The sequence below is a fragment of the Actinomadura hibisca NBRC 15177 genome, assembly GCF_001552635.1.
GTDB classification, from domain to species: Bacteria; Actinomycetota; Actinomycetes; order Streptosporangiales; family Streptosporangiaceae; genus Spirillospora; species Spirillospora hibisca.
The window spans coordinates 55691-111556 of record NZ_BCRO01000018.1; the positions used below are offsets into that span (position 1 = coordinate 55691).

The 55866-nt window shown below is 71.6% G+C and carries 58 protein-coding genes, 1 tRNA gene and 1 pseudogene (2 of these 60 only partly in view); 36 read left to right on the forward strand and 24 right to left on the reverse strand.

From position 1 onward, the window contains the following. On the forward strand, positions 1–161 hold the end of the coding sequence (locus tag AH6_RS08340) for a Na+/H+ antiporter (protein WP_067476292.1). 1420 nt of this gene lie to the left of the window's left edge; 161 of the gene's 1581 nt are visible here — the last part of the coding sequence; its start codon lies beyond the left edge, outside the window; the stop codon is at positions 159–161. A 202-nt stretch (positions 162–363) separates the two neighbouring features. Here the strand turns inward: AH6_RS08340 and AH6_RS08345 are convergent, their stop codons facing one another. From AH6_RS08345 to AH6_RS08385, 9 genes are all read right to left on the reverse strand, one after another. Continuing rightward, positions 364–1215, reverse strand: a complete 852-nt coding sequence (locus AH6_RS08345; protein WP_083982433.1) for a DUF72 domain-containing protein — start codon at positions 1213–1215, stop codon at positions 364–366. Between the two features lie 21 nt (positions 1216–1236). Further along, the gene (locus tag AH6_RS08350; protein WP_067476296.1) at positions 1237–1833 is read right to left on the reverse strand and encodes an HDIG domain-containing metalloprotein; all 597 of its coding nucleotides are present in this window, start codon (positions 1831–1833) and stop codon (positions 1237–1239) included. 42 nt (positions 1834–1875) lie between these two features. Then, positions 1876–2757 (reverse strand): M56 family metallopeptidase, encoded by an 882-nt coding sequence (locus AH6_RS08355; RefSeq protein WP_067476299.1) that lies wholly within the window; start codon positions 2755–2757, stop codon positions 1876–1878. After that, positions 2754–3128 carry a BlaI/MecI/CopY family transcriptional regulator gene (locus tag AH6_RS08360; RefSeq protein ID WP_083982435.1) on the reverse strand — a complete coding sequence of 125 codons (375 nt, stop codon included), beginning with the start codon at positions 3126–3128 and terminating at the stop codon, positions 2754–2756. The genes AH6_RS08355 and AH6_RS08360 overlap by 4 nt, the downstream gene beginning before the upstream one ends. Before the next feature lie 62 nt (positions 3129–3190). Beyond that, positions 3191–4228: a CNNM domain-containing protein gene (locus AH6_RS08365; RefSeq protein ID WP_067476305.1), complete on the reverse strand. Its 1038-nt coding sequence runs from the start codon at positions 4226–4228 to the stop codon at positions 3191–3193. Continuing rightward, positions 4225–5589: a hemolysin family protein gene (locus AH6_RS08370; protein ID WP_067476310.1), complete on the reverse strand. Its 1365-nt coding sequence runs from the start codon at positions 5587–5589 to the stop codon at positions 4225–4227. Before AH6_RS08370 ends, AH6_RS08365 begins: the two co-directional genes overlap by 4 nt. 104 nt (positions 5590–5693) lie before the next feature. Continuing rightward, positions 5694–5921, reverse strand: a complete 228-nt coding sequence (locus tag AH6_RS08375) for a CoA transferase (protein ID WP_067476313.1) — start codon at positions 5919–5921, stop codon at positions 5694–5696. A gap of 13 nt (positions 5922–5934) precedes the next feature. Further along, positions 5935–6336 (reverse strand): RNA-binding S4 domain-containing protein, encoded by a 402-nt coding sequence (locus tag AH6_RS08380; RefSeq protein WP_083982437.1) that lies wholly within the window; start codon positions 6334–6336, stop codon positions 5935–5937. A gap of 9 nt (positions 6337–6345) precedes the next feature. After that, a complete protein-coding gene (locus tag AH6_RS08385) occupies positions 6346–7068 on the reverse strand; it encodes a TetR/AcrR family transcriptional regulator (protein WP_067476318.1) in 723 nt (240 codons plus the stop codon). Positions 7069–7158: 90 nt separating this feature from the next. Here AH6_RS08385 and AH6_RS08390 point away from each other — a divergent pair, with 90 nt between their 5' ends. The 6 genes from AH6_RS08390 to couO are packed head-to-tail and all read left to right on the forward strand — an operon-like array spanning position 7159 to position 14905. Then, entirely contained in the window at positions 7159–8796 is a 1638-nt protein-coding gene (locus AH6_RS08390; protein ID WP_067476320.1) for an amidohydrolase, read from the forward strand. Positions 8797–8827: 31 nt separating this feature from the next. Further along, positions 8828–10384 (forward strand): acyl-CoA synthetase, encoded by a 1557-nt coding sequence (locus tag AH6_RS08395; RefSeq protein WP_174555082.1) that lies wholly within the window; start codon positions 8828–8830, stop codon positions 10382–10384. Further along, positions 10381–11148 (forward strand): crotonase/enoyl-CoA hydratase family protein, encoded by a 768-nt coding sequence (locus AH6_RS08400; RefSeq protein WP_067476336.1) that lies wholly within the window; start codon positions 10381–10383, stop codon positions 11146–11148. The genes AH6_RS08395 and AH6_RS08400 overlap by 4 nt, the downstream gene beginning before the upstream one ends. Beyond that, the gene (locus AH6_RS08405; RefSeq protein ID WP_067476339.1) at positions 11145–13085 is read left to right on the forward strand and encodes an acetoacetate--CoA ligase; all 1941 of its coding nucleotides are present in this window, start codon (positions 11145–11147) and stop codon (positions 13083–13085) included. The genes AH6_RS08400 and AH6_RS08405 overlap by 4 nt, the downstream gene beginning before the upstream one ends. Next, positions 13082–14020 (forward strand): 3-hydroxyacyl-CoA dehydrogenase NAD-binding domain-containing protein, encoded by a 939-nt coding sequence (locus AH6_RS08410; RefSeq protein ID WP_067476342.1) that lies wholly within the window; start codon positions 13082–13084, stop codon positions 14018–14020. The genes AH6_RS08405 and AH6_RS08410 overlap by 4 nt, the downstream gene beginning before the upstream one ends. A gap of 12 nt (positions 14021–14032) precedes the next feature. Beyond that, positions 14033–14905, forward strand: coding sequence for a 4-hydroxyphenyl-beta-ketoacyl-CoA hydrolase (gene couO, locus AH6_RS08415; RefSeq protein ID WP_067476344.1), 873 nt, complete (start codon positions 14033–14035; stop codon positions 14903–14905). 61 nt (positions 14906–14966) lie between these two features. Here the strand turns inward: couO and AH6_RS08420 are convergent, their stop codons facing one another. Genes AH6_RS08420 through AH6_RS08445 form a run of 6 tightly spaced genes read right to left on the reverse strand, consistent with a single transcriptional unit; the run spans position 14967 to position 21938 of the window. After that, entirely contained in the window at positions 14967–16637 is a 1671-nt protein-coding gene (locus tag AH6_RS08420) for a CocE/NonD family hydrolase (protein ID WP_083982439.1), read from the reverse strand. A gap of 31 nt (positions 16638–16668) precedes the next feature. Next, positions 16669–17490, reverse strand: a complete 822-nt coding sequence (locus AH6_RS08425; RefSeq protein WP_067476345.1) for an ATP-binding cassette domain-containing protein — start codon at positions 17488–17490, stop codon at positions 16669–16671. Then, positions 17487–18491, reverse strand: coding sequence for an ABC transporter ATP-binding protein (locus tag AH6_RS08430; RefSeq protein ID WP_067476347.1), 1005 nt, complete (start codon positions 18489–18491; stop codon positions 17487–17489). Before AH6_RS08430 ends, AH6_RS08425 begins: the two co-directional genes overlap by 4 nt. Positions 18492–18493: 2 nt before the next feature. Then, on the reverse strand, positions 18494–19357 hold the full coding sequence (locus AH6_RS08435; RefSeq protein ID WP_067476349.1) for an ABC transporter permease: 864 nt from the start codon (positions 19355–19357) through the stop codon (positions 18494–18496). Next, the gene (locus AH6_RS08440) at positions 19354–20316 is read right to left on the reverse strand and encodes an ABC transporter permease (RefSeq protein ID WP_067476350.1); all 963 of its coding nucleotides are present in this window, start codon (positions 20314–20316) and stop codon (positions 19354–19356) included. The genes AH6_RS08435 and AH6_RS08440 overlap by 4 nt, the downstream gene beginning before the upstream one ends. Further along, positions 20316–21938: an ABC transporter substrate-binding protein gene (locus tag AH6_RS08445; protein WP_067476352.1), complete on the reverse strand. Its 1623-nt coding sequence runs from the start codon at positions 21936–21938 to the stop codon at positions 20316–20318. Before AH6_RS08445 ends, AH6_RS08440 begins: the two co-directional genes overlap by 1 nt. A gap of 240 nt (positions 21939–22178) precedes the next feature. Here AH6_RS08445 and AH6_RS44605 point away from each other — a divergent pair, with 240 nt between their 5' ends. Next, the gene (locus tag AH6_RS44605) at positions 22179–22793 is read left to right on the forward strand and encodes a TetR/AcrR family transcriptional regulator (protein ID WP_067476360.1); all 615 of its coding nucleotides are present in this window, start codon (positions 22179–22181) and stop codon (positions 22791–22793) included. A 34-nt stretch (positions 22794–22827) separates the two neighbouring features. On the opposite strand, the gene AH6_RS08455 is transcribed toward AH6_RS44605, so the two are convergent. Then, the gene (locus AH6_RS08455; RefSeq protein WP_067476363.1) at positions 22828–23403 is read right to left on the reverse strand and encodes a TetR/AcrR family transcriptional regulator; all 576 of its coding nucleotides are present in this window, start codon (positions 23401–23403) and stop codon (positions 22828–22830) included. 176 nt (positions 23404–23579) lie between these two features. Between AH6_RS08455 and AH6_RS08460 the strand changes: the two genes are divergently transcribed. Then, positions 23580–24998 carry an amidase gene (locus AH6_RS08460; RefSeq protein WP_067476365.1) on the forward strand — a complete coding sequence of 473 codons (1419 nt, stop codon included), beginning with the start codon at positions 23580–23582 and terminating at the stop codon, positions 24996–24998. 7 nt (positions 24999–25005) lie between these two features. Here AH6_RS08460 and AH6_RS08465 read toward each other — a convergent pair whose 3' ends face one another. After that, entirely contained in the window at positions 25006–25749 is a 744-nt protein-coding gene (locus AH6_RS08465; protein ID WP_067476367.1) for a PIG-L deacetylase family protein, read from the reverse strand. 149 nt (positions 25750–25898) lie between these two features. Here AH6_RS08465 and AH6_RS08470 point away from each other — a divergent pair, with 149 nt between their 5' ends. From AH6_RS08470 to AH6_RS08505, 8 genes are all read left to right on the forward strand, one after another. Further along, the gene (locus AH6_RS08470; protein ID WP_067476369.1) at positions 25899–26600 is read left to right on the forward strand and encodes a 4-carboxy-4-hydroxy-2-oxoadipate aldolase/oxaloacetate decarboxylase; all 702 of its coding nucleotides are present in this window, start codon (positions 25899–25901) and stop codon (positions 26598–26600) included. Beyond that, positions 26597–27658: a 4-oxalomesaconate tautomerase gene (locus AH6_RS08475; RefSeq protein WP_067476372.1), complete on the forward strand. Its 1062-nt coding sequence runs from the start codon at positions 26597–26599 to the stop codon at positions 27656–27658. The genes AH6_RS08470 and AH6_RS08475 overlap by 4 nt, the downstream gene beginning before the upstream one ends. Continuing rightward, a complete protein-coding gene (locus AH6_RS08480) occupies positions 27655–28596 on the forward strand; it encodes a catechol 2,3-dioxygenase (RefSeq protein ID WP_067476373.1) in 942 nt (313 codons plus the stop codon). Before AH6_RS08475 ends, AH6_RS08480 begins: the two co-directional genes overlap by 4 nt. Positions 28597–28647: 51 nt before the next feature. Then, complete coding sequence (locus AH6_RS08485) at positions 28648–29298, forward strand: GntR family transcriptional regulator (protein ID WP_067476374.1); 651 nt, start codon at positions 28648–28650, stop codon at positions 29296–29298. Between the two features lie 23 nt (positions 29299–29321). After that, positions 29322–29684: an ArsR/SmtB family transcription factor gene (locus AH6_RS08490; protein ID WP_067476377.1), complete on the forward strand. Its 363-nt coding sequence runs from the start codon at positions 29322–29324 to the stop codon at positions 29682–29684. An 82-nt stretch (positions 29685–29766) separates the two neighbouring features. Beyond that, positions 29767–31011, forward strand: coding sequence for an MFS transporter (locus AH6_RS08495; RefSeq protein WP_067476379.1), 1245 nt, complete (start codon positions 29767–29769; stop codon positions 31009–31011). Positions 31012–31095: 84 nt separating this feature from the next. Then, entirely contained in the window at positions 31096–32175 is a 1080-nt protein-coding gene (locus tag AH6_RS08500; RefSeq protein ID WP_067476382.1) for an NAD(P)H-dependent amine dehydrogenase family protein, read from the forward strand. Continuing rightward, entirely contained in the window at positions 32172–32663 is a 492-nt protein-coding gene (locus AH6_RS08505) for a carboxymuconolactone decarboxylase family protein (protein WP_067476385.1), read from the forward strand. The genes AH6_RS08500 and AH6_RS08505 overlap by 4 nt, the downstream gene beginning before the upstream one ends. A 34-nt stretch (positions 32664–32697) precedes the next feature. Here AH6_RS08505 and AH6_RS08510 read toward each other — a convergent pair whose 3' ends face one another. The 4 genes and pseudogenes from AH6_RS08510 to AH6_RS47025 form a co-directional block, all read right to left on the reverse strand. Beyond that, on the reverse strand, positions 32698–35865 hold the full coding sequence (locus AH6_RS08510; RefSeq protein ID WP_157431341.1) for a DEAD/DEAH box helicase: 3168 nt from the start codon (positions 35863–35865) through the stop codon (positions 32698–32700). Then, positions 35837–37192, reverse strand: a complete 1356-nt coding sequence (locus AH6_RS08515; RefSeq protein WP_067476394.1) for an ATP-binding protein — start codon at positions 37190–37192, stop codon at positions 35837–35839. The genes AH6_RS08510 and AH6_RS08515 overlap by 29 nt, the downstream gene beginning before the upstream one ends. Next, positions 37189–38448: a tellurite resistance TerB family protein gene (locus AH6_RS46535; RefSeq protein ID WP_067476397.1), complete on the reverse strand. Its 1260-nt coding sequence runs from the start codon at positions 38446–38448 to the stop codon at positions 37189–37191. Before AH6_RS46535 ends, AH6_RS08515 begins: the two co-directional genes overlap by 4 nt. Before the next feature lie 183 nt (positions 38449–38631). Next, positions 38632–39336 (reverse strand): annotated as a pseudogene (locus tag AH6_RS47025) (TerB N-terminal domain-containing protein); the annotation flags it as partial. A gap of 680 nt (positions 39337–40016) precedes the next feature. On the opposite strand from AH6_RS47025, the gene AH6_RS43540 reads away from it, so the two are divergent. Both AH6_RS43540 and AH6_RS43545 read left to right on the forward strand, forming a co-directional pair. Continuing rightward, positions 40017–40538, forward strand: coding sequence for a hypothetical protein (locus AH6_RS43540; RefSeq protein ID WP_157431343.1), 522 nt, complete (start codon positions 40017–40019; stop codon positions 40536–40538). Beyond that, the gene (locus AH6_RS43545; protein ID WP_157431344.1) at positions 40531–40968 is read left to right on the forward strand and encodes a hypothetical protein; all 438 of its coding nucleotides are present in this window, start codon (positions 40531–40533) and stop codon (positions 40966–40968) included. The genes AH6_RS43540 and AH6_RS43545 overlap by 8 nt, the downstream gene beginning before the upstream one ends. 388 nt (positions 40969–41356) lie before the next feature. Here the strand turns inward: AH6_RS43545 and AH6_RS08525 are convergent, their stop codons facing one another. Both AH6_RS08525 and AH6_RS43550 read right to left on the reverse strand, forming a co-directional pair. Next, positions 41357–42070, reverse strand: coding sequence for a creatininase family protein (locus AH6_RS08525; protein WP_067476399.1), 714 nt, complete (start codon positions 42068–42070; stop codon positions 41357–41359). Continuing rightward, positions 42067–43326, reverse strand: a complete 1260-nt coding sequence (locus tag AH6_RS43550) for a helix-turn-helix domain-containing protein (RefSeq protein ID WP_157431345.1) — start codon at positions 43324–43326, stop codon at positions 42067–42069. The genes AH6_RS08525 and AH6_RS43550 overlap by 4 nt, the downstream gene beginning before the upstream one ends. 205 nt (positions 43327–43531) lie before the next feature. Between AH6_RS43550 and AH6_RS08535 the strand changes: the two genes are divergently transcribed. The 14 genes from AH6_RS08535 to AH6_RS08595 all read left to right on the forward strand — a co-directional run bounded on the left by AH6_RS08535 (position 43532) and on the right by AH6_RS08595 (position 52051). Then, positions 43532–43852: a hypothetical protein gene (locus AH6_RS08535; RefSeq protein WP_067476406.1), complete on the forward strand. Its 321-nt coding sequence runs from the start codon at positions 43532–43534 to the stop codon at positions 43850–43852. A gap of 270 nt (positions 43853–44122) precedes the next feature. Continuing rightward, positions 44123–44356, forward strand: a complete 234-nt coding sequence (locus AH6_RS08540) for a hypothetical protein (protein WP_067476412.1) — start codon at positions 44123–44125, stop codon at positions 44354–44356. An 83-nt stretch (positions 44357–44439) separates the two neighbouring features. Next, positions 44440–45417, forward strand: a complete 978-nt coding sequence (locus tag AH6_RS08545; RefSeq protein WP_067476414.1) for a hypothetical protein — start codon at positions 44440–44442, stop codon at positions 45415–45417. A gap of 103 nt (positions 45418–45520) precedes the next feature. Then, positions 45521–46375, forward strand: coding sequence for an FtsK/SpoIIIE domain-containing protein (locus AH6_RS08550; RefSeq protein WP_083982445.1), 855 nt, complete (start codon positions 45521–45523; stop codon positions 46373–46375). A gap of 14 nt (positions 46376–46389) precedes the next feature. Beyond that, a complete protein-coding gene (locus AH6_RS08555; protein WP_067476420.1) occupies positions 46390–46698 on the forward strand; it encodes a hypothetical protein in 309 nt (102 codons plus the stop codon). Beyond that, a complete protein-coding gene (locus tag AH6_RS08560; protein ID WP_157431346.1) occupies positions 46695–46928 on the forward strand; it encodes a hypothetical protein in 234 nt (77 codons plus the stop codon). Before AH6_RS08555 ends, AH6_RS08560 begins: the two co-directional genes overlap by 4 nt. Then, on the forward strand, positions 46925–47263 hold the full coding sequence (locus tag AH6_RS08565; RefSeq protein WP_067476425.1) for a hypothetical protein: 339 nt from the start codon (positions 46925–46927) through the stop codon (positions 47261–47263). The genes AH6_RS08560 and AH6_RS08565 overlap by 4 nt, the downstream gene beginning before the upstream one ends. Before the next feature lie 81 nt (positions 47264–47344). After that, positions 47345–47785, forward strand: coding sequence for an RRQRL motif-containing zinc-binding protein (locus AH6_RS08570; protein WP_245679235.1), 441 nt, complete (start codon positions 47345–47347; stop codon positions 47783–47785). Next, positions 47782–48078, forward strand: coding sequence for a hypothetical protein (locus AH6_RS08575; protein ID WP_067476428.1), 297 nt, complete (start codon positions 47782–47784; stop codon positions 48076–48078). Before AH6_RS08570 ends, AH6_RS08575 begins: the two co-directional genes overlap by 4 nt. Then, positions 48075–48314, forward strand: a complete 240-nt coding sequence (locus tag AH6_RS43555) for a hypothetical protein (RefSeq protein ID WP_157431347.1) — start codon at positions 48075–48077, stop codon at positions 48312–48314. Before AH6_RS08575 ends, AH6_RS43555 begins: the two co-directional genes overlap by 4 nt. Then, positions 48311–48988 (forward strand): hypothetical protein, encoded by a 678-nt coding sequence (locus AH6_RS45250; protein WP_218005753.1) that lies wholly within the window; start codon positions 48311–48313, stop codon positions 48986–48988. Before AH6_RS43555 ends, AH6_RS45250 begins: the two co-directional genes overlap by 4 nt. Then, positions 48985–50577 (forward strand): replication initiator, encoded by a 1593-nt coding sequence (locus AH6_RS08585; RefSeq protein ID WP_157431348.1) that lies wholly within the window; start codon positions 48985–48987, stop codon positions 50575–50577. Before AH6_RS45250 ends, AH6_RS08585 begins: the two co-directional genes overlap by 4 nt. Positions 50578–50597: 20 nt before the next feature. After that, the gene (locus AH6_RS08590; protein ID WP_067476431.1) at positions 50598–50840 is read left to right on the forward strand and encodes a helix-turn-helix transcriptional regulator; all 243 of its coding nucleotides are present in this window, start codon (positions 50598–50600) and stop codon (positions 50838–50840) included. Continuing rightward, positions 50837–52051 (forward strand): tyrosine-type recombinase/integrase, encoded by a 1215-nt coding sequence (locus AH6_RS08595; RefSeq protein WP_067476434.1) that lies wholly within the window; start codon positions 50837–50839, stop codon positions 52049–52051. Before AH6_RS08590 ends, AH6_RS08595 begins: the two co-directional genes overlap by 4 nt. Before the next feature lie 81 nt (positions 52052–52132). On the opposite strand, the gene AH6_RS08600 is transcribed toward AH6_RS08595, so the two are convergent. Then, positions 52133–52206: transfer RNA gene (locus tag AH6_RS08600), tRNA-Pro, on the reverse strand. Between the two features lie 405 nt (positions 52207–52611). Between AH6_RS08600 and AH6_RS08605 the strand changes: the two genes are divergently transcribed. The 3 genes from AH6_RS08605 to AH6_RS08615 form a co-directional block, all read left to right on the forward strand. Then, entirely contained in the window at positions 52612–53247 is a 636-nt protein-coding gene (locus AH6_RS08605; protein ID WP_157431349.1) for a hypothetical protein, read from the forward strand. Positions 53248–53416: 169 nt separating this feature from the next. Beyond that, positions 53417–55282 carry a PP2C family protein-serine/threonine phosphatase gene (locus AH6_RS08610; protein ID WP_067476441.1) on the forward strand — a complete coding sequence of 622 codons (1866 nt, stop codon included), beginning with the start codon at positions 53417–53419 and terminating at the stop codon, positions 55280–55282. Positions 55283–55357: 75 nt separating this feature from the next. Then, a protein-coding gene (locus AH6_RS08615; RefSeq protein ID WP_067476444.1) for an acyl-CoA dehydrogenase family protein crosses the window boundary here: on the forward strand, positions 55358–55866 show its beginning. The gene runs 679 nt beyond the window's last position; the window shows 509 of its 1188 coding nt (coding positions 1–509); its start codon is at positions 55358–55360; its stop codon lies beyond the right edge, outside the window.

A 55866-nucleotide genomic window follows, 5' to 3' on the forward strand; every position in this document is an offset into this window, starting at 1 on the left:
CGCGGCGCGACGCGGAGCTGATCGGGCAGATCCGGACCGTCCAGGAGGAGGTGCTGGCCGCCGGACGCCGCGCGGCCCTGGCGGCGCGGCGCGAGCCGGGCATGCCGCCGGACCTGGTGGACCGGGTCATGCGCCGCCTGGACCTGCGCTCGGCGTCCTAGCCATCCGCCGGACGGGTCGCCGGAGGGCTAGGGCCTGTCTCAAAGACCTCAGCCACCGCGCGAGTGACTAACTGGCCCGGCGGGGCAAAGCCGAAGGCGAGCCCCGCCGGGACAGATCGCGAAGCGATGTGGCACTCGCCAAGGCACGGTCAGGGGGCGAGCCGCCAGGCGAGTCCCCTGGGCCGGGACTTTGAAACACTGCCTAGAAGAGCGCGGGCGGCTCGGCCGGGATCGGCTCGGGCAGCGGCTCGACGCCCGGCACCACGGCCCGCACCTCGTCGTGGAAGCGCCGCGCGAGCGGCAGGGCCTCGGCGTTGTCGGGCGTGTGGACGAACACCGTCGGCGTCCGGCCCTCCCGCAACCACCCGGCGACCGTGTCCACCCAGAACCGCCAGCCCTCCACGGTGCGGTCCACGTCGTCGCGGCCCAGGTAGCGGACGACGGGCCGGTCGGTGAGGGCGCGGGACCGGCGCGGCACCCGCGGCTTCTTCAGCCAGGCGTCCCGCTCGGCGTCGCTGGTCGGCGGCGTCCGGAACAGCGTGACGGTATCGAACGGCACCCACTCGGCCCCGACGCCGCCCAAAACCTGCTCCAGCCGCGCGGCGGCGCGCGCGTCCTCGAAGAACGCCCGGTGCCGCACCTCGACGGCGTACCGGTACTCGCGCGGCAGCCGGTGCAGGAACGCCGCCAGCGCGCCCAGGTCCGCCGGCCCGAACGAGCCCGGCAGTTGCGCCCAGAGCGTGTCGGCGCGCGGCCCGAGCGGCTCGATGGCCGTCAGGAACGCGCCGAGCTCCTGGTCGGCTCCCGCCAGCCGCCGCTCGTGCGTGATCGTCTTGGGCAGTTTGAGCAGGAAGCGGAAGTCCGGGCCGGTCTGCTCGGCCCACGACTCCACCGTGGCGCGCGCCGGTGTGGCGTAGAAGGTGGTGTTGCCCTCCACCGCGTCGCACCAGGAGGCGTAGGCCCGCAACCGCTCCCGGGGCGGGAGCGGGTGGGGGAGGAACCGCCCCTGCCATGGCGCGTGCGTCCACATCGCACATCCCACATGAAGCCGCATGTCCCCGACGTTAGCGGAGGCTCAGACCAGGGCGTGCCCGTAGGCGTCCATGAGGGGGCCGAGGTCGGGCGCGCCGAAGCGGTCGATCATCGCGGTGAACCGCGCCGCCTTGTCGTCGCCGAAGCGCCGCACGTTGGCGGTGTAGGTGGGGGCGGACACGAAGGTCGGCGGCCGCGACTTGCTGTGGAACTTGTCGGCGTACATGACGAGCTCCTCCTCGCCGGTCTCCGCCAGGTAGTCGGTGGGCGGGAGCGGCAGGCCCTGCCGCTCGACGTCCTCGCGGGTCACGCCCACGCCGGTGTGGTGGGAGCAGAACCGGCAGATCCCCTCGGGCAGGCCCGCCTCGCGCAGCAGGTCGTGGCCCAGCACGCCGTGGCGAATGTACTGGCCGTGCTCGATCTCGCCGGACGGCCCGTACAACCGGTAGACGCCGATGTCGTGCAGCAGGGCACCGGCGCGGACGAGTTCCGCGTCGAGCCCGAGGTCACGGGCGGCCATGAGCTGTTCGGCCACCTCGCAGACGATCCGGCAGTGCGTGTGGACGAGGTCGAACGCCTCCTCCGTGGGCGCGTGCTTCTCGTGCAGGGCACGGATCTCTTCGTCGCTCGGAATCCGCATGGACCAGACTCTACCCACCCAAGATCGCAGAGTGCGGGGCCGTCACAGGACGGGCAGGCCGAGGGCGTGGTCGAGCTGCCAGGCCAGCGCGGCGAGCGCCGCGGCGGCGAGGCCCGCCCCGGTCAGCGACAGCGGGCCGCTGATGGTGTTCTTGCCGGGCGCGGCGGTCAGCAGGGCCTCCACCCGCTGGACGACGCCCGAGCCGGTGAAGGCGGGCAGGATCGTCGGCCCCGGGCCCGCCGCCGACTGCCGCAGCGCGACGTGGGCGATGGTGCGGGCGACCAGGGCGCGGTCGCCGACGGCCTCGGCGGCGTCCTCGTCGGCCCAGCGCTCCAGGGTGAAGCGCAGCCGGGCGTTCAGCGGCCGCAGCGGCGGGACGATCCCGGCGGCCAGCGCGCCCAGCGCGAGGTAGCGGTGGTGACGGTGCCGCAGGTGCGACGCCTCGTGCTGGAACACCACCCCGAGCTGCCGCCGGTCCAGGGCGTCCAGCAGGCCGCGCGAGACGATGACGCCGCCGCGCCGCCCCGGCACCGCGACCACCAGCGGCGCGGCGGAGTCGACGACGCCGCGCGCTGCGCGCTGCGCGCCGCGCACCTCGCCCGTCCAGCGCACCGACAGCCGCCCGGCGGTGGCGGCGGCGAGCCCGGCCAGGACCAGCGCGGGGACGCCGAGGCCCGCGTGCACCGGCTGGTCGTCGCCGAACAGCGCCCACTCGGGCAGCCGGTCGGCCGCCGCCGGGAACAGCGTGGCCGCGTAGTTGAGGCCGATGAACACCAGCGTGCCGAGCACGCTGGCGACGGCGGCCGCGGCGGCGGTCGCCAGCAGCCGCGCCGACCAGGCCGGGTGCAGCGGCAGCGGCGTCGCGCCGAGGAGCAGGCCGAGGGTGAGGGCCAGGGCGGCGGGCAGGAACGTCAGCCAGATCACGGGTGGTCCTCGGGAGACGGGCGGGACTCCTCCAGCAGCGCGCGCAGCGCCTCCTCCTCGTCGGGGGAGAGGTTGCGCACGAACCGGCTCAGCACGCCGGAGGGGTCGCTGGCGTGCCGCAGGTGGTCGTGCATCCGGTCGGCGACCAGGCCCGACTCGTCCACTGCCAGCCGGTACAGGTAGTGGCGGCCCGCGCGGACCCGGGTGACCAGGTGCTTGGCGTGCAGCCGGAACAGGATGGTGTTGACGGTGGTGTGGGCGGGCTCGCCGGGGATGCGGGCGCGCAGGTCGGCGGTGCTGGCGGGGCCGTCGGCCGCCGCCAGCGCGGCCAGCACCTCGGCTTCGAGCTGCCCCAGGGGTCGTCGCGGCACGGGCGCCCACCTCCAAGATCTGTCCATATGCGCCGATCGTCCAGCGCAGCGTAGTGCCACGCTCAGCCGGTCGGGACCTGCCCGGGACCCGCCGCCGGGCCCGCCGAGGGGAACAGCCGCCGCAACATGTCGCTGACGGTGACCACGCCCAGCACGGCGTCGCCCTCGGTGACCAGGACGAGCTGGGTGCCGATCTCGCGCATCCGGGTCAGCGCCGCGTAGACCGGCGTCTCGGCCGGGACGAGGTGGACCGGCCGCGTCAGGTCGGCGATGCCGAAGGTCTCCGGCTCGGTCAGGGTGTCGCGCACGTGGACCATCCGCCAGTCGGCGCCCGGCCCGGTCACCAGGATGCGCAGGTGCCCGGAGGCGGTGCTCGCGGCCTGGACGTCGGCCACGGTGGCGTCCGGCGCGACCGCGACCGGCTCGGCGTCCGGGCGGACCAGGTCGCCGATCCGGAGCGTCTGGAGGTCCAGCGCCTCCGACAGCTGCGCGGAGTACCCCGCGTCCAGCGCGCCGACGTTGGCCGAGTGCTCGACCAGGTGCCGCAGCGTGTCGGGGTCCTGGCCGGACTCCACCTGGCCGGTGCTCTCGACGCCGACCGCGCGCAGGCACCGGTCGGCGGCCCGGTTGAGCAGGCGCAGCAGCGGCCGCGTCAGCCACAGGAAGCCGCGCATGGGCAGCGCCAGCAGCGTCGCCGACCGCTCGGGGTGGGCGATCGCCCACGACTTGGGCGCCATCTCCCCGATGACCAGGTGCAGGAACGTCACGATGACCAGCGCCAGCACGAACCCGGCGGCGTCGGCCAGCCACGCGGGCGCGCCCCAGGACGCGAGCGCGGGGGTGAGCCAGTGGTGCACGGCCGGCTTGGTGATCGCGCCCAGCGCCAGCGTGCAGATCGTGATGCCGAGCTGCGCCCCGGCCAGCAGCAGCGTCAGCTCCGAGGCGCTGCGCAGCGCCGCCCGCGCCGAGCGGCTGGCCGGCGCGGCGTCCTCCAGCCGGTGCCGCTTGGCGGCGATCAGCGCGAACTCGACCGCGACGAAGAACGCGCTCGCCGCGATGATCACGACGGTGACGGCCAGGACCGCCCAGGGGTTGCTCATCGCTGCTCCTCCCCGGAGCCGTCGGCGACGATCCGGAGCCGGACCGAGGCGGGCACGTGGTCCTCCACGTCCAGCACCGTCATCCGCGCCCTCCGGACCGGCGGGTCGTCACCGTGGGCGAGGTCGGCGGGATCGGCGGGCAGTTCGACCTCCACCTCGGCGCCCTTCTCCGGCAGCGCGCCGCAGGCGGCGATCACCAGCCCGGCCAGGGTCTCGTAGTCCCCGGCGGGCAGCCGGTGGTCGATGGTGCGCTCCACCTCGTCCAGCGGCAGGCCGCCGGGGATGATCCAGCCCTCCCCGGCGGCGGTGGCGGCGGGCCCGGCGGCCTCGTCGTGCTCGTCGGTGATCTCGCCGACCAGCTCCTCGGCCAGGTCCTCCAGCGTCACCACCCCGGCGAAGCCGCCGAACTCGTCGATGACGCAGGCGAGCTGGACGCGGTCGGCGGCCAGCCGCTCCAGCGCGGTGGGCAGCGCCATCAGCGTCGGCACCAGCACCGGCGGGCGCATGATCTCCGTCACCGGCCGGTCGCGGCCGGCGGCGGCCAGCACGTCGGCCAGGCGCACGACCCCGGCGACGCGCCCGGCGGCGTCCAGGACGGGGTAGCGCGAGTGGCCTGCGCTCATCGCCTGCCGCACCTCGGCGATCGTGGCGGTGTCGGGCACGGTGTCCACCCGGGCCCGGGGGATCATGGCGTGCTCCACGTCGCGGCTCGGGAAGTCCAGGATGCGGTCCAGCAACATCGACAGGTCCGGCGGCAGGTCGCCGCTGCGCCGCGAGTCGGCCACGATGTGCGCCAGGTCGCGCTCGGTGGCGGCGTGCTCCACGTCGTGCACCGGCTCGATGCGCAGCAGCCGCAGCAGCAGGTTGGACGACATGTCGAACACCTTGACCAGCGGGCCGAACACCTTCAGGTACAGCAGCGTGGACCGCGCCAGGCGGCGCGCCACCGGCTCGGGCCGCGCGATCGCCAGGTTCTTGGGGAACAGCTCGCCGAACACCATCTGCACCAGCGTGGACAGCGCCAGCGCCAGCACCGTCCCGGCGGCGACCCCGGCGGCCTCCGACAACCCGGCGCCGTCGAGCGCGTGGCCGAGGGCGCGGCCGATCAGCGGCTCGGCGACGTAGCCGACCAGCAGCCCGGTCACGGTGATGCCGAGCTGGGCGCCCGACAACATGAACGAGGTGCGCCGCGTCACCGACAGCGCGAGCCCGGCGGCCCGGTCGCCGGACGCGGCGCGCGCGTTCAGCCGCGACCGGTCCACGGCCATGTAGGCGAACTCCTGGGCGACGAAGTAGCCGGTCAACGCGGTGATCAGCAGCACCACCACGACGCCGAGCAGCAGCGACAGGACGATGCTCAACGGTGGCCCGCCTCGGGCCGGGCGGAGCGGCGACGATGGTCCATGGCCACATATTACGGTTGTAGTACTTGCCCGCGCCCCGGTGCCCCCGGCACAACCGCCCCTCAGATGACGCCGCGCCCCGCCGGCTCGGCGGTCAGCACCGGTCCGTCGGCGGTCGGGTAGACGTTGCTGGGCGCGACGTTGGGCAGCACCGACCCGGTGCGCTCACGCTGGTAACCGGCGATCTCCCATTCGGGCAGCAGCGACTCCAGCATGGCGAGCACCGCCTCGTACAGCGCCGAGACCACGACCTGCCCGCGCCCGGTGCGGCGGCGCGCGTGCAGCGCCACCAGCGTGCCGAACCTAGTCTTCGGCCGGTTCCGCGCCTGGGTACAGGTGCGCGCGCAGGCGGTCGAGTTCGCGCCGGTCGCGCTTGGTCGGCCGTCCCGCGCCCCGGTCGCGGCGGCCGATCGGGATCAACATCTCGCGCGGCGGCGGGGGCGGGCTGTTGTCGGTCAGGCACTCCTGCGCGACGGGCGCGCCGACCCGCTTGCGCACGATGCGCCGCACCACGACGATCCGCTCGCGCCCCTCGTGGCGCAGCCGCACCTCGTCGCCGATCTTGACGGCCGTGGCGGGCTTGGCGCGTTCGTCGTTGATCCGGACGTGCCCGGCCCGGCACGCGGCGGTCGCCTGCGAGCGGGTCTTCAGCAGCCGCACCGACCAGATCCAGAGATCCACCCGCACCGAACCCTCGTCTGCCATGCGAAAAGCCTATGCGACGGCGGACCCGGTGGACCCGTGCGGCAGCCGTGCCGCGACGGCGTCCAGGAACAGTTCCAGCGCGAACGGGTAGGCGCTGCGCTGCATGTCGGCGGCCAGCAGGTGGGCGGTCGCGTTGATGTTGGGGTGGGTGTCGGCGGGCAGGCGGGCGTAGCGGGCGTGCCAGATCCGCTCCTCGTTCTCGCGCGCGGGCGCGGGGAGGGCGCTCGCGGCCGCGTCCAGCGCCGCCAGGCCCAGCGCCTGGTCCACGAAGGCGTGGTAGATCGCCACGGCCTCCGCGTCGGGGAAGCCCGCCGAGCGCAGCACGCCCAGGATCGCCTCGACCGCCCGCGTCTCGTTGTCGCGGCCGGTGGTGCGGTGCGCCGCCAGCACCGCCGCCTGCGGGTGCGCCCGGTAGGAGGCGCACAGCCGCAGCCCGATCTCGCGCAGGTCGGCCCGCCAGTCGCCGGTCGGCTCCCAGCCGTTCTGGGCACGGCCGATCAGTTCGTCGGCGACCGCCAGCAGCAGGTCGTCGGCGTTGCGGAAGTAGCGGTAGAGCGAGCTGGGGTCGGCCCCCAGCGCCGCGCCCAGCCGCCGCACCGTCAGCGCCTCCGCGCCGTGCTGGGCGACCAGCCGCAGCGCCGTCTCCACGATGACCCGCTCCGACAGCACGGTGCCCTGCTTGGTCGGCCGCCTGCGCCGCCGCCGCTCCTCGGGGACCACACGCTCGTTCATGCGCCCACCTTATGACAACACCATTGACGTTTAATCGGCGCCGGGTTTTCATGGCGTGCCACCGCAGGCCGACCGACGACGGGAGCCCCCATGACCCAGGCCGATCTGGTCTTCACCGGCGGACCCGTCCACACCGGGGACGCGGCCCGCACGCGGGCGAGCGGCCTCGCCGTCACGGGCGGGCGCATCGTCGCGGTCGGCCACGACGAGGTCCGGGACCTGATCGGCTCCCGGACCGAGGTCGTGGACCTGGCCGGACGCCTGCTGCTGCCGGGCTTCCAGGACGCCCACGTGCACGCCGTCAGCGGCGGGGTGGAACTCGGCGAGTGCGACCTGTCCGGCACCGCCGACGTCGATGAGTACCTGCGGCTCGTCCGCGCGTTCGCCGACGCGCACCCCGGCCGGACCTGGATCACCGGCGGCGGCTGGTCGCTGGAGAGCTTCGACGGCGGCCTGCCCGACCGCCGCCTGCTCGACGCCACCGTGCCCGACCGGCCCGTCTTCCTGCTCAACCGCGACCACCACGGGGCCTGGTGCAACACCCGCGCGCTCGAACTGGCCGGGATCACCGCCGCCACCCCCGACCCCCGCGACGGCCGCGTCGAGCGGGAGCCGGACGGCGCGCCCAGCGGCGTCCTCCAGGAGGGCGCGGCCGACCTGGTGGGCCGCCTGGTCCCGCCGCGCACCGCCGCCGACAACCTCGCCGGGCTGCTGCGGGCCCAGCGGCTGCTGCACTCGCTGGGCGTCACCGGCTGGCAGGACGCGGCGGTCGGCACGTTCGGCGGCCACTCCGGCAACGACGCCGCCTACCTCGCCGCCGCGCGCGACGGCAGCCTGACCGCGCGCGTCACCGGCGCGTTGTGGTGGGAGCGCGACCGGGGCGCCGAGCAGATCCCCGAGCTGGCGGCCCGCCGCCGGGAGCTGACCCACGGCCGGTTCCGCGCGGGCTCCGTCAAGATCATGCAGGACGGCGTCGCGGAGAACTTCACCGCCGCCATGACGGGCCCCTACCTGGACGCCTGCGGCCATCCCACCGGCAACAGCGGGCTGAGCTTCGTCGATCCCGTCGCCCTGCGCTCCCACGTGACCGAACTCGACGCGCTCGACTTCCAGGTCCACTTCCACGCGCTGGGCGACCGGGCCGTTCGCGAATGCCTGGACGCCGTCGAGGCCGCGCGCACCGCCAACGGCCGCCGCGCCACCCGCCACCACCTGGCCCACCTCCAGGTCGTCCACCCCGACGACCTCCCGCGCTTCGCCCGGCTCGGCGCGATCGCCAACATCCAGCCGCTGTGGGCGGCCCACGAACCCCAGATGGACGAGCTCACCATCCCCTTCCTGGGCCCCGAGCGCGCCGCCCGCCAGTACCCGTTCGCCGCCCTGCTGCGCGCCGGGGCGACCCTGGCCGCCGGGAGCGACTGGCCGGTCAGCAGCCCCGACCCGATCGCGGGCCTGCACGTCGCCGTCAACCGCCGCGAGCCCGGGACCGCCGACGAGCGTGTCTTCCTGCCCGACCAGCGCCTCGACCTGCCCTCCGCCGTCGCCGCCTACACGGCGGGATCGGCCCACGTCAACGGTGTCGCCGACGCGGGCACCCTGCGTCCCGGCGCCCTCGCCGACCTCGTGGTGCTGGACCGCGACATCTTCACGGCCCCGCCCGAGGAGATCGCCGACGCCCGGGTCCGGCGGACCTACGTCGGCGGCGCGTGCGTGCACACCGCCGAATGACCCCCCGTCCCCAGCACGAAGGGTGAAGCCCATGTCCATCGACGGTCCCGACCTCGGCCTCGGGAGCTGGCCCGGACGCCGGGCCCGCATCACCCCCGGCCGCGTCGCGCTGGTCCAGGGCGACCGGCGGCTGACCTACGCCGAGCTGGACGACCGGATCCGCCGCCTCGCCGGAGCGCTGCGCGCGCTGGGCGTACGGCGCGGCGACCGCGTCGCCTACCTGGGGGCCAACGGCATCGCCGTCTTCGAGACGTTGTTCGCCACCGGCCTGCTCGGCGCGGTGTTCGTCCCGCTGAACACCCGCCTGGCCGGTGCCGAGATCCGCTACATGCTGGCCGACAGCGGCGCGTCGGTGCTGGTGCGCAGCGCCGACACCGACGCGCTGAGCGCGGCCGCCGCGCCGCTGCCGGACACCGTGCGCGCGGTCGTGGCGCTCGCGCCCGGCACCTGCCCGCTCGGCGGCCGCGACTACGAGGCCCTGATCGCGGAGAACGGCCCGGCGGCGGGCACGGCCGTCGGCCTGGACGACGCCTGCCTCATCCTCTACACCTCCGGCACCACCGGCAGGCCCAAGGGCGCGGTGCTCACCCACGGCAACCTGACCTGGAACACCGTCAACCAGCTCGCCCACATCGACACCCTCGGCAGCGACCGCGCCCTGGTCATCGCGCCGCTGTTCCACTGCGTCGGGCTCGGCCAGATCACGCTGCCCACCCTGTTCAAGGGCGGCAGCGTCGAGCCGGTGCCGAAGTTCGACCCCGGCGCGGTCCTGGAGCTGATCGGACGCAACGGGATCACCTCGTTCTCCGCCGTGCCGACGATGCTCCAGATGATGTGCGGGCACCCGTCCTGGGCCGACGCCGACCTGTCCTCGCTGACCTGCGTGCTGTACGGCGGGTCGCCGGTCCGCGAGGACGTCGCGCGAGCCTGGCTGGACCGGGGCGTGCGGGTGCTCCAGGGCTACGGGATGACCGAGGCGGCCCCGGGCGTCCACATGGCGGTCGCCGACGGCGCGGCCGAGCGCCCCACGTCGGCGGGTGTGCCGCACTTCTTCACCGACGTCGCGCACCTGCGCGTGGGCCGGGCCGTCCCCGCCGCGCCGGGCGAGCCCGCCGAGCTGCTGGTGCGCGGCCCGAACGTGTTCGCGGGCTACTGGGGGCGGCCCGAGGACAGCGCCGCGGGCTTCGCGGCGGGCGGCTGGTTCCGCACCGGCGACATGGTGCGCGTGGACGAGGCGGGCTGGGCGCACGTGGCCGACCGCGTCAAGGACATGATCATCTCGGGCGGGGAGAACGTCTACCCCGCCGAGGTGGAGGCGGTCGTCACCGCGCTGCCGCAGGTCGCCGACTGCGCCGTGGTCGCCGTGCCGGACGAGCGGTGGGGCGAGGCCGGCGCCGCCCACGTCGTGCTGCGTCCCGGAGCCGTCCTGACCGAGGCGGAGCTGCGCGCCCATCTGGAGGCGCGGCTCGCCCGCTACAAGATCCCCAAGACCGTGCGGTTCGTCGCGGACCTGCCGCGCACCGCCACCGGGAAGATCCGGCGCGCCGAGCTCCGCCGCGCCGCACAGGGACAGGAGAACGACCGATGACCCCCACCCTCACGGTGGAGCGGCACGGCGACACCGCCGTGTTGCGGCTGCGCCGCGCCCGCAAGCGCAACGCCCTGGACGACGCCACCGTGCTCGGCGTCGAGGAGTTCTTCCGCCGCCCGCCGCAGGGCGTCGGCGCGATCGTCCTGGACGCCGAGGGCGAGCACTTCTCCGCCGGGCTCGACCTCGCCGAGCTGACCGAGCGCTCGACCGTGGAGTCCCTGGACCACTCCCTGATGTGGCACCGCGTCATGGACCGCGTCGAGGAGTCGCCCGTCCCGGTCATCGCCGTCCTCAAGGGCGCGGTGATCGGCGGCGGCCTGGAGCTGGCCTGCGCCGCGCACCTGCGCGTCGCCGAGCCGTCGGCGTTCTACGCCCTGCCCGAGGGCCAGCGCGGCCTGTTCGTGGGCGGCGGCGGTTCGGTGCGCGTGCCCCGGCTCATCGGGGCGCACCGCATGGCGGACATGATGCTGACCGGACGCGTCTACGACGCCGCCGAAGGCCAGGCGATCGGCCTGTCCCACTACCTCACCGACCCCGGCGGCGGCCTGACCCGCGCCCTCGAACTGGCCGCGAAGGTCGCCGCGAACTCGCCGGTCACCAACTTCGCGGTCCTGCGGGCGCTGCCCCGCATCGCCGAGGCCGCCCCCGCCGAGGGCTATCTGCTGGAGTCGCTGATGGCGGCGGTGGCCTCCGGCAGCGACGAGGCCAAGCAGCGGATGCGCGAGTTCCTGGCGGGCCGGGCGGCCAAGGTGACGCGGTGAAGCCGCTGACCGTCCCGGCCCCCGACGTCCGCGAGACCACGGTGGTCGGCCGGTACCTGACCTGGCTGGAGGAGACGCGCGGGTTGCGCTTCGCGGAGTATCGGGACCTGTGGCGCTGGTCGGTCGCGGACCTGCCGGGCTTCTGGTCCTCGATCTGGGACTTCTTCGACGTGCGGGCGCACACACCGCCCCGCGAGGTGCTCGGAAGCCGCGCCATGCCCGGTGCCGAGTGGTTCCCCGGCGCGACCCTCAACTACGCCGAGCACGCCCTCGGCCGCCCCGAGGACGCCGGGAACGTCGCCGTGATCGCGCACTCCCAGACCCGGCCCCCGATCGCACTGACCTTCGGCGAGCTGCGCGAACAGGTCGCCCGCGCCCGCGAAGGGCTGCGCAGGCTGGGCGTCGGTCCCGGGGACCGGGTCGTCGCCTACCTGCCCAACATCCCCGAGACGCTGATCGCCTTCCTGGCCACCGCCAGCCTGGGAGCGATCTGGGCGAGCTGCGCCCCCGAGTTCGGCGCGCGCGGCGTCCTGGACCGGTTCGGGCAGCTCGAACCGAAGGTGCTGCTCTGCGTCACCGGCTACGCCTACGGAGACCGCGTCATCGACCGGAGCGGCGAGGCGGCGGAGATCAGCGCGGGACTGCCGAGCCTGGAGCACACCGTCCACGTCCCCTACGGGACGCACGCGACGGCCCTCGAAGGAGCGTCCGGCTGGGCCGATCTGCTGGACGGGCCCGGCGGCGAGCCGTCGTTCGAGGCGGTGCCGTCCGATCACCCGCTGTTCGTGCTGTTCTCGTCCGGGACGACCGGGCGGCCCAAGGCGATCGTCCACGGCCACGGCGGCATCCTGCTCGAACACCTCAAGAACCACGGCCTGAGCTGGGACCTGCGGCCCGGCGACCGCATGCTCTGGTTCACCAGCACCGCGTGGATGATGTGGAACGCGCTGGTGTCGGGCCTGCTGCTGCGCGCGTCCATCGTCATGATCGACGGCAACCCCGCCCACCCCGACCTGGGCTGGCAGTGGCGGCTGGCGGCCGAGACCGGCGCGACGCTGATGGGCGCGAGCCTCGGCTTCCTCATGGCCTGCCGCGACCAGGATCTGCGCCCGGCCGACGACCTCGACCTGTCCCGGCTGCGCCAGATCGGCTCCGCCGGGAGCCCGCTGCCCGCCGAGGGGTTCCGGTGGGTGCACGAGCGGATCGGCCCGGACGTCCTGCTCAACCTGGGCAGCGGCGGCACCGACGTGTGCTCGGGCCTGCTCCAGGGCGGGCCGCTGCAACCGGTGTGGCCCGGCGCGATCTCGGGCCCGGCGCTCGGCGTCGCGGCGGCGGCCTACGCCCCCGCCGGGACGCCGGTCGTCGGGCGGCTGGGGGAGCTGGTCATCACCGAGCCCATGCCGTCCATGCCGGTCGGCTTCTGGGGCGACGCCGACGGCAGGCGGTACCGGGCCGCCTACTTCGAGGACTTCCCGGGCGTGTGGCGGCACGGCGACTGGGTCCGCTTCGACCCCGACGGCCACTGCGCGGTCACGGGCCGGTCCGACGCCACCCTCAACCGGGGCGGCGTGCGCCTGGGCACCGCCGACTTCTACGGCGTCGTCGAGGAGTTCACCGAGATCGGCGACAGCCTCGTGGTCCACCTGGAGGACGGCGACGAACTGCTCCTGTTCGTCGCCCTGCGGCCGGGCCACATCCTGGACGATGCCCTGCGCCGGAAGCTGACCGGGGCCCTGCGCGCCGCGCTGTCCCCGCGCCACGTCCCCGACACCGTCGCCGCCGTGCCGTCCATCCCCCGCAACCGCACCGGCAAGAAGCTCGAAGTGCCGGTCAAGCAGATCCTGCTCGGCGCCCGGCCCGAGGACGTGATCGGCTCCGACGTGCTGGCCGACCCCGCCTCGCTGGACGCCTTCACCACCTTCAGGAGGACGGCGTGACCGTCAGGACCGCGGCCCTCGTGGGCGCCGGCGTCATCGGCGCGAGCTGGGCGGCGGCCTTCCTCGCCCAAGGGCTGGACGTCATCGCGTGCGACCCCGCGCCCGGCGCGGAGGCCCGGCTGCGCCAGGCCGTCGCCGACGCCTGGCCCACCATGGAACGCGTCGGCCTCGCGCCCGGCGCGTCCCCCGACCGGCTGGCCTTCACCACCGACCCGGCACAGGCCACCGGAATGGCCGACTTCGTCCAGGAGAACGGCCCTGAACGCCTGCCGGACAAGCACCGGCTCTTCGCCGTGCTCGACGCAGCCGCCGCACCGGAAGTGGTGTTGGCGAGCAGCTCCTCGGGCCTCCGTCCCAGCGACATCCAGAGCGCCTGCCGCCACCATCCCGAACGGGTGCTGATCGGCCACCCCTTCAACCCGCCCCACCTCATCCCGCTGGTCGAGGTGGTTCCCGGCGAGCGGACCTCGGAGAAGGCCGTCGCCGCCGCCCTGTCCTTCTACACCGGCATCGGCAAGCGGCCGATCCGGCTGCGGGCGGAGCTGCCCGGCCACGTCGCCAACCGGCTCCAGGCGGCGTTGTGGCGCGAGGCGTACTCCTTGGTCGAGCGGGGTGTCGCCACCGTCGAGGACATCGACGCCGCCATCGCCCACGGCCCCGGCCTGCGCTGGGCGCTGCTCGGCCCGTTCGCCTGCCAGCACCTGTCCGGCGGGCCCGGTGGCATCGCCCACACCCTGCGACACCTCGGCCCGCCGATGGAGGACTGGTGGCGCACCCTCGGCGACCCCGGCCTCACACCCGAGCTCACCGAACGGATCGTGGCGGGCATGGCCGACGAGATGGGCGACCGCGACCCCGCCGTCCTCGCCGCCGAACGCGACGAACTGCTGACCCTCCTGCTGGCCGCCAAGGCCGCGACCACCACGCTCCAGTAAGGACCCGCCCCGTTGAACCTCGACGACCTGACCGCGATCGATTTCCACGTCCACGTCGAGCAGGACGCCCACGGGCACTTCTCGCTCGACGGCGAGCTGATGGACGCCTCCGCCGCCTACTTCAAGTCCAGCGAGCACCGGACGCCCACCGTGGCGCACATCGCCCAGCACTACCGGGAGCGCCGGATGGCGGCGGTGGTGTTCACCGTGGACGCCACCACCGCGCTGGGCCACCCCGCGCTGTCCAGCGAGGAGATCGCCGACGCGGCCCGCGAGCACGCCGACGTCCTGATCCCGTTCGGATCGGTGGACCCGCACCGGGTGCCCGAGGCGGTGGAGCGGGCCCGCCGCCTGGTCGGCGAGCACGGCGTCCGCGGCTTCAAGTTCCACCCGAGCCTCCAGGCGTTCCAGCCCAACGACCCGCGCTACCACCCGATCTACGCCGCACTGGAAGAACTCGGCGTCCCCGCCCTTTTCCACACCGGGCAGACCGGGATCGGCGCGGGCCTGCCCGGCGGGCGCGGCATCAAGCTGCGCTACTCCGACCCGATGCTGCTGGACGATGTGGCCGCCGACTTCCCCGGCCTCACCCTGATCCTGGCCCACCCCTCGGTGCCCTGGCAGGACGAGGCGATCTCCATCGCCACCCACAAGGCGAACGTCTACATCGACCTGTCGGGCTGGTCGCCCAAGTACTTCCCGCCGCAGCTCGTGCGGGCGGCCAACACGATGTTGCGGCGCAAGGTGCTGTTCGGCTCCGACTTCCCGGTCATCACCCCGGACCGGTGGCTGAACGACTTCGCTGGGCTGGACATCAAGCCCGAGGTCCGCCCGCTCATCCTGAAGGACAACGCCGCACGCGCCCTCGGCCTGACCAAGGCTTAGCGCGCCCGCACGAAAACGGCCGTCCGCCACGATCGAGGTCGTGGCGGACGGCCGTCGTGGTTCAGCGAACGCGGTCGCGGCGGAGGCGTTCGGGCTGCCACGCGCCGATGCGCAGGCAGGACGGACGCGCGCCGCCCACCGTGATCTCCCTGGTGGTCGGCGCGCCCGGGATGGCGTCCCAAGGATCGTCCCCGGCCGGGCATTCGATGACGTACTCGGGGAAGTCGCTGCTCATGACGTCCAGCGCGAGCCGGTGCCCGGTGCGGAGCCGGTAGGCCACGTTGAGCAGGTCCACCACGGCTTCCTGGTCGTCGAGCGGCACATCGAGCCGGATCTGCCCCTTGGTGATGAGGAACGCGCTTCCGTCGGGCGTCACGTCCAGCAGACGAGCGTGGACGTTCGCACCGGCGGGGGCGGACAGTCGCAGCAGGAGAGTCGCAGTGCCGATCAGGTCGGTGTCCTGGGAGACCGGGGCGGCGATGAAGCGGAGTACGTCCGTGCGCTCGCCCTGAGGACCCAGGTCCGGTCGGTCGAGCAGGACGGCGAAGGGGTTCACGCCGAGCGAGGGCACCGGATCGGACGGGTCGTGCGTCCAGCGCAGCACGCCTTCCTCCGGCAGGGCCTCAGCGACCAGGCCCGGGGAAGGCTCCGCCGACAAGAAGTACTCCAGATCGGACACCTGCTCCGGCGGCCATGCGCCGCTCTCGCGCCACTCGCCATGGCAGACCTCGTAACTCACCCGGGGTAGCGCCGCCAGATCGCCCGACCGGCCGAGCACGGCGTCGAAGAACTCGATGGCCGGATCGAGATACCGGGGCAGCATCCGGTCGAGCACCGCAGGATCGGCGGCGTGATCGTCCTCCAGAGATACGGGGGAGTCGGCCAGCCGGTAGTTCTCGTGGTCGATGGCTTCGAGTCGCAGCCGTAGATGCTCGGCCCAGGCCGGGTCCTGCGCCAGGGCCCGGACGTCGTGCCACGACCAGATGGCGCAGTTGTCGAACCAGCCGATCGTGTACAACGCCGGGACGGGCGGGCTTTCGAGTAGCGCCTTCACCGGCGGCGGCATGAACCGCGTCCCCCCGTCGAACTCGCCGTCGAAGTTGGGGGAGCGCCTCCCAAGCCGCTCGAAGAACGACTCGAACGTCCCCCGCAGCGGGCGGGCGCTCCAGTCTGGCTCCCAGTCATAGCGGTCGGCGTCCACGTAGTGGGAGGCGAAGTAGAACTTGCGGGTCGTCTGCTCGACGTCGCGCGTGCCGTCGCCGTACTCCAGCACCGTCGACAGCTGGGAGCCCGTGACGCGCGGCGCGATCGCCCGCAGCGCGGGGTGGCCGCCGACCGCACCGGCGATCGCGGTGTAGCCGTAGTAGGAGTCGCCCCACATGACCACCGCGCCGTCGCACCACGCCTGCTCGGTGATCCACTGGATCGTGTCGTACCCGTCGTCCACCTCGTGGACGGCGAACTCCGTCGCGCCCTCCGACCGGTACTTGCCCCGGACGTCTTGGACGACGGCGTGGTAGCCCCGGGCCGCGAAGTAGCGGCCGATCTCAGGCATGAAGCAGTACTCGCCGTCCTTGTCGTAGGGCAGCCGCACCAGCACGACGGCCGCCGGCCCGCCGTCGTCGGAGAGGTAGAGGTCGGCGGCCAGGCGGACCCCGTCCCGCATGGGGATCATGGCCTGCCCGGCGTCGTCGGGAACCGGGGCCGGGCCCGTCCGCTTGATGTTCGGCACGTGGCGTCTCCGTGGTCGAGGAAAAGGTGTCTCAGAGCGCGTCGAGCGCGCGGCGGTCCCGGGCGACCCGGTCCAGGTCCCAGTCCGGCGAGGGGATCGAGTCGAGCAGCAGCCGCGTGTAGGGGTGCTGGGGATCGCGCAGCAGCCGTTCGGTCTCGCCGCGCTCGACGACGCGGCCGTGCCGCATCACGATCGCCGTGTCGGTGATGTAGCGGACGACCGCCAAATCGTGGCTGACGAAGACGTAGGAGATCCCGGTCTCGCGGCGCAGGTCGTCCAGCAGGGTCAGGACCTGCGCCTGGATGGACACGTCGAGCGCGGCGACCGCCTCGTCCAGCACCAGGACGCGCGGCGAGATGCCGAGCGCGCGGGCGATGGCGGCGCGCTGCCGCTGGCCGCCCGACAACTCGCGCGGCAACGACCGCCCGGCGCGCTCGCTCAGCCCGACCTGGTCGAGCAGCTCGGCGACGCGCGCCCGGTGCTCCTTCGCCGAGCCCGGCGCGTGCAGCCGCAGCGGCTCGGCGATGGACCGGGCGATGGTCTGGCGAGGGTCGAAGGAACCGTAGGGGTCCTGGAAGATCATCTGGAGTAGGCGGGCGTGCCGCAACCGCGCGCGCCGCGACCGTCCCGTCACCCCCTGGCCCGCCACCGTCTCGCCCGCGAGCGTGACGGTCCCGGACGTCGGCTCCTCCAGCCCGGCCAGGATGCGGGCCGTGGTCGTCTTGCCCGACCCCGACTCGCCGACGATCCCCAGCGACGCGCCGGGCATCAGGTCGAAGCCGACACCGTCCACCGCCGTGACGTGGCCGAACCGCTTCACCAGCGCCACCGCGCTGAGCACTGGGGTGTTCACGGGCTCACCAGTTCCGGGCGAAGGCACGCGACGGCGGACGCGCGGTGCGTGCGGTGGGCGGGCACGGCCTCGGCGCACCGGTCGTCGGCCAGCGGGCACCGGTCGCGGAACGAGCAGCCCGACGGGGACTCCGCGAGCGCCCGGGGCCGCCCCGCGACGGCCTTGATCGCGACCCTGTCGCCGTGCGCGGACGGGCTCGCCTCCAGCAGCGCCCGCGTGTAGGGGTGCGCGGGCGCGGTGAACAACGCGCGGCCGGGCGCCTCCTCCACGATGCGACCCGCGTACATGACGTAGACGCGGTCGCAGATCGCGGCGGCGAGGTCGAGGTCGTGGGTGACGAAGAGCATCCCGGTGCCGCGCGCCCGCTGCATCTCCTTGAGCAGCGCGACCACCTCGGCCTGCGTGGTGACGTCGAGGGCGGTGGTGGGCTCGTCGGCCAGCAGCAGTTCCGGCTCGGTGGACAGCGCTCCGGCGATCATGACGCGCTGGAGCATGCCGCCGGAGAACTGGTGCGGGAAACGCCGCATCGCCCCGGCCGGATCGGCGATGCCGACCTGGCCGAGCAGCTCCCGCGCCCGTTCGGCGGCGGCCCCGGCGGGCGTCCCGCGCGCCCGCAGGCCCTCGGTCAGGTAGTCGCCGACCCGGCGCACCGGGTTGATCGACGCCCGCGGGTCCTGGAAGACCATCGACGCCCGGGTGCGGCGCAGGTCGCGCAGCGCCCGCCGCCCGGCGGCCAGCACGTCCACGCCCGAGACCGTCACCCGCCCGGTGGCCCGCGCGCCCCGGGGCACCATGCCGAGCGCGGCGCGCGCCGTCAGCGACTTGCCCGAGCCGGACTCTCCCACCAGGCCGACGGTCTCGCCCCGCCCCACCCGCAGGGTGACGTCGGCGAGCAGCGGCACCGCCCCGTCGCCCGCGCCGAGGGTGAGGCCGAGCCGCGCGACGTCGAGCGCGTCCCGCCGGGTGGTGGCCTCCTCCCCGGCGGGCTTGTCGTCGAGCATCGTCACGTTCCCTCCTTCTTGCCGCCGATGGACCCGCCGAGGTGGCCGCCCAGCACGTTCACGCTGACGACCGTCAGCAGCACCACGAGGCCGGGCGCCAGCGCGCTCCACGGCGAACCCTGCAAAATGGCGCTCTGCGCCTGGCTGATCATCGAGCCCCAGTCGGCGTCGGGCGGTCGCACGCCGAGCCCCAGGTAGGACAACGACGCCAGGTCCACCAGCGCGTAGCCGAACGACAGGGCGCTCTGCGCGACGAGCACCGGCGCGATGTTGGGCAGCAGGTGCCGGAGCGTCACCCACGCCTCGCCGAAGCCCATGACGCGGTACCCCTCCATGTAGGGGCGCGCGCCCTCCTGGATCGCCACGTTGCGCACGACGCGGCCGACGAAGGGCGTGTAGCTGACGGCCAGCGCGCAGACGGGCGCGGTCAGCCCCGGCCCGAACACCGCCACGACCAGCATCGCCAGCAGCAGGCTCGGGAAGGAGAACACGATGTCCATGCCGCGCGACAACACGGCGTCGACCCACCCTCCGGCGCGTGCCGCCAGCAGGCCGATCGCGGTCCCGGCCACGCCCGCCAGCAGCACCACCCCGAGCGGGGCGATCAGCGAGAACCGGGCGCCGTACATGAGCCGCGACAGCACGTCCCGTCCGGCCGAGTCGGTGCCCAGCAGGTGTCCGGCGGTGCCGGGCGGGGCGAGCGAGTTCAGCAGGCTCGTGGTGTCGGGGGAGTGCGGCGCGAGCACCGGGGCCAGCAGGCCGGTCGCGGCGACGAGCACCAGGAACGCGGCCGCGAACCGGACGCCGAGCGGCCTGCGCCGGAACCCGGGTCGCCGGGCCCGCAGCGCGGGGATCGTCAGGGTCATCGGCCGAGCCCCCCGACGGTCACGCGCGGGTCGATGAACGGCAGCGCCAGGTCGGTCAGCGTGTTGACGGCCACGAACAGCACGACCGCGACCAGGCCGACGCCCTGCACCACCGGGAAGTCCCGCCGCGACACCGAGCTGACCAGCAACGACCCGACGCCGTCCAGCCCGAACGCGGTCTCCACGATGGCGGTCGCGACGAACAGGCCCGCCACCAGCAGCCCGATGACGGTCAGCAGCGGCGCCAGTGCGTTGCGCACCACGTGCCTGCGGACCACCGCCGCGCCGCCCACCCCGCGGCTGCGCGCCACCTCCACGTGCTCGCGGCGCAGCTCCTCGGCGAACGCCGCGTTCCCCACCCGGGCGAGCACGCCGAACGTCGCGGTCGCCATCGCGACGGCGGGCAGCGTGAGGTGCCACAACCGGTCGGCGAGCCCGGTCCCCGCGCCGGTGGCGGGGAACCAGCCGAGGCCGACCGAGAACACCGACAGCAGCACGATCGCCGCCACGAACGGGGGAGTGGCGGTCGTGACGGACGCCAGGACGGTCGCCGCCCGGTCGGCCAGGCCGCCCCGGACCGCCGACACCAGCGCCACCACCGACCCGAACAGCACCGCCAGCACCGCCGAGTACGCGATCAGCAGGCCCGACACCCCGAGCCGCCCGGAGATGAGCGTGCTCACGCCCGTCTGGTAGTTCAGCGAGGTGCCGAGGTCGAGGCGGAGCGCGTCACCGGCCCAGGACAGGTAGCCCCGCACGAAACCCTGGTCGAGGCCGTAGCGGTGGCGGACCGCCTCGATCTGGTCCGGGGTGAGGCGGCGGCCGGCGGTCAGCGCCAGCACCGGGTCACCGGGGACCAGCCGCAGCGCCCCGTAGATGAGGACCGAGGCGAGCACGATCGTCAGCACCGCGCCCAGGGCGCGCTTGCCGAGCCAGGCCGCGAGGGCGCGCGCCGTCATCACTTGCCGCCGAGCGTGGTCGCCCACGGCGTGTAGACGTAGCTCTGCCGGGGGACCAGGCCGGTCAGCTTCGGCCCGTAGTAGACGTTGACGTGCTGCGTCGCGATGGGGATCGTCACCAGGTCCCGGGCCATGATCGCCTGGGCCTTGACGATCAGGCGCGCGCGGGCGGCCGGGTCCTCGGTGCCCTGCGCGGCGCGGGCGGCGGCGTCGTACTCCCGGTCGCTGTATCCGGCGAAGTTGTAGAAGTGCCCAGTGGTGAAGTACTGGTAGTACTCCAGCGGCTCGGGGAAGTCGAGGTAGCCGGTGGACAGGAACAGGTCCACGCCCGCGCGGGCGGCGGGGGAGCCGAACATCGCCCCGAACTGCTCGGCGGTGAGGGGCTTCAACTCGACGTTCATGCCGACCTGCTTGGCGGTGTCGGCGATGGCGGTGGCGGTCCGCGACTCTTCCTCGATGGTCCGCGCGTAGGCCAGCACGATCTTCTCTTTGGCCTTGGCGGACCCGCTGACCAGCGACTTGGCCTTGTCCAGGTCCTGGACGGGCTCGGGCAGCTTGTCGTACTCGGCCTGGAAGACGTCCCCGGCGTAGCCCCAGGCCGACGGCGGGACCAGCGCCCGCAACGGCTGCGCGGTGCCCTGGTAGACCGACCCGATGACGCCCTTGTAGTCGATGAGCGCGCGCAGCGCCTGGCGGGTCGCGGGGTCCGACAGCGCGCCCCGGGGGTTGGTCACCGACAGGAACGTGGGGGCGAGGCTGCGCCCGAACAGCATGTTCCCCTTGCCCGCGAGCTGCTTGTGGGCGGCGCGCGGGACGTTGAACATGCCGTCCACGTCGCCGCTGCTCAGCGCGGCGGCCTGGGCGGCGGGGTCGGTGATGAAGCTGAAGGCCAGGTTCTTGACGCGGGGCTTCACCTTGGTGTTCCACCAGGCGTCGTTGCGGCTCAGGGCGATGTTCTGGCCCTGCGTCCAGCGGACGAACTTGTACGGCCCGGTGCACATCACCCCGCGCGCGGCGGTGCCGAAGTCCTTGCCCGCGGCCTCGGCGAAGGACTTCTGCACGACGTGGAAGGCGGGCGTGGCCAGGAAGTTGGGCACCAGCACGTCCGGCCGTTTGAGCTTGATCGTGATCTGGTCGCGGCCGGTGGCCTCGATGCCGCGCAGGTTCGCGGCCCACCCGATCCAGGAGGAGCCGAGCTTGGGGTCGAGGAGCCGCCGGACGCTGTAGACGACGTCCTCGGGCGTGACCGGCCTGCCGTCCCAGAACGTGACGCCCGCGCGCAGCCGGATCACGTAGGTGAGCGGGTCGGGGTGGTCGAGCCCGGTGGCCAGGGCCGGTTCGCGCCGGTAGTCGGGGCCGAAGGAGAACAGGCCCTCGCACATGTTGGCGACGACCGTGCTGACCGCCTCGATCGAGGACTGGGCCGGGTCCAGCGTGGGCGGCTCCCCGGCGGCGGTGCTCCACCGGACGGTGTCGACGTCCCTGGTGGGGGCCGGGACGGAGGTGGTGAGGTCGGGGACGGCCGCCTGCCCGGCGGGACCGGGGCCGCCGCCGGAACACGCGGCGAGCGCGCCGGAGGCGAGGACGGCCGCGGCGAGCGCGGCCAGGCTGGGACGTGTCATGGGGGGACCCTTCGTGCTGCTGGTGCGGGCCGGGACGGTGGGGACGAACGATCCGGCGCCGGGTCGTGCCGCCCAGCGTGGTCGCCGCCCCAATTGATTGTCAATACTGCAAAACAAAAAGGAACCGGAGGTGAACCGGGCTCCCGCGCGACCGCACGCATGGGCGCAGGACCCTGCTGTTAAGCTGGAGAGACAGGTTGTTTGTCGAAATTGACAAACTATGGGGGTCGAGGGGGACGCGTGGGCAGGCCGAGCCTCGCCGGGCAGCGCCGCGAGCAGATCCTGCGGGCCGCCGCCCGGTCAGTGGCCAGGCACGGCCTGGCGGGCAGCACCCAGGAGCGGATCGCCGAGGCGGCCGGCATGAGCCGCTCGCACATCCGGCACTACGTCGGCAACCGCGACCAGCTCATCGACGCGCTGTGGGACCACGTCATCACGCCGTACTTCGAGTCGATGGAGGCCGCCCTCGCCGACCGCGCGGCCGACGAGCGGCTGCGCGCGCTGGTGGACTTCCTGTTTGGGCCCCAGATGGCGCGCAACGAGGACGACGCCGTCATCGAGGCGTTCTTCAGCGGCGCGATGCACGACGTGCGGCTGCGCGGCCGCGTCTACGACAGCTACAGCCGCCTGGAGCGCGAGATCGCCAGGACGATCCGCGGCGCGGTCCCCGGCTGCGGGTCGGCCGAGGGCCTGCAACTCGCCTACGCCTTCATCTGCATGGCCTTCGGCAGTTCCATGCTGGCATCGTTGCCGTTCCCCGTCACGCGCCACGCGGGCATGAAGACCCTCGCCCTGCAACTGGTCGCCTCGCTCGAAGCCGGTCACGGCGGCCGGGACGCGGCGGAGGTGCGCTGAACCTGCTCGCTGAGGGGCCATCCACGACGCCTTTCTAGGTGGCGGTGGTCAGAAGCCGGACGAGTCGTTCGACGAGCGGGGCCGCCCGCTCGCTGTCCCAGCGCTCGGGATCCTCCAGGCTGGACACGTAGAAGCCGCGCAGCACCAGGTGCAGGACGTCGGCGGTGAACGCGGCGTCGGCCGCCCCGGCGTCCCGGGCGGCCCCGGCCAGCTCGTCCCGGTTGTGCCGACCGTCCTCGCACAGGACCGCCAGCGCCTGCGAGCCGGGCTCGCCGCGTCCGAGGATCTCCATGAACAGGCGGCGCAACACCCGGTCGTCGCCGTCGGTCGAGCACGCCCAGCGGACGACGGCGAGCAGCCGCTCCAGGCCGGCGGTCCCGGCGAGGGAGGGCTCCATGTCCCGGGTCCACGTCTGGATGGCGTGCTCGATGGCGTTGCGCAGCAGCGCGTCGCGCGTGGGCAGGTAGTTGGTGACCAGCGTCGTGGAGCCGCCGACGCGCCTGGCCACGGCCCGGACGGACACGCCGTCCACGCCGTCGGCCGCCACGATCTCCAGGGTGGCGTCGGCGATCGTCGCGAGACGCTGGCTGATGTCGATCTCGACCGGCATGACGGCAGCGTAACTGGCGCGCACCCGATGTACAACACCGTTGTACATCAGCGTTGCATGACGTACTCTCCTCGGCATCGCCGCCGGGAGCGCGCCTCCGCCGCCGCCATCGGCCCAGGTCGCGGCCCCGGGAACATGGCGTCCCCCCGCACATGACCAGCCCTTGAGGAGCAGGCATGGAACTCTGGCAGCTGTCCGCGACCCGGCTCGCGGCGGGAATCCGCACCCGGGAGTTCTCGGCGGCCGAGGCCGTGCGGTCCTGCCTGGACCGGATCGAGGCCGCCAACCCCGCGCTGAACGCTCTGCTGGACGTGCGCCCCGGCGAGGCCCTGGCCGACGCGCGGCGGGCCGACGAGGCGGTGGCGGCCGGGCGGCCGCTCGGCCCGCTGCACGGCGTCCCGGTCTCCACCAAGATCAACACGCCGCAGCGGGGCCGGCTGCTCACCCACGGCGTGACGGCGCTCGCCGGGGTGACGGCCGCCGAGGACGACGCGTGCGTGGCCGCCCTCCGCCGCGCGGGCGCGGTGTTCGTCGGCCGCAGCAACGTCCCCGCGTTCTCGGTCCGCTGGTTCTCCGACAACGACGCGCACGGCCGGACGCTCAACCCGTGGAGCGCGGCCCACACCCCCGGCGGCTCCAGCGGCGGCGCGGCCAGTTCCGTCGCGGCGGGCATGACGCCGCTTGCGCAGGGCAACGACATCGGCGGGTCGGTGCGCTTCCCGGCCGCCTGCTGCGGCGTGGTCGGCATCCGCCCGACCGTCGGCCTGGTGTCCAACTGGATGGCGCCCCAGGACGCCGGGCCCGAGGGCCCGCTCACCTTCCAGGCGTGGTCGGTGCAGGGGCCGCTGGGCCGCGACGTCGCCGACGCGCGGCTGGCGCTGCGCGCGATGGCGGTCCCGGACCTGCGCGACCCGTTCGGCGTCCCCGCCCTGCCGGAGACACCGCCGTCATCGGGGTCGGTCCGCGTCGGGGTCGTGCGCGACGTGGGCCTCGCCAAGCCGCACCCGGCCGTCGAAGAGGCGCTGGACAGCGCGGCGCGCTGGCTGGCCGAGGCGGGCTACGAGGTCGAGGAGATCGAGCTGCCGCTGCTGGCCGAGGCGGCGCGCCTGTGGTCGCTGCTGCTGTTCGAGGACATGCGGCCGGGGCTCGCCGGGATGCTGGGCATGGCCGACGAGGGGCTGCGCGTGTCGTTGCGGCACGCCTACGACTACGCGGCCGGGTTGTGGGGCGAGGAGCCCGGCACCGCCGCCTACATCCAGGGCTGGGCCCGCCGCGCGACGCTGATCACCCGGCTTCAGGAGCTGCTGGGCCGGGACATGTTGCTGCTGACGCCGGTCTCGGCGGAGCCGCCCTTCGAGCAGGACGCCGACGTGCTCGACGCCGAGCGCTCCCGGAGCCTGGTCGCGGCGCAGTGGCCGATGGTGTCGCTGCCGGTGCTGGGCTTTCCCGGCGTCGCGGTGCCGGTCGGGGTGAGCGACGGGCTGCCGATCGGCGTCCAGCTCGTCGGCGGGCGCTTCGCCGAGGACGTCATGCTCGACGCCGCGCAGGCGGTCGAGGACCGCGCGCCGCGGCTCACCCCCGTCCTCGCGTCCTGACCGGACGTCACGCCAGGACGTTGGTGACCTGCGGATACAGCCGCATGTACGCCTCGGCCATCGTCGCGTGCTCCAGCCCCAGGTTCGGCCCGGCGTTGCGCTTGAGCTGCACGCCGCGCCGCCTGGCGAGGTCGGTGTAGTAGTCCCACATGTGCTGCTGGGCGGCCAGGCACTCCATCGCCTCGCGCTTGCGGTGGAACACCGGGCTGATGTCCAGCAGCACCTGCGGCTTGAAGTCGCACTGCTCGGGCTGGTGCGGCTCGAAGAAGAACACCGGCGGCGCGCCCAGCGGCTCGCCGGGACCGGGGTAGCCGATCGCCTGGGCCAGGATCCGGGCCTGCACCGCCATGCGGGAGGCGGCGGGGTGGTCGCCGTTGTAGGGGTCGGCGGGCGGGTGGGTCAGCACGACGTGCGGGTCCACCTCCCGGTAGACCCGCACGATGCGGTCCACCAGCTCGTCGGTCTCGCGCAGCGGGTAGTCCCCGGCGTCCAGGAACTCGATCTCGGCGCCGAGCACCGCGGCGGCCCGGGTCGCCTCGTCGCGCCGCAGCTCCTTGATCTCCTCCAGCGCCAGGCCCTGCCGCCACGCCTTGGCGGACTCGCCGCGCTCGCCGTAGCTGAGGCAGAGCACCTTGGCCCGCCTGCCCTGGGAGGCGGCGAGCGCGATCGCGCCACCGGCCCGCCAGACGAAGTCGCCCGCGTGGGCGCTCACCACCAGCAGCGGTCCGGACGGGGTGCCCTCAGTGCTCATGCTCCGCTCTCCCTGGCTCGGTGACGTGGTGGTGCGGCGACCGCCAAGCTAGGGACCGCCCGCCGCATTGTCAACGTGATTGTTGACAATCTGGGCGACAGTCTCCTAGCGTCCTTCCCGGACCGGCCGACCACCGCCAGCGAGGGGCCATGAGAACTCTGATCGTCACCGACCCGCCGCGCGCCGACGCCGGGACGGTGGACCGGCTCGCCGGGTACGGCGTGGCCACGGTGCACGAGGCGATGGGCCGCACCGGCTACCTCGGTCCGGGCCTGCGCCCGATCCAGCAGGGGGCGCGCGTCGGCGGGACCGCCGTGACGGTGCTGTGCTGGCCCGGCGACAACCTGATGATCCACGCCGCCGTCGAGCAGTGCCGTCCCGGCGACGTCCTGGTGGTCACCACGACCTCGCCGTGCTCCGACGGGCTGTTCGGCGAGCTGTTCGCCACCGCCCTCCAGGTGCGCGGCGTGCGCGGTCTGGTCACCGAGACGGGCGTCCGGGACGTGGCCGAACTGCGCGCCATGGGCTTCCCCGCCTGGTCGGCGGCGGTGAGCGCGCAGGGATCGGTGAAGGCGACGCCGGGCGCGGTGAACGTGCCGATCGTCGTCGGCGGCCAGCGGATCTGCGCGGGCGACGTCGTCCTCGCCGACGACGACGGCGTGCTGTGCGTGCCCCGCCTGGAGGCAGAGCGGGCGGCGGAGGCGGCGCAGGCCAGGCTGGAGAAAGAGGAGGCCACGCGCGAGGCGTTCCGCGCCGGGCAGCTCGGCCTGGACCGCTACGGCCTGCGCGCCAAGCTCGCCGAACTCGGCGTCGAGTACGTGACCTACGAGGACTACCAGGACATGCCATGACAGGCGTGCCCTGCCTGCTCATGCGCGGCGGCACCTCCAAGGGCGCCTACTTCCTCGCCGCCGATCTGCCCACCGACCCCGCCGAGCGCGACGACCTGCTCTTGCAGATCGTCGGCAGCCCCGACCCCCGGCAGATCGACGGCATCGGCGGCGGCCACCCGCTCACCACCAAGGTCGCGGTGGTCGCGCCGTCCACCCGGCCGGACGCCGACGTGGACTACCTGTTCCTGCAACCGGCCCTGGAGACCGCGACCGTCTCCGACCGGCAGAACTGCGGCAACATCCTGGCGGGCGTCGGGCCGTTCGCCGTCGAACGCGGCCTCGTCGCGCCCGGTCCCGCCAGCACGACGGTGCGCGTCCACATGGTCAACTCCGGGTCCGTCGCCGCCGCCACCTTCCCCACACCCGGCGGCACCGTCGCCTACGACGGCGGCACCGCCATCTCCGGCGTGCCCGGCACGGCCGCGCCGGTCCGGCTCGACTTCACCGGCACCGAGGGCTCGGCCTGCGGCGCGCTGCTGCCCACCGGCAACCGCCGCGACGTCATCGACGGCATCGAGGTGACCTGCATCGACAACGGGATGCCCGTGGTCATCGCCGCAGCCGCCGACCTCGGCCTGACCGGCGCCGAGACCGTGGACGAGCTGACCGCCCCCGACGTGACGCGCCGCGTCCAATCCCTGCGCGTCCAGGCGGGCGAACTCATGGGCCTCGGCGACGTCCGCGGCACCTCCGTCCCCAAGACCACGCTGGTCTCCGCGCCCCGCGCGGGCGGCACCCTCGCCACCCGCACCTTCATCCCGCTGGAACCGCACACCTCCATCGGCGTGCTCGGCGCGATCACCGTCGGCACCGCCGCCCTGCTGGCGGGCACCACCGCCCACGCCGTGGCACGCCCGGCCGGCGACCGGCTGTCCGTCGAGCACCCGACCGGCACCCTGGAGGTGTCGGTCGAGCTGGACGCCGCCTCCGCCCGCGTGCTCCGCTCCGGCGTGATCCGCACCGCCCGCAAACTCTTCGACGGCACCGTCTTCCCCCGCAGCCAGGAGTCCGCATGACCGGCGACATCGCCCACCTCGGCCACGTCGAACTGCTCACCCCCGAGCCCGAGAAGAGCCTGTGGTTCTTCACCCGCGTCATGGGCCTCACCGAGAACGGCCGCGACGGCGACTCGGTGTACCTGCGCACCTGGGACGACTACGAGCACCACAGCCTCAAGCTGACCGCCCACCACACCTCCGGCATCCGCCGCACCGCGCTGCGCGCCTCCAGCCAGGAGGCGCTGGACCGGCGCGTCAAGGCGCTCGCCGACGCGGGCCGGGGGATCGGCTGGATCGACGGCGACGCGGGGATCGGCCCGACCTACCTGTTCACCGACCCCGACGGCCACGAGTTCGAGCTGTACTGGGAGAGCGAGTGGTACGAGGCCACCGGCGACCTGCGCCCCGCCCTGAAGAACCAGGCGCAGGCGTACCCCGGCCGGGGCGTGTGCGTGCGGCGGCTCGACCACGTCAACTTCCTGGCCGCCGAGACCGAGCCCAACGGGAACTTCGTGCGCGACCTGCTCGGCGGCCGCGTCACCGAGCAGATCCGGCTGAACGACGGCACGATCGCCGCCCAGTGGCTGCACTTCACCAACAAGTCCTACGACCTGGTCTACACGCGGGACCGGACCGGCACCCGGGGGCGGCTGCACCACATCGCGTTCGCGACCGACACGCGCGAGGACATCCTGCGCGCCGCCGACATCTTCCTGGAGAACGACGTCTTCATCGAGACCGGCCCGCACAAGCACGCCATCCAGCAGACGTTCTTCCTCTACGTCTACGAGCCCGGCGGCAACCGCGTCGAGCTGTGCAACCCCGGCGCGCGCCTGGTCCTGGCCCCCGACTGGAAGACCGTCACCTGGACCGAGGCCGAGCGCGCCAAGGGCCAGGCGTGGGGCCTGCAGACCATCGAGTCCTTCCACACGCACGGCACGCCGCCGGTCGCCTGACGGCTACAGTGCGACGGCGACGATATTGGCGACAATGCTTGAGGTGGACCGATGGCGGGAGCGACGGGCCCCGGGCCGGTGGCGGCCAGGCTCCGTGAGGCGATCCTCGACGGCGAGTTCGTCCCCGGCCAGCGCCTGATCGAGCAGGACCTGACCGAGCGCTTCGCCACCGGCCGCGCCGCCGTCCGGGCGGCGCTGCTGGAGCTGGCGGGCGAGGGCCTGATCGAACGTGTGCAGAACCGCGGCGCGCGCGTCCGGGCGGTGTCGCTGGACGAGGCGATCGAGATCTGCGAGCTGCGCATGGTGGTCGAGGGCCTGTGCGCGGCCAAGGCCGCCGAGCGGATCACCGAGCCGGAGGTCGGGGAACTGCGCGACCTCGGCGAGCACATGGCCGAGGCCGTCGCCGCCGGGGACGTCATGGCCTACTCGCGCCTGAACAAGCGGCTGCACGACCGCGTCCAGGAGATCAGCGCCCAGAAGACCGCCGTCCTCGTGCTGGAACGCCTGCGCGCGCAGAACGTCCGCCACCAGTTCAAACTGGCCCTGCACCCGGGCCGCCCCGCCGTCTCGCTGCCCGAACACCGAGCGATCATCGACGCGATCTGCGCCCGCGCCCCGGAGGCCGCCGAGCAGGCGGCCCGAGCCCACGTGCGCAGCGTGATCCGAACCCTGCCCCAGGTAGCCCAAGACCAGCCCGGCTGAGCTCCAGCTCATACGATGGCGGCATGGCAGAGCACGATCGTCCCTCGTCCCCGGTCGTCCACCGGCACGAGCGCGTCCCGGACCGGGAGCAGATCGAGGCGGCCAGTTCGGTGTTCGCTCTGCTGTCGGATCCGACCCGGCTGCACCTGCTGTGGTTGCTGGCCGAGGGGGAGGCGGACGTGACCACGCTCGTCGAGGCCAGCGGGGCGGCGCGGCCCGCCGTCAGCCAGCACCTGGCCAAGCTCCGGTTGGCGGGGCTGGTGCAGTTCCGCAAGGAGGGGCGGCACGCGGTGTACTCCCTGCGCGACGGCCACCTGCGCAGCCTCGTGCTGGAGGCGCTGAACCACGCCGACCACAAGGTGACCGGCGAACCCTGGCACGCCTGAGAAACACACCCGGGAATGCCCCCGACCTCTCTGCGGTTATCATGTGCGCAACTGCGCACATGAGCACGGAGAGGTCGAGGCCATGTTCACCGTCCTACGCAACCGCATCTACCGGCACCTGTTCGCCGCCCAGGCCATCGCCCTGGTGGGCACCGGCCTGGCGACCGTCGCGCTGAGCCTGCTCGCCTACGACCTGGCCGGGGCGGACGCCTCGGCGGTGCTCGGCACCGCGCTGGCCATCAAGATGGTCGCCTACGTCGCCGTCTCCCAGATCGTCGGCGCGGTCGCCGACCGCGTCCCGCGCCGGGCGCTGATGGCGGGCACCGACCTGCTGCGCGCGGGCGTCGCGCTGGCCCTGCCGTTCGTGACGGAGATCTGGCACGTCTACGTCCTGATCTTCCTGCTCCAGTCCGCCTCGGCCGCCTTCACCCCGACCTTCCAGGCGACCATCCCGGAGGTCCTGCCGGCCGAGCGCGACTACACGCGGGCGTTGTCGTTGTCCCGGCTCGCCTACGACCTGGAGAGCCTGTTCAGTCCGGTCCTCGCCGCCGGGTTGCTGGCGCTGGTCAGCTACGACCGGCTGTTCTTCGGCACCGTGGTGGGCTTCCTCGCCTCCGCCGCGCTGGTCGTCTCGGTGACGCTGCCCAAGCCGGTGCCGGTGACCCGTACCGGCGGCCCCTTCGCCAAGGCGACCTACGGGGCGCGGTTGTTCGGGACGGCCCCGGCCCTGCGGGCGTTGCTGGCGCTGAACATGGTCGTGGCAGCTGCGGGCGCGATGGTCATCGTGAACACGGTGGTGCTGGTCCGCGAGCAGATGGGCCGCGCCACCGGGGACGTCTCTCTGGCACTCGGCGCGTTCGGGGCGGGGTCGATGCTGGTGGCGCTGGTGCTGCCCCGGGTCCTGGACAGGTTCGACGCGCGGACGGTGATGCTCCCGGCCGCGACCGTCCTGGTCACCGTGCTGGCCGCGATCACCGCCGGGCTGGCGGCCGGTGCCTTCTCCTGGCCGCTCCTGCTGGCGGCGTGGGCGGTGCTGGGAGCGGCGACCGCCGCGGTGCTGACGCCGAGCGGCAACCTGATCCGTCGCTCGGTGCCGTCCGCCGACCTGCCCGCCGCGTTCGCCGGGCAGTTCTCCCTCTCCCACGCGGCGTGGCTGCTGACCTACCCGCTGGCCGGGTGGCTGGCGTCGGGCGCGGGCATGACGGCGGCGTCGGCCGCGCTCACCGTGATCGGCCTGGTCGCCGCCGTGGCGGCCTGGGCACTGTGGTCGACCGGCGGCACGGTGGCGGTGGCGGCGCGCAAGGAGGAGCACGAGTTGGCGGCATGATCCACGCCTCTCGTCGCGGTCGCCCGCGAACGGGCGCCCGGCGGCCTCTAGGCACTTAACCAAGCGCTTGCTAACCTCCGAGGCATGATCTCCACGGTTGTCTGGGGCACCGGCAACGTCGGCCGGCTGGCCGTCCGCGCCGTCGACGCCCACCCGGGGCTGGACCTGGCCGCCGTCCTTGTCCACGACCCCGCCAAGGTCGGCCGCGACGCGGGCGGGCTGGCCGGACTCGACGGCGGCCTGGGCGTGGCGGCGACCGACGACGTCGAGGCGGTGCTGGCCGCCCGCCCCCGCGCCGTGGTGTACGCGGCGTCCGGCGACATCCGCCCCGACGACGCGCTCGCCGACATCGTCCGGGCGGTCAGGGCCGGGGCCGTGGTCGTCACGCCCGCCCTCTACGCGCTCTACGACCAGCGCAACGCCCCGCCGGAGGTGCGCGAACCGGTGCTGGCCGCGATCGCCGAGGGCGGCGGCTCGCTGTTCGTCTCCGGCGTCGACCCCGGCTGGGGCAACGACGTGCTCCCGCTGCTGGTCAGCGGGCTCGGCTCCGTCGTGGACGTGGTCCGCTGCCAGGAGATCTTCGACTACTCCACCTACGACCAGGAGGACTCGGTCCGCTACCTGGTCGGCATGGGGCAGCCGATGGACTACGAACCGCCGATGCTCGCGCCGACCGTCCCGACCATGGTGTGGGGCGGGCAGATACGGCTCATGGCCAGGGCGCTCGGCGTCGAACTCGACGAGATCCGCGAGACGCTGGACCGCCGCCCGCTCGACGCGACGGTGACCACCGCGACGATGGGGGAGTTCGAGGCCGGGACGCAGGGCGCGGTGCGCTTCGAGGTGCAGGGGATCATCGAGGGCGAGCCGCGCATCGTCATCGAGCACGTCACGCGCATCCACGCGTCCTGCGCGCCGGACTGGCCCGTCCCGCCCGACGGCGACGGCGCGCACCGGGTGGTCATCGAGGGACGCCCGCGCATCGAGGTGACGGTCGAGGCCACCGACGAGGGCGGCAACCGGGCCGCCGGCGGGAACGCGACCGCCGTCGGCCGGCTGGTCGGCGCGATCGACTGGCTCGCGGCCGCCGACCCCGGACTCTACGACGCGCTCGACGTCCCGCTGCGCCCCGCGACCGGCAGGCTCGGAAGGAAACGCTCATGAACCTCGACATCCCCGCAGGCAAGGACGCCATCGAGTACGTGTGGGGCGAGATGGTGCCCGGCATCGGGCCCGCCGCCTCGCACTTCTCGCTGGCGGTGTACGCGCACACGACCCTGGGACTGCGCGAGTTCGAGGCCGCGCGGCTGCGGATCGCCCAGATCAACGGCTGCGTCTTCTGCCTGGACTGGCGGACCGAGCGCGACGGCGAGAAGGTCGAAGAGGAGTTTGCCGACGCGGTGACCGACTGGCGGACCACCGACGTCTTCGACGACCGGACCCGCCTGGCCGCCGAGTACGCCGAGCGGTACGCCCTGGACCACCACGGCCTGGACAACGAGTTCTGGGACCGGATGACGGCGCACTACAGCCAACTCGAAATCGTGGAACTGAGCATGAGCATCGGCTCCTGGCTGGCCTTCGGCCGCCTGAACCACGTACTGGGCCTAGACACGATGTGCATGCTCCCCAGCAACCTGCCCAAGCCCTGACCGCACCACTCCCTGCCAACCGCCGCCGGAGCCTTCACCTGAGGAAATCGGCCTGCTCCAGGAGGGCGCGCTCTTCGGGGAAGTCGCGCCAAGCAGCCAGCAGGCCGTCTCGAATACGGGTGAGTTCTGCCGGGCCCAGTTCCAGTTCGCGAGCGGTGGCCCGCAGCAGCGGGAGTTGCCGTGCGAACGATTCGGGCACCAGCGTCGCCAGGGCGACATGATCCGCGAAGACGACCTCCTTCTGGGACGGCAGCACCGGGATCGGCAGAGGACGGCGCAGTGGCTTCGCGGGGACGTGCGATCGCCGGTGGTGCCGGCCGCTCGGTGTCCACCGGGCCCACGATCCGTCGGGCAGTGCCCCCTCGGCGCCGATCTCGTCCAGGTGGCGATGCCCGGCCTCTCCGGCACGGCCGAGGTACCGCAGAAGGAGCTGAGCAGCGGCTTCGGCATCATGGGCGGCCGTGTGCGCCTGCGCGAGGCGGACGCCTTCCGCCTCCGCGCAGTCCCCGAGCGACAACGAGCGTTGTCCCCGGCCGAACCGTCTGGCGAGATCGAGCGTGCAGAGCGTCAGCAGATCGTCCGGCGCGGCCCCGAGCCTGGCGAACTCGCAGGACAACATCGCGGCGTCGAACATCGCGTTGTGGGCGACGACGACGGCGTCCTCGATCAGCTCGGCCAGGTCACCGGCGATGTCGGAGAAGGCGGGCGCGCCCGCCAGATCACCTGCGGTGAGACCGTGAAGGTGCGTCGGGCCCGGTCCGGTGCCCGGGTGCAGGAGCGTCGAGTACTTTCGCCGCGCCGTCCCGTCCGGATCGAGACGGACGACGGCGATCTCGACGATCCGGTCGGTCAGCGGATCGAGGCCGGTCGTCTCCACGTCGATCACGGCGTAGGGCAGCGAACCGATCTCGTGCCGGACGGGTCCGGACCTGGAAGGGGCCGACCGCTGGGAGGGCGCGGTGCGCTTCGCGGCCGCCGCGAGATCCGGCAGGGCCGCCCAGGTGGCGGCGACGTCGAGCTTGCGCGCCGCGTACGCGGCGGTGCGCAGTTCCTCGCCGAGGAACTCGTCGTACTTGTCGATGACCTTGTCCGGGACCACGGCCGCCAGCGCTTCGGCGTCGGGAGGCGGTTGGTCGGCCAGTTCGGAAAGGACGTCGGCCGCGTGCGAGGGGGAGGTGCCGGACAGCACCAGGGCGGCTCCTTCATGGCCTACGGAGATTCCGCGCTGGTGCAACGCCAGGCCGAGGGTGCTCATGATGGTGTCGCCGCGCAGGGGAACCAGCAGGGTGTCGTTCCCCCAGCCGACGATGGGCGTACGGGCCAGTCCCAAGCGCCGGTAGGCGTCCCGCCCCTCGGCCAGCAGCCGTTGCGCCCCGGCGTCGAGGTAGACCGGCGTCTCGGCGGACTCGTAGACGAGGCGCATCTCCCGCCGGACGCGGTCGTGGACGTCGGCGGCCGCTCCGGAGAACCGCGGGGCGTCGCCTCCTCCGGCGGGCGCCAGCTCGATCACCCTGCCGCGCGGGTCGACGGTGACGATCTTCCAGCGGCGGCCGGCGAAGACCATCAGGTCGCCCTCGTTCAGCGGATGGGCGATGGGCAACGATCCCAGCGTGCGCCCTCCGGCGACCAGCCGGTACTCGTCGGTGGTGGAGAAGGCGGCGAAGAAGGTGTGGTGGTTGGCGATGTGCTCGCCCTTCGCCCCGTGCAGGAGAAGGCCGTCGTTTTCCTGGCGGAGCAGGTCGGCGGTGCCGAGGTCGCTGAGGAGGCTCTTGAAGAGCGGTGGCCCGACGTGCCGGAACGGGCCGTGCGCGCACAGGGCCTGGTAGGCGTCGTGCGGGGTCACGCCACCGTGCTGGGAGATCATCGAGAGGATCTGCTGGACGAGGGTGGACAGGTGCAGCCCGCCGGCCTCGGGCGGCTCGTACCAGCGCCCGAGGAGCAGGTTGACGACGGCGATGACCTGGACGAGCTGGGAGCGGAGTCCGTCCTGCGGGCCCGACCGAACAGTGATCTCCGGTTCGGCCACGTACATCCGCAACGTCGCGGGACCGCCCCTGCGGCCCGCCCTGCCGAGGCGCTGGCGGAGGGCCGCCACGCCGGGCGGCGCGCCGATCTGCGCCACCGACACGATCGAGCCGATGTCGATGCCCATCTCCAGCGTGGAGGTGCAGACGGCGGTGACCGGCAGCGACCTGTCCTTGAGGCGGGCCTCGGCGTCCTCGCGGATCTCCTTGGCGAGGCTGCCGTGGTGGGGCACGAACTCGTTGGGCACGCCGATGCTTTCGCCGTGCCGGGTCAGCAGGTCGGCGAAGACCTCGACGTTCTGCCGGGAGTTCGCGAAGATCAGGTTGTTGGAGCCGCGCAGCGCCTCGAACAGGTGACCGGCGATGGCGCGCTGCGCGCTCCCGGTGCCGTCCACGTCATCCCGGCCCTCGGGCTCGCGGGTGCGTTCACCGCGCGGCGCCGCGTCCAGGTAGCCCTTCACCTGGAGGCGGAGCTCCTGGGCGTCGGACGAGGACCTGATCAGGAGCACCCTTCCTCCGCCGCCCGGCCTCAGGAACCCGGCCGCCGACGTCAGATCGCCGAGCGTGGCCGACAGCCCGATGCGGGGCACGGTGTGCCGGACGGCCAGCTCCAGCCGGTGCAGCAACGGCTGGAGCTGCGCGCCCCGCGCCGTGCCGATGAAGGAGTGCAACTCGTCGATCACGATGTACCGGACACCGCGGAACATCGGCGCGATCTGGGTGCCGCGGTTGACGAACAGCGCCTCCAGCGACTCCGGCGTGATCAGCAGGATGCCGGAGGGGCGCTTGGCCAGCCGCGCCTTGCGGGCCGCGTCCACGTCGCCGTGCCACCGGTGGACTGGGATCTCCAGGCGTTCGCACAACTCTTCGAGCCTGCCGAACTGGTCGTTGATGAGCGCCTTCAGCGGTCCGACGTACACCGCGCCGAAGCCGTCCCCACCTCCTCCGCCGGCGAGCGCCGAGCAGATCGGCAGGAACGCGGCCTCGGTCTTGCCCGACGCGGTGGCCGCCGAGATGAGCACGTCGGAGCGTCCGTCCAGGATCGCCGGGATGGCCGACTCCTGCGCGTCGTGCAGGGCGCGCCATCCCTTCTGCCAGATCCACCGCCGCACCTCGGTGTCGAGGAGGTCGAAGGAACCGGAGGCGGCCTCAGAGCCGGAAGGTCGTGAAGCCGTCATCGTCGCCCCGCGTCGTTCCGGTGGTGTCCGGTCCCTGGTCCTCGGCGGCGGGTTCGCCGTCCAGCGGATCGAGATCGGGGTTGCGCTCCGGGGCGAGCGACACCGTCGTGATGAGCTCCCGCCAGCTGGTGCCCGGGTTCTGCTCCAGGACGGCCAGCAGGTCGCAGAACGCCTTGATGGTGGTGCGCGGCGTGCGGAAGTAGGCGTCGCCGACCTTCTCCGCGCAGTGCTGCATGAAGGCCAGGAGCGCCTCGTCGGGTACCAGGTGGGCGCTCTCGTCACCGGCCGCGTGGACGTGGCGCAGCTTGGTCAGCAGGACGTAGAAGTCCTCCTGCGTGAGGGCCTGCAACCGCAGGACGGGACCGGACAGGTCCACCAGGCCGTCGGTCGCGAAGGAGTTCTCCGCCAGGCGCGACTGGAGGGCCGGGTAGCTGAACAGCCCGCGCCGCGAGTCGCTGAGGAACTCGGGCGTCCCGCCGAACAGGAACCCCAGGTGGGCGCTGCTGCCCTGCAGGGTGTCGTTGAGGATGCGCAGGATCTGCTCGTAGTTGGAGTTGCGGGCCCGGGTCGAGCCCAGCTTGTAGAGGTTGACCATCTCGTCGGCGCAGACGAGCAGCCCGCCGAACCCGGCGAGCCGTACGAACCGGCTCATCAGCTTGAGGTGGTCGTACATGGTGGCGTCGTCGATGATCGTGCGGACGCCGAGCGCGGCGCGGGCGTCGGTGCGGGTCGTGAACTCCCCGCGCAGCCAGCGCACGGAGGCGGCCTTGAGCTGCTCGTCGCCGCTGTCGTGCCCGCGCCAGTAGGCCCCCACCACCTCGGCGAAGTCGTAGCCGCCGGTGAGTTCCGACAGGTGCGCCATCCGGGTGCGGATGACCTGCTCGGGCGGTACCCCGGTCTGCTCGGCCTCGGCCAGGGCCGTGGACACGAACCGCTCGACGACGCTGGGCAGCGCGCCGCCGTCGGGCTTGGAACGCGTCGCCAGGTTGCGCATCAGCTCGGCGTACAGGGCGCGGGCCTGGCCGCCGGTGGCGTGCAGGCGGCGGTCGGGCGTGAGGTCGGCGTGCGTCGTGACCAGCCGCTTCTCCATCGCGATGGAGCGGACCAGGTGCAGGAAGAAGGTCTTGCCGGCTCCGTAGTCGCCGATGACGAAACGGAGGGCGGAACCGCCGTCGGCGACGCGCTCTATGTCCGCAAGCATCGCACGGACCTCGGCCACGCGGCCGACCTGCACGTGCTGCTGCCCGGCGCGCGGCACGACGCCCGCCCGCAGGCTCTGCAGCAGGGCGTCCCGCTCGCGCGGACGGATACGGGTCGTGGTGGTCACAACATCGCTCCCAGCGCGTCGTGGTTGATCTCCAACGGGTCCTCTCCTTCGATCACCGGCTCGCCGGCCACGTCGTAGGCAGCCTCGTTGATCCGGTCGATCGCGCCCTCGGGCAGCACGCGGCCGGCCGTCGCCATCTCCTCCCACGCCGATCTCGGCAGCCGGGAGTGCTCGGCCAGAGCCCGGACCAGCCGGGAGTGCGCGGCGTCCAGGCCGGCCACCGGCTCGACGGCGGGCAGGGGAGCGGGCGGTGCCGGTGGCTCGTCGCCGAACACCGAGCCGAGGAGCGCGGCGACCTCGGCGGCCTCGGCGATGCGGTCGGCCAGCACGGCCTGGTCGAGCCGGACGCCGGTGGCGGCGGGCACGGGGACCGCCGGTTCGGGATCGGGCCGCGGGATGGCGTGGCCGGGGTCGGGGGCGGCAGGCCGGACGACGACGGGCTCGGACACCGGGGACGCGGTGGCGGACGCGGCCCGCAGGCGCTCGTCCATGGTCTCGGGCGCGAGCCCGAGCAGCTTGGCGATGCGGTGCAGCGTCCGTACCTCGGCCGGCTCGATGCGGCCGTCGGCGGCGGCGACACCGGCCAGGAAGCCGGCCAGGTACTCGCGCTGCGCCTCGTCGATCCCGGCCACGCTCTTCGCCAGGCCGGTGAGCCTGACCTCGGTCGTGAGCAACCAGCGCAGTTGGGCGCGGAGCCGGGCACGCTCGCCGGGCGTCAGGTGCAGTGCCTGTTCGAGATGGCCGATGAGCAGTTGCCTCTCCTCGGCGGCGACATGCCCGTCGGACACGCTGACGGCCGCGCCCAGCTGGAGGAGCGACATCGCGGCCTGGTAGGCGCGTGACGGCGCGGCGTCCGGGGGCTCCTCGATGTGGAAGAAGACCACCGATCCATCACCGGGCACCGGACCGCCGAACCGCGGATCGGGCTCCACCCCGATGCCCGCCTGCCCGAGAAGACGGGCCAGCGCGATGACCGCCTTGCGGACGGGCTCTCCCTCCTCGATCCAGCCCAGGAAGTCGGCGGCGGGAACCAGGGACATGGCGAAACCGCCCAGGCGAGAACGCGCCCATTCCACGAACCGGCCCAGTTCGCCAGACCCGAAATCCAGAAGCTCTTCAGGGAGCAGGGCCGCGGCGGCCAGGCCGCCCCGCTGTTCGGGACTGCGTCCGACCAGGCGGCTGAAGGCGTCCAGCGCTTCGGAGCACTCGTCGGCGAGCGAGGCCAGCCGGCGAAGGGGAAGAGCCTGGTCGAACACATCCGGCCTGCCAGGGACGGTTCTGCTCGCCGCCCCGTAGAAACCACCACTGGCCGGACGGTAGGAGAACGCCAGTTCGGGGCCGGAAGGCTGGATTCGGAACCCGGCGGGATGGCGATCCTCATACCGAAGCCGGAACAGCGCGGCGAACTCCTCGGGACACCTCTTAGCCGAAGTCCGTGGTTGGTAGCGAGGATGTGACATCACCCAAGCCAGAGACCAGTCGCTGGGGACGATCCGTTCCGCCGAAGCGAATTCGCTAAGCCCCAGGCGCAGTTTCGCCGGAGGGTTGATGCGGTCGACCGGCGGCGCAGGGCCGGAACTCACCGCAACGCCGTCCAGCGCCATGCCGTCGAGAAAACGGCAGAACTCGGTGGCATAACCGTGGAAGGAAGAATCTGAGCCGAAGAGATCCTTCAGCCGTTCCACTTCGGTCCGGATGAGCGGAAGCTCCATCGAACGATGCGGCCCGTCCTGCTGGAGGTCGACGAGCACGCGGCGCTCAAGCCCGTAGAGGAACAGGAACGCGTACCCGACCGACACGTCCCGGTGCCGCCTACCACCCTCGATCCAGCGGAGGTACGCTGCCCGGCTCGCAGGGGGGATCTCCGTGTAGGACGGCCAATACCCCATGTGCTTTCCGAACCAGTCGGGCGAGCTCCAGTCGACCGGAAGCGCGGGATCGATGAGCGCCGGTTCGGGAACGTCCCTGGAAGCCGCCGGTAGACCGGTCCCCAGGTAGAACATTCCTCTCGGCAACGTACGGTCGCCGAAGCGGCGGCTCTCCCCGGGAGGAACCCAATGAGCTGACGGGTTCCCCGACGATCCACCGCTGTCGGTCATCCTCGATGTCCTCCCACCCCGCGCCGGCGTCGACGGCCCCGGCATCGATCGCCCGCCGCCCCAGCTCACGATGCGCTAGTGATGACGCTTCTGTCCCGTTCTCGGATGACATTCGGGCAACAAAGGTCCTGGAGTGACAGGAGTACCCGGCCGAGGAACCAGTTAAAGTCACTTATTTGCCGCAGAAAGGAATGATCCGGGCGATGGTGGCGCGACACGAAGGCGCTCAAACGGTCGAGGGGCGGTTCTCCACGATGGAGAACCGCCCCTCGACCTGCTACTTACCGGTCGGGACGGCGGGATTTGAACCCACGACCCCTTGACCCCCAGGACGGAGGGGGAGATGTCTTGGCAGCCCATAGCAGACTCGAACATGTGTTCGCAGTTCCGTCATCACCTGCTTGTTCGGCGGAACGCATGGCGTGTGGTCCCCGCCTGGTCCCCAGAGCTACGGGGCCGGGAAGGAGAGTCGGCCTGTAAGCCGGGTTCTTCGCAGATGCCCCTCTGACCCGCATGCCCCTGTCGCCCCGCCGTTTCACCAGGCGCACGACCCCCTGACGCTTCGCAACACCTCGCATATGATCGCACCCTCATGTGCCCCCGATGTGCCCTCCGCCAGATCGCGACTCGCTGAGCGCTCGACACACCCCCCGGACAGTCTCCAGATGCGGGTTGTAGGTGCAAGTCCTGACCTGTAGCCGGATGTTCCTCTAGCATGGTTACTCATGGTTGTGGCTGTGGCTAGTCAATGGTTTGGACTGAATTGGGTTGATTGGCTCAACGTTGTTGCATTTCCGTTAGGAATTATCGGATTGGTGCTCACTTGGCGGCAAGCCAAGGGGGCGCAGGATGCAGCGGTAGCCGCACGAAGTGCCATGACTAGAGCCCAGAGACAAATTCGGGCCAATCAATTGATGACGTTGATTCCACAATTGAGATGGACTACTGCTGAACTAGATCTGGCAATAAAGTCAAATGATCCAGATCTGGCTGCGAGACAACTGGAGCACTGGAAATGGCAAGTTGGATATATAAGAGGGGTTGTTATCGGTATTGACGCCAATCAAACCGCCCTCTTGGTGAAACTGCAAAATAGCGTAACTTTGGCCTCGACGGCTACTTATTCGCTTGTTGATACCAATCGCGAGGTTCATGTCGTTTGCCTGAAGGCGCGCAAAGCCATTGGAGAGGCATGTGATGCATTGATTCCAATGCTCGGCGAACAGTCAACTCAAGTAAATGAATGAGAGGGATGATATGGCTACTTCTGAACAGAATGCCCGGCAACGACTTATCGCTTTTACTGAGCACCTGCTTGAGCAGACCGAGAATGGGCGCATGACCTGGGAGTCTGCCAATGAAAGTGATACTATCTTCTCTTTTTCGGGTCCGAATTCTTCGGTAGTGATAAAGCCTGTTCGGGTTGATGATCGTAGCGGATATGAGCTGCAATTGCTCAATGAGCGTGGCGTAATTGTCAGCAATCTGAGAAGCGGTTGGTACGCCGATCGGGGGCTGCTGGGGACACAAGAGCCTGTAATGCGCCCACATTCTTGGAATGGCATTCTAGTTAGGTTGTACGAGGAAGCACGGAGAATAGCCTTGAATGTAGATTCGATTATGGATGATCTCCTTGCAACGCTTGATGAACCTAATGGAAATGCAGACAGCTCTTGATTACCTAGAGCTGGACGGTTCCGGACTTGCGTGGGGGCGGGGCCTCGTAGCCTGGACCGGCGGACGGGCGGCACCTGCCTGCCCGCACTGGCCCGTCGCGAGGCCCCGCGCGGGGTCCCCGCGCAAGTCGGGAACCGGCCAGCGGCACCCGGCGTGGCCAGCTCGGCCCCGTGAGTGCGGCTGCCGCTTCATGCGGCCCGGCGACACCTTCGGCTCTTCGCGCCAGCCGACCGGCTTCCTGGGCCTGGCCGTCGCCGGCGCTCGGCAGAGGCGGCGGACAGGATCGCCGAGTCGGCGGCGCGTGCGGCCCGGTCTGCGGGCCGCCTTGAAGACGTACAGAAAGTTCTCACACAGCATCCGACGGCTGGTCGGTACTAGCGGCGCTTCTTCACTCGGTGGGCAGGGCGGTGAGTAGTTCGCCGAAGCTGTCGACTAGCGAGTCCAAGATGGCCTTACCTTTCTCAGCGGTCCCGAGAGAAGGTCGGCCAATCACACCGTTGCTCGTGTAGCCCTGCATCCCGAGCGTAAGGAGATGCCGCCGATCGCCAGCAGTCCAGTCCGCACTCTCATAGCCATCACGAACGAGTTCGGGATGAGCGTGCAGGAGGATGGACGTCTCAATCTCGCCCGCGTGCATGTCATCGTGCATCGTGGTCTCAAGTTGGCCCGCGCTTCGCGCCTGCTGCCAAGCAGTGCTTGACGGGAACAGCGCCATCAGTTCCCCGCGAGCGTTGGACTCCTGTACGACGTTGCTGAGCACGTAGTTGCCGCCGTGGCCGTTGACGAGAACGAGGGTCCGGATACCTGAACGGCGCACTGAGTCAGAGACATCGGTGATGAGTGCGTGCAGAGTCCGCGCTGAGATGCTCACGGTCCCCACCCACGCACTGTGTTCGTGAGAGCAGGAGATCGTGATGGGCGGAAGCGCCAGAACGGGGTAGCTCGCAGCGATCTCACTGCAGATCACTGAGGCGATCGCCGTATCAGTGATCAGGGGCAGGTAGGTGCCGTGTTGCTCGAAGCTGCCGACGGGCAGGATCGCGACATCGGCGGATCGGTCCTGTTCTTCCGGTGAGGTGGTGATCGGAAGAAGGTGGTTCACACTAGTCCTTCCGGACGGCTGATCGTTGGTTCGGTGGTCTCCAGGAGGAGATCCAACCGACGGGTCAAGTCTCGCACGTCGACGTCCTGAGACCACGTGCTCAGCCTGGCACGCAAGCGCTTGAGCGGCAGCATGATCCTTGCAGAGCTGATGCCCTCCGATTCAGTGACAGCTTTCGCTGCGAGCTTGCATGCCTCCTGCTTGTCTCCCAGTTCGGTCAAGGCGACAGCAGTACGCGCGGTGCACAACACCCGGTCACGTCCTTGAGCTTGGTCAAGCCAGTCCGCCTGTGCTGCCGCGAAGACAGGGAGTGCTTCGCCGGGCTCGCCGAGCTTGAGCCAACCTGCGCCTGTCTCCATCTCCACGTAGGCCGGTGTGCAGTATGGCGCTCGGTCCGGCTCCTCTTGCGCGAGTCCTTCTGCCGCTGCTTCTCGGGCTGCGTCAGCACTGGCTCTGAAGGAGTCTCGTTCTCCCAGTGCTGCGAAGGCGTTGGCCTGTTGTCGTAGAGCCACAGCGCGAAGACGTGGCGTGAGCCGATCGGATTCAGCCAAAGCCGCGTTGGACAGCCCCAGAGCAGTGCCCGGTTGATCGCTATCTGAAGCGATATTGCTTTTGCGCATGAAGATGTACGAGTTGATGTGCGGATCGTTCAACTCTGCCGCATAATTGAAGGCTTTTTCAGTTAGGCGCATTGCGCAGTAGTAGTCACCTGAGTCCTGATAAAGCCAACCGCAGAACTCCATGAACTTGCTGGCGAAGCGCAGAACTTCTCTACGGCTGTCTCCGCGCGTCACAGCGCATAGGTGATCAATGAGGGGTAGGTGACCAAGAACTGCCGGGACGACGTAACGAGGACCTACCAGAGCTTCCATCGCCAGGTGGGCGGACAGGACGGTCTTGAGGTTGTCCACCACAGTGAGTCCGGCGGCTGCCGGAAGGCTCTGTCTGGCTGGCAATGCTGGTGGTAGCAGTACGACTGCCCCCGAGGAAGCGAAGCCGAGATCATCGTCAGAAACTCGTAGGGTTTCCCTAAAGATGGCTCTTAGCCTTGCAGATACCGGCCGCTTGCCGTTCTCGAAGTACGAGATATAGGCGATCAAGGTCTTGGATGAGTAAGGCAACTCGCGCTCCTTGCCCATCTTGCGGGCGGTGGAGCGAAGTTCCACCTCGAACTCGCTTTGCGACCAGCCGCGACGTTCACGTGCTTGCCGCAAAGCCTTGCCTTGTAGTTCTCTGTGCTCAGGCGATGCAGTCATTGGCATCTCGCAGTCGCTGGGAACAGGGCGGCACTGTCTCTAGGGTGCCCCATATCGTCCCTGTTCGGAAGCTATTAACAAATCTTGTTATGTGGCGGTTGCAAGCTGTGGGCTTTCGCCATCACTTCGCTTCGGCTGTTCTGGTGTCACGCAACGGGAAGCGCACCGAGAGGCGGTGCGGCCCGAGAGTGAAGGGAGAGCTTCTGTGAAGCTCATCGTGGACACCAGCACGAAGCAGGTCATGGTGTCGCGGGACCCGGTCGAGAAGGTCGACCAGAACGGGCGTCAGCGCACCGAGCGGGACACCGGCCGGCCGATGTGGTCGACGCAGGTGTTCGTCCAGGACGAGGACGGCGGCGAGGTCATCACCATCACCACGGCTGGAGAGAAGCCGAACGTGAGGGTGGGAGCGTTCGTCACCGTGTCCAGGCTGGAGGCCCTGCCGTGGGCGACCAACGGTCGTAACGGCGTGGCGTTCCGCGCGGTGGAGATCAAGACGGCCGCCGCTCCGGCGACCGCCAAGTGATCGGGTACCCCTGCCCGCAGACCTGATGGTGTCTGGTTCCGGCGAGGTGTTCCGCCGGACGGCATCTTCCTCACCCACCGGGGAGCAGTGGTTCTGACGCTCCCGTGACGCACGCGTGTGGCCCGTTCGCGGGCCGCACGGTCACTTTCCTTTCAGCCCTTGTCGATTCGATCCGAGGGCCGCTCCAACCCCCTGTTTCCTGCCCGCGCCATTCGGCGTGCGGCTTTCAGTGATCCCTGAAAGCGATCACTCACTCTCCCGGAGGCTGCCATGCAGTTCCACTACGTCATCACCGTCGCCTACCCCGAACGCGGTGGGGCCGTCACCGCCACCTACAACGGGCACTTCAAGCCCCGCCCCGGCATGACCCACAAGGACCTCTACGAGGCCGTCACCGCCTACGTCCGTTCGCGTCTGGGCGTCGGCCCGGCCGTGCAGCTCAACACCCTGTTCTTCACGATCGCCCCCAACGAGGTGCCCGGCATCACCAACGCCGTGGCCTGATCACCCGCTGAACGCAGTGCGGGGCCAGGAGGTCTGCACCCTCCGGCCCCGCCTGTTCATCCCCCAACCAGGAAGGACAGAACATGTCCAAGCCTAACTCGCGTTCCTCGTTCGGTCGCTCGGCCGGACGGTCCACCTTCGGCCGCCGTGGCGGCACCGTCACCGTGATCGAGGACCGCGTGTCGCGGTCGTACGCGCGTACCGCCAAGGTCGCCTTCTACGTGGTGTCGCTGGTGGTGGGTCTGCTGGCCGCCACCATCACCGCCTCCTACCTGCCGCCGGTGGCCGCTGTGCTGCTGGGCGTGCTCATCGGCGTCGTGGTCGGCCTGCTGGTCGCCGCGATCGTTGTCGCCTGGCCCGTGCTGCGGGTCCTGTGGTGGTGGTCCCCGGAGATCGGGGTCACCCTGGCCGCCGGATACGGCTGGGTGCTGCTGGCCACCCACACCAACCTGTTGGCTCGGCTGCTGGTGCTGGCCGTACTGGTCGGCGTCCCCGCCTCGATCCCCGCCGTCCGTAAGCGCATCATCGCGTTCGCCTGGTGCGCGGTCACCCGGCACCGGCTGCGGGTGTGCTTCAACGAGTTCATCATCACCAACCGCAGCGGCACGCTGCCGCTGATCCTGTGGGCCCGGCCCACTCCCACCGGTGAGCGTGTCTGGGCCTGGCTGCGGCCGGGGCTGTCGCTGCCGGAACTGCACTCCCGCCTCGACAAGATCGCTGTGACGTGCTGGGCGTCGGCCGTCACCGTCGAGGCCGCCTCCGACTCCAACGCCGCGCTGGTGCGCATCGACGTCAAGCGCCGCACCGTGCTGACCGGCACCATCGAAACACCGCTGCTCGGTCTGGTCGACGACGGTACCCCCACCGCCGAGCGGGTGGTCCGGCCTGTTCCGACCGCCCTGGACCTGCCGGACGTCCCGGCCAGCAACGCCACCGCGGACCCGGGGCCGGTGGGCAACGGCACCCGGCCCAAGGCGGCCAAGCCCGCCAAGAACGGCAAGGAGCCTGCACCGGAACCGGCCGCCAAGGCCACCGGTGAGGACGTCAGCGACTGGATCTGATCCGCACCCGGACGGGCCGCTGACTCGACACCCATCCAGCGAGGTCGCGAGGCGATCCGTCATGGGTCCCTCGCGCCTCCTCCACCGAAAGGGGGCATCTGACATGCCCACCACCGCCGCGCCGGTCTCGGTACCGGTCGGCCCGAACCTGTCGATGTTCGACCCGGCCTTCCTGGGCCTGGACGAGTTCGGCGCACCGGTTCACATCCCGCTGGCCTACCGCCGCCTGCTGATCGCGGGCGAACCCGATGGCGGCAAGTCCAGCCTGATCAACACCGTCATGGCCCACATCGCGCTGTGCCGTGATGCCCGCCCGGTGCTGTTCGACGGCAAGCTCGTCGAACTGGGGCCCTGGGAGGACAGCGCCGACGAGTTCGTCGGCCCCGACATGGACCACGCCATCACCACGCTGCGCCGCTTGCAGACGGTGATGAACAACCGCTACGCCTGGCTGCTGGCTCACGGTCGCCGCAAAGTGACGGCCGCCGATGGCCTTAAGGCGATCCCCTCGCTGTTCGACGAGATCGCCCTCTACGCCACTGTGCTGGGCACCAAGGCACAGCAGGACGAGTTCATCACCTTGTTCCGCGACCTGGTGGCCCGGGGCCGCGCGGCCGCGATGCCGGTCATCGCCGCCACCCAGCGCCCCAGCATCGACATCATCCCCAAGAGCCTGCGCGACCTGTTCGGCTACCGCGCGGCCTTCCGCTGCACCTCCGCTGGCAGCAGCGACATCATCCTGGGCGACAACTGGTCGCACGCCGGATTCTGCGCCACCACCATCAAGCCCACCATGCCGGGCGTCTGCTACCTCATCGCCGAAGGCGGCGTGCCCGCCCTGATGAAGGTCGCCTACCTCACCGATGCCCACATCGCCACGCTGGCCGACTACGCCGCGTGGGTCCGCACCGGTGATCGCACCAATCCCCATCCCGCCCCGGCGGTCCTGGCCGCCTGAGAAGGGAGTCCCCAATGTCCGCCAACAACCTCATCCTGATCACCGCCGACCCGCACGGGCGCGGCTACACCGCCGTGTGCCTGGGCTGCTTCGAGACCTGCGAGGCGGCCTGCGGCCGGTACGCCGACCTGACCGGCTGGACTCAAGAACACACCTGCCACCCCGACCGCGCCGCCGCCGTCTCCCGGCTGATCGGCGACCGCGTCGCCCGCTGCCTGTACTGCGGCTCCGACGACGTCTTCGAGACCCGCGTCACCATCGACGACCGCACCGAGGAAATGGCGCTGCGCTGCGGCGCCTGTGAGGGGACGTGGGCCGCATGACCGCCATCACCTACACCGCCGAGACCCGCGCCGTGGTGGCGTGGCTGGAAGACGAGAACGGCGGCTACTACGCCACCCGCCGGTTCGGCTCGTGCATCGTCCAGCCGCTGCTGGCGGTGAAGTACGACGCCGACCTGTGCGACTGCGACGACATCGACTGCCCCGAGACCAACCACGGGATGCACGTCACCGCCGCCGACCACAACGACACCGCGAGGTGGTGGCTGTGATCCACAAACGCTACCGGCGTGACGGCAAACCCGACTGGGCCCGGTGGGTCATGGAGTGCGACTCCTGCCAGCGCACCACCCACATGTTCAGCCACGAGAACCCCGAATGGCTGGTCACCGCCAACCCCGACATGGCCATCTTCTGCCCGGCCTGCTTCAACGCCTGGGCAGACCACCTCATCGCCAGCACCCTGCGCTGCCCCGAATGCGACTACACCCACCTGCGGATGTGGGTCGCCGACCCCGGCGACCCGCCCGACGAGCGACACCCCAACTTCGCCGACTGCGACCGCTGCGGCGCAATCGTCCTGATCGCCGAACCGCCCTCACTGTAGCGACGGCCAGGGGCCGGCCCTCTCCGCCAAGAAAGCACCGGCCCCGGTCATCCATCCGCCTCAACCAAGGAAGTGGACGTCATGCACGCTACCGACTACACGTGCGCCTCGACCACCGGACCGCGCATCCCCTCGCTGGACCGGCTGGTCCAGGGCGGCATGGTCTACCTGAAGTTCTACGACCCCACCGGCGACCGGTGGGGCATCCCCACCTACCCCTACCGCTGGGCCCCGGACGGCCTGCTCACCACTCGTCAGCTCCGCCGCCAGAACTTGCGCCCCGGCGGTCAGGACGTCGCCGCCCAGATCATCTGGCGCAACGGTCGCCGCGTGGCCTACCTGTACCGCCGAGAGCTGGCCAAGCCCAAGCGCACCGCCACCCCGGCCCAGCTCGCCGCCATCGCCAAGGCCCTGCGGGCCCGCCGTACCTGCTCCTCGTGCGGCGTCGAGCAGGGCTACTACATCCCCCGCTCGCTGGGCGAGTGCCTCGACTGCGCCGAGCAGTCCGGGAGCCTGTCATGAGCGAGAACACCGTCAACAACGCTTTGACGCCGAACCGGTCCCGGCGCGTGGTCGAGAACGACGAGTACGCCGCGTTCGTTCAGCGCGTCCTGCGCGCCTACAGCCGCCGCATCGCCTCCGGCGACGTCGAATCCCTGGCCCTGCTGGCGAACCTGGCCACCGACCTGGACACCGCTCTGCACCAAGCCGTCACCGGACTGCGCGCCTACGGCTACTCCTGGGCCGAGATCGCCCGCCCCCTGGGCATCACCCGACAGGCCGCCCAACAGCGCTGGGGCGGTGAGGCCCGATGAACGGCTCTCACTGCGAGGTCTACAGCATCAACGGGGATCGTGAGGACCGCTGCAACCGACCGGCCGCAGATCATCTGATGGTCACCTGCGTCCACGAGCACTTCTACCTCGACCCCTTCTGTGCTCAGCACAAGGCCGACTTCCTCGACGGGCGCGAGATCGCCTACTGCGATCTGTGCTGGATCGGCCCACAACCCCACCAGTGCCCGGCCGCGCTGCGCGAGGTGATCCGATGACCGCCCAGCAGACCGAACGCGTCGAGAGCATCGTGCAGCTGGCCATGCTGCTGCTGGTCGGCTCGCTGGCCGGAGCCGCCTCCTTCACCCACGTCCATGACTGGACCATGCACAACAGCCCTGCTGGGACCGGCGACTGGTTCGGCTGGGCCAACGCCGTCATCTCCGAACTCACCCCCACCGCCGCCGGACTGGAGATCCGGCGACGCAAGCGCCACGGCCAGCACATCGGCTACCCCATGGCCGTCCTGATCGCCGCCGCCTGCCTGTCGATCGCCGCACAACTGGCCGTCGCCGAACCCAGCCCTACCGGCTGGCTGCTGGCCGCCGTCCCCGCGCTGGCGTTCCTGGCCCTGTCCAAGCTGGTGCTCTCCCGCACCACGGCGACCGACCAACCAGCCGCGCCGGACACCGCCGCCGCGCCGACGGTGCACCTCACCGCCGAACCGGCCGCCATCGCATCCCCCGCCGATCCCGAACCGGCCGCTGAACCGCAAGCCGTGCCAGCCGAGCTGCTGACCGGCGCGCGCATGGCCGACTTCACCCACCGCGCCGCCCATGACGGGCACCCCATCACCGCCCCGGCCCTGGCCGAACACCTGGCCATCAACGAGGGCCTGGCCGCCGCCGTGCTGGCCCAACTCCACGGCACTCCCGCAGAGGAGCGCCCATGACCCACCGTCCCGCGTCGGGTTCGACGCTGGCTCTCACACCCGGCCAGGCTTCCCTGTGGCCGGGTGCGGGGGCGAACACCGAACCCACCCGCCTGCCCGCCTCACGCATCACTCGCCGCCCGGTCTTCGCGACCGACACCGCTCTCCTACGCGCCGGGGACGGCTACTTCGACTGGCTGGACCACGTGTGGCCGGCGGCTGGATGCGCCCACCCGATCCGGCTGCTGGGCGAGATGGCCACCGTCGACACCCGCACCGGCGAGATCACCCGCACCGTTCCCACGACCACGATGCCCGACGGGGTCATCTACAAGGCGTGCGGCAACCGCCGCGCCACCGTCTGCCCCTCCTGCGCCGACACCTACCGCCGCGACGCCTTCCAGCTCATCCGCGCCGGACTGGCCGGAGGCAAGACCGTCCCGGCCACCGTCGCCACCCACCCGGCGGTGTTCGCCACCTTCACCGCCCCCTCCTTCGGAGCGGTGCACACCCGGCACGTGCGCCGTCACACCTGCACCGACCGCGTCCGCTGCACCTGCCGCCCGGCCCCCTGCCATGCCCGCCGCGACACCTCCACCTGCTCGCACGGACAGCCCGCCGCCTGCTTCGCCCGGCACGACTCCGGTGACGTCCGGCTCGGTCAGCCGCTATGCCTGGACTGCTACGACCACGCCGCGCACGTGGTGTGGAACAACCACGCCGCAGAGCTGTGGCGGCGCACCAAACAGGACATCACCCGCCACCTGAACCGGCTCGCTCGTCGCCGGGGCCTGCCATCGGTACGGGTCTCCCACGGCAAGGTCGCCGAATTCCAAGCACGCGGCGCGGTGCACTTCCACGCCCTGCTGCGCCTGGACGGCATCGACCCCGACGACCCGGCCGCCGTCGTGCCGCCTCCGGCCGGGCTCACCGCCGCTGATTTGGATGATGCCGTGCGTGCCGCCGCGCGCCTCACCTGCGCCACCGACCCGCATCCGGAACGACCCGGAGGGTGGCGCATCGCTTGGGGCGAGCAACTGGACGTCCGTATCATCGGTGCCAGCGGCCAGTCCGTCAGCGACGCCATGGTGGCCGGTTACCTGGCCAAGTACGCCACCAAGAGCACCGAGACCGCCGGACACACCTCCCGCCGCCTGCACGCCACCAACCTCGGCCTGTACGCCCGGCCCGACGGCACCCACACCGAGCGGCTGGTCTGGGCCGCCTGGACGCTCGGCGAGCACCCCGGCTTCGACTCCTTGCGCCGCTGGGCTCACATGCTCGGCTTCGGCGGTCACTTCCTCACCAAGGCCCGCCACTACTCGGTCACCTTCGCCGCCCTGCGTGCCGCACGCATCCTCTACCGCCGCACCCAGGACACCGGTCCCGACCACTCGGCCGAACGCCTGGAACGTCAGGGCGACCTTGACGGCCAAGCCACCGTCGTCCTCGGCCGCCTGGCCTACGTCGGCACCGGCTGGCGCACCACCGGAGACGCCTTGCTGGCCAACACCGCCGCCGACCAAGCCCGCCGAAGGCAGCAAGCCGGACACGAGGAACTCACCCATCAGCAGTTCGTCGACCAACTCGCCGAACTAGCAGCCGCGTAGCACTGAAAGGAGTTTGGAACATGACTGAGATCGCCGAACATGTCGCCGTCCCGTCTTTGCTGCTGGGCGGCTGGTACACCACTGAGGAACTCGCCGAGCTGATCGGTGTGGACCCCTCGACGCTGCGCCGCTGGCGCACCGTTCACCCGGTGCAGGGTCCGCCGGTGGTGAAGATGAGCGGAGCGGTCAGCCGCTACAGCGCTCTGGATGTCGAGCAGTGGTTGCGGCAACGGCGCTTCGACCCGGCGGAGGTGGCGTATTGAGCCACCGTGAACAGCCGCCGCTGGGGGTGTCCCTGTCGGCTGACATCGAGTTCAGGGAAGGCCGCCCCAAGCCCTACCGGGCTCGTGTCCGCTGGTTCGTTCCCGGCTCTGCGCCGCGTCGCCGGACCTCGGTCTCAGAGTCCTTTGCTGAGGAGGACCAGGCCAAGGCATGGATCGACCAGATGCGACAGGCCGCCCGGCGCGGGGTCGATCCGCTCGCCATGACCATGACGCTGGCCGACTACGGCGACAGCGTGATGACGCTGGCGATGCGGGGACTGGAAGTTAAGACGCTGGACCCCTACCTGGCGGGTTGGCGTAAAAGGGTGGTGCCCACCCTGGGGCATCTGCCCGTCCGGGTGATCTCACATGGCGCAGTGGACCGGACCGTGCACGTCTGGATCGCCGACGAATGCAGCCGATCCACTGTCAAGAACAGCCTGGCGGCCTTGGTGCGGGTCATGGAACAGGCGGTCCGTGACGGGATCATCGACCAGAACCCGGCCCGGGTGACCGGCTGGCAATACCAGTACAAGCGCGCCGAAGACGAACTGGACGACCCTCGGTCGCTCGCCCTGCCGGACTGGGCCGCGCTGGTCCAGCTCGCTGACGCGCTGGTGGAACGATCGGCCGACGCCTATCGGGGTTGGGGTGATGTGGTCGTCTTCGCAGCTTGCACGGCGGCTCGTATCGGTGAGGTCTCCGGCGTCCGGGCGGCCGACATCGACCGGGAAGACTGGACCTGGATGGTCCGTCGACAGACCACCCCCGGCCCCGGCGGGCTGGTCGACAAGGGCACCAAGGGCAAGCGGGCCCGAAGGGTGCCACTGATCGAAGAGATCCGGGAACTGGTCGGGCGTCGGCTGGACGTGGTCGGAGACGACCCGATGGCCCGGCTGTTCACCGGTCCGCGCGGCGGTCGGATCAGCACGGCGGTCCTGCGGGATGCCACCCATTGGGACGAAGTGGTGACCGGGCTTGGCTATGAGCACCTGCGCCGCCATGATCTGCGGCATACCGGGCTGACGTGGATGGCCGACGCCGGTGTCCCGGTGCACGTGCTGCGGAGGATTGCTGGGCATGGCTCGCTGAACACCACCCAGCGCTACCTGCACCCGGACCTTGAAGCGATTCTTGTAGCCGGGGCGGCATTGAGCCTGCATCTCAGCGAGCGCAGGTCCCCAGGTGGTCCCCAGCTGCGCGCCGTGTGATTACTTGATCGGCCATGCTGCGACACGCAAAAGCCCCACTGACCTCGGCTTTCGCCGAACCCAGCGGGGCTTTTTACTCTGTCGGGACGGCGGGATTTGAACCCACGACCCCTTGACCCCCAGTCAAGTGCGCTGCCAAACTGCGCTACGTCCCGGTGCCCGCGTCAGCAGGCGTGATTACTGTAGCGCAGACTCCGGACTCATGCGTACTCGGTTGATCGGGCCGTGGTCGCCGGGTCCGGCGGTCTGCGATCTGGTAGGCATTCCGGGTGTTGTCTTCGGTGGTTCGGGCGGGGCTCGTCCTCGTCGTCGGCGGGGCTCCGCTGGGCGTCGTCTGCGGGTGCGGGGCTGAGGACGAGCCTGCGCCCGCCCCCGCGTCCTCCGCTAGGGCGGGGGCCGTTTCGTCGTCGCCCGCGATCAGTCCTCGGGTCTCGACGCGGGCTCCGGTCAAGATCAAGGTGCCTGCGGGGGTGCGGGCCTCTTATGTCGTTTTTGATCGGGATGCCGGTCGGGTCGTGGTGGAGTATCGGGCCCATCAGGTCTTTCGGTCCGCTTCGGTCGTGAAGATTCTGATTGCGCTGGACCATCTGCGGGGGCGGCGGGCGCAGGCCGGGGATCGTGCTCTGTTGCAGCGGATGCTCCGGTCCAGCGATGACAAGGCCGCCACCGCCTTCTGGAAGCGGGGCGGGCAGGCCGCCATCATCCGGCGGATGGCCCCGCTGGCCGGGTTGACCGACACCCAGGGGCCGCCCGCGGACAAGCCCGGGTTCTGGGGGTACACCGCCCTGAGCGCGGCCGACGTCGTGCGCACCTATCGGTACCTGCTGGAGAAGGCGCCTCGGGCGCATCGGGAGTTCGTGCTCGCGCAGCTGCGCCGGGCCACCCCTTGTGGCAGTGACGGGTTCGACCAGTACTTCGGCATCCCTCGTGCGGTGTCCCGGCCCTGGGCCGTCAAGCAGGGGTGGTCCGGGTTCGGGCTGACGCCTGCCGAGCCGTGTGGGGCTGCGACGCAGGGGCTCGTCGTGCGGCCTGCCGATCTGGGGATCGGACGGCCCGTGCTGCACACGACCGGGCTGGTGGACGGGGAGCGCAAGATCGTTGTTGTGCTCACGCTCCAGCCGGCGGGGTCCTCGTTCCGGGCGGCGGCGGCCCGGATCACTGCTCTGACCAGGCAGGTTCATCGCGCCGCCGGGTGATTTCGGGGGTGCCGCCGGGTAGGGGTGCCCGGGGTGCGGGGCGTCGCGGCGAAAGGGGAAAGTCGCGGCAAAGAACTGGACTGGGAAAGAAATGATCAGGCTTCGGTGTTCATCAGCGTATGTACCTTTTCGTGGGTGAGGGCATAGCACACCGAACGGGGGACCACGGGTGACGGAGGTCGACGGACCGCCTGCGGAGCTGGCCGAGCTGCGGGATGCCGCGCGCGAGCGCGCCCTGCTGGCCGAAGCGCGCGCCGTCCTCGCCGGCCGCCTGGGCTGCCCTTCAGGGGAGGCGTTGCAGCACCTCATCTGGCTCGCCCGCGATCTGGACGTCGAGCTGCCCGAGGCCGCGGCGCTGGTCGCCCGAGGTGAGGGTGTCGAGGCCCCGGCCGTGCCCGCTGCTCGGGCGCTGGCGGCGGCTCCGCCCGCTGAGCCGCCCCGTCAGTCCGAGCAGGAAGAGGTCCTGCGGCGTGTTGCCGCTGTTGACTCCCTGGATGATGAAGCTCTGCTGATCGCTCTGCCTGACGATGTCGAGGCGCGGGCCGCGCTCGACGCCTCGTTGGGGTCGGCCGCCCATCTGGTGCCCGTTCGCGGTCCCGGGGGGCGTGTGGTCGACTTCCTATACGCCGCGCTCAACGAGCGGGCCCGCGATCTTTTTGATCGTGGGCCTAATGAACTGGCTGGTGGCCGCCTGCTGCGCACCGATCCCGGGGCTGCCCTCAGCGGGCTGTTTGATGCCTATGTCGGGGTTCTGGAGACCGGTGTTCCCTTCACCCGCGGCCCCTTCGAGCACTCCACTGCCCAGGACGGCTTCTCCCGCTCGTCCCGCATGAGCCTGCGCTGCGTGCCCGTCCCCACCGGCGTCGTGGTCACCTGGCACTTCCATCGCGAGGAGGACCGCGTCCAGCGGCGCCTGGAGCGGGTGGAGCGGCTCGCCAAGATCGCGTTCGGCGAGTGGGACCTGGTCACCGGCGAGGTCGCCTGGTCCGCCGACCTGATGGCCAACTACGGCCTGAGCCCCGAAACCGTGCCCGCCACCCCGCACGATCTCGCCAAGGTCGTGGCCGAGGACGACGTCGCGGTGGTCGAGGAGGCCGTGCAGACGCTGATGGCGCGCCTGGAACCGGTCGAGATCGAGCACCGCGTCGCCACCTCCGACGGGCGGCACCGGCACCTGTGGCTGGTCGCCGAACCCGTCCTGGACGCCAACGGGCGGCCGGTCGCGGTGCACATCGTCTCCCAGGACATCTCCCGCCGCCGCGGCATCGAGCGCGCGCTCGCCGACACCCGCCGCGCCATGTTGCGCCAGCAGATCCGCGCCGCCCAGGAGCACCGCGTCGCGGTCACCCTGCGGCGCGCGGTGCTGCCCGACTCCGGCGAGGTCGAGCCGCTGCCGGGCCTGGACGTCGCGGTGCGCAGCCTGGCCGCCGGGAGCGCCGACCGCATCGGCGGCGACTGGTTCGCCACCCGCGCCCTGCCCGACGGCCGCGCGCTGTTCGCGATCGGCGACGCCGCCGGGCACGGCCTCACCGCCGCCGCCGCGATGGCCCGCACCCGCGGCGGCCTGCTCGGCCTCGCCTACACCGGACGGCCCCCGGGCCGCCTGATGGCCTGGCTGAACGAGCTGGTCGGCGACCTCGACCATGCGGCCACCGGCACCGCCGTCGTGGCGCGCTTCGACCCCGCGACCCGGCTGCTGGAGTGGACCAACGCCGGGCACCCGCCGCCCATCCTGGTCCGCGACGGCGCCGCGATCGCGCTGGAGACCCCGCCCGACACCATGCTGGGCGCGCTCCCGGAGATGGAGTACGCCACCCACACCCGCGAGCTGCTCCCCGGCGACCTGCTGTTCCTCTACACCGACGGCCTGATCGAGCGCCGCGACGTCGGGCTGGACACCCAGATCGACCGGCTGGCCGGGGTCCTGGCCGTCGCCGCCGACGAGCCCGAGTTCCTGCTGGCCCGCGCCCTGGAGCGCATGGAGCACGACGGCGAGTCCGACGACACCACGCTGTTCGCGCTGCGCGTCGCGTGAGCTGACCACCCGCCCGTCCCCGCGAGGGGGCGGCCGCGTCCATTCTTTCTAACAACTGTTTGGTAGAGTGCACGCGTGAACCAGAACGAGAGCCCCGCCGACCGGGCGTTCCGGGCCGAAGTGCGCGCCTGGCTGGAGGACAACCTGTCGGGCGCGTTCGCGCACGCGCGCGGCCTGGGCGGCCCCGGCCGCGAGCACGAGGCGTTCGAGGAGCGGCTCGCCTGGGAACGGCACCTGGCCGCCGCCGGGTGGACGTGCGTGGGCTGGCCCGAGGAGTTCGGCGGCCGCGGGGCGAGCGTCGAGCAGCAGGTCATCTTCCACGAGGAGTACGCGCTGGCCGACGCCCCCGCGCGGGTCGGCCACATCGGCGAGAACCTCCTCGGCCCCACGGTCATCGCGTTCGGCACCCCCGAGCAGCGCGCCCGCTTCCTGCCGCCGATCGTGGCGGTGGCGGAGTTGTGGTGCCAGGGCTACTCCGAGCCCGACGCCGGTTCCGACCTCGCCAACGTGCAGACCCGCGCCGAGCTCGGCGACGACGGCTGGCGCGTCACCGGCCAGAAGGTGTGGACCTCGCTGGCGATGGA

Coding starts and splice junctions, on each gene's coding strand:
- AH6_RS08345 (WP_083982433.1), bottom strand. CDS start 1,215: ATGCGGCTTCATGTGGGATGTGCGATGTGGACGCACGCGCCATGGCAG.
- AH6_RS08350 (WP_067476296.1), bottom strand. CDS start 1,833: ATGCGGATTCCGAGCGACGAAGAGATCCGTGCCCTGCACGAGAAGCAC.
- AH6_RS08365 (WP_067476305.1), bottom strand. CDS start 4,228: ATGAGCAACCCCTGGGCGGTCCTGGCCGTCACCGTCGTGATCATCGCG.
- AH6_RS08380 (WP_083982437.1), bottom strand. CDS start 6,336: ATGGCAGACGAGGGTTCGGTGCGGGTGGATCTCTGGATCTGGTCGGTG.
- AH6_RS08385 (WP_067476318.1), bottom strand. CDS start 7,068: ATGAACGAGCGTGTGGTCCCCGAGGAGCGGCGGCGGCGCAGGCGGCCG.
- AH6_RS08390 (WP_067476320.1), top strand. CDS start 7,159: ATGACCCAGGCCGATCTGGTCTTCACCGGCGGACCCGTCCACACCGGG.
- AH6_RS08395 (WP_174555082.1), top strand. CDS start 8,828: ATGTCCATCGACGGTCCCGACCTCGGCCTCGGGAGCTGGCCCGGACGC.
- AH6_RS08400 (WP_067476336.1), top strand. CDS start 10,381: ATGACCCCCACCCTCACGGTGGAGCGGCACGGCGACACCGCCGTGTTG.
- AH6_RS08430 (WP_067476347.1), bottom strand. CDS start 18,491: ATGCTCGACGACAAGCCCGCCGGGGAGGAGGCCACCACCCGGCGGGAC.
- AH6_RS08435 (WP_067476349.1), bottom strand. CDS start 19,357: ATGACCCTGACGATCCCCGCGCTGCGGGCCCGGCGACCCGGGTTCCGG.
- AH6_RS08440 (WP_067476350.1), bottom strand. CDS start 20,316: ATGACGGCGCGCGCCCTCGCGGCCTGGCTCGGCAAGCGCGCCCTGGGC.
- AH6_RS08445 (WP_067476352.1), bottom strand. CDS start 21,938: ATGACACGTCCCAGCCTGGCCGCGCTCGCCGCGGCCGTCCTCGCCTCC.
- AH6_RS08455 (WP_067476363.1), bottom strand. CDS start 23,403: ATGCCGGTCGAGATCGACATCAGCCAGCGTCTCGCGACGATCGCCGAC.
- AH6_RS08460 (WP_067476365.1), top strand. CDS start 23,580: ATGGAACTCTGGCAGCTGTCCGCGACCCGGCTCGCGGCGGGAATCCGC.
- AH6_RS08465 (WP_067476367.1), bottom strand. CDS start 25,749: ATGAGCACTGAGGGCACCCCGTCCGGACCGCTGCTGGTGGTGAGCGCC.
- AH6_RS08470 (WP_067476369.1), top strand. CDS start 25,899: ATGAGAACTCTGATCGTCACCGACCCGCCGCGCGCCGACGCCGGGACG.
- AH6_RS08475 (WP_067476372.1), top strand. CDS start 26,597: ATGACAGGCGTGCCCTGCCTGCTCATGCGCGGCGGCACCTCCAAGGGC.
- AH6_RS08480 (WP_067476373.1), top strand. CDS start 27,655: ATGACCGGCGACATCGCCCACCTCGGCCACGTCGAACTGCTCACCCCC.
- AH6_RS08485 (WP_067476374.1), top strand. CDS start 28,648: ATGGCGGGAGCGACGGGCCCCGGGCCGGTGGCGGCCAGGCTCCGTGAG.
- AH6_RS08490 (WP_067476377.1), top strand. CDS start 29,322: ATGGCAGAGCACGATCGTCCCTCGTCCCCGGTCGTCCACCGGCACGAG.
- AH6_RS08495 (WP_067476379.1), top strand. CDS start 29,767: ATGTTCACCGTCCTACGCAACCGCATCTACCGGCACCTGTTCGCCGCC.
- AH6_RS08500 (WP_067476382.1), top strand. CDS start 31,096: ATGATCTCCACGGTTGTCTGGGGCACCGGCAACGTCGGCCGGCTGGCC.
- AH6_RS08505 (WP_067476385.1), top strand. CDS start 32,172: ATGAACCTCGACATCCCCGCAGGCAAGGACGCCATCGAGTACGTGTGG.
- AH6_RS08510 (WP_157431341.1), bottom strand. CDS start 35,865: ATGACGGCTTCACGACCTTCCGGCTCTGAGGCCGCCTCCGGTTCCTTC.
- AH6_RS43540 (WP_157431343.1), top strand. CDS start 40,017: ATGGTTGTGGCTGTGGCTAGTCAATGGTTTGGACTGAATTGGGTTGAT.
- AH6_RS43545 (WP_157431344.1), top strand. CDS start 40,531: ATGAATGAGAGGGATGATATGGCTACTTCTGAACAGAATGCCCGGCAA.
- AH6_RS43550 (WP_157431345.1), bottom strand. CDS start 43,326: ATGACTGCATCGCCTGAGCACAGAGAACTACAAGGCAAGGCTTTGCGG.
- AH6_RS08540 (WP_067476412.1), top strand. CDS start 44,123: ATGCAGTTCCACTACGTCATCACCGTCGCCTACCCCGAACGCGGTGGG.
- AH6_RS08545 (WP_067476414.1), top strand. CDS start 44,440: ATGTCCAAGCCTAACTCGCGTTCCTCGTTCGGTCGCTCGGCCGGACGG.
- AH6_RS08550 (WP_083982445.1), top strand. CDS start 45,521: ATGCCCACCACCGCCGCGCCGGTCTCGGTACCGGTCGGCCCGAACCTG.
- AH6_RS08555 (WP_067476420.1), top strand. CDS start 46,390: ATGTCCGCCAACAACCTCATCCTGATCACCGCCGACCCGCACGGGCGC.
- AH6_RS08560 (WP_157431346.1), top strand. CDS start 46,695: ATGACCGCCATCACCTACACCGCCGAGACCCGCGCCGTGGTGGCGTGG.
- AH6_RS08570 (WP_245679235.1), top strand. CDS start 47,345: ATGCACGCTACCGACTACACGTGCGCCTCGACCACCGGACCGCGCATC.
- AH6_RS08575 (WP_067476428.1), top strand. CDS start 47,782: ATGAGCGAGAACACCGTCAACAACGCTTTGACGCCGAACCGGTCCCGG.
- AH6_RS43555 (WP_157431347.1), top strand. CDS start 48,075: ATGAACGGCTCTCACTGCGAGGTCTACAGCATCAACGGGGATCGTGAG.
- AH6_RS45250 (WP_218005753.1), top strand. CDS start 48,311: ATGACCGCCCAGCAGACCGAACGCGTCGAGAGCATCGTGCAGCTGGCC.
- AH6_RS08585 (WP_157431348.1), top strand. CDS start 48,985: ATGACCCACCGTCCCGCGTCGGGTTCGACGCTGGCTCTCACACCCGGC.
- AH6_RS08590 (WP_067476431.1), top strand. CDS start 50,598: ATGACTGAGATCGCCGAACATGTCGCCGTCCCGTCTTTGCTGCTGGGC.